The organism is Pantoea sp. X-Soil-YNGN-775 (genome assembly GCF_059730575.1).
Genome location: NZ_AP035945.1, coordinates 172,805 through 230,475, shown reverse-complemented (window position 1 = coordinate 230,475; position 57,671 = coordinate 172,805). Strand labels below are relative to the sequence as shown.

Sequence of the window (57,671 nt, the reverse complement as noted above, 5' to 3'; positions counted from 1 at the left end):
ACGGGGTTACCCGCCAGCCTGAAGTGGGGGTTACTCGTCTTCCAGCTCGATGTTGATACCCAGCGAGCGAATCTCTTTCAACAGTACGTTGAAGGATTCTGGCATGCCCGGTTCCATCTGATGGTTGCCGTCAACGATGTTTTTATACATCTTGGTACGGCCGTTGACGTCATCAGACTTAACGGTAAGCATTTCCTGCAGGGTATACGCGGCGCCGTATGCTTCCAGCGCCCACACTTCCATCTCACCGAAGCGCTGACCACCGAACTGCGCCTTACCACCCAGCGGCTGCTGAGTAACCAGGCTGTAGGAACCGGTTGAACGCGCATGCATCTTGTCATCAACCAGGTGGTTGAGTTTCAGCATGTACATGTAGCCAACGGTTACCTGACGTTCGAACTGCTCACCGGTACGGCCGTCAAACAGGGTAATCTGACCAGAAGAAGGCAGGCCGCCGAGCTGTAACAGCTCTTTGATTTCGCTCTCTTTCGCGCCGTCAAACACCGGAGTGGCGATTGGCATACCTTTTTTCAGGTTCTCAGCCAGACGCAGAACTTCGTCGTCGGTGAACGTATTCAGATCAACTTTCTGACGTACGTCGGTACCCAGGTCGTAAGCGCGCTGGATGAATTCGCGCAGTTTCGCGACTTCTTCCTGCTTCTTCAGCATGGCGTTGATTTTCTCGCCGATGCCTTTCGCTGCCATACCCAGGTGGGTTTCGAGGATCTGACCGATGTTCATACGTGACGGTACGCCCAGCGGGTTCAGTACGATGTCAACCGGCGTGCCGTGTTCATCGTAAGGCATATCTTCGATCGGGTTGATCTTGGAGATAACACCTTTGTTACCGTGACGACCCGCCATTTTGTCACCCGGTTGAATCTGACGCTTAACCGCCAGATAAACCTTAACGATTTTCAGCACGCCTGGTGCCAGATCATCGCCCTGGGTGATCTTACGACGCTTACCTTCGAGCTTCTTCTCAAACTCGTGTTTCAGTTCGTCGTACTGCTCTGCCAGCTGCTCCAGCTGGTTTTGCTTGGCTTCGTCAGTCAGACCCAGTTCCAGCCAGCGCTCACGCGGCAGCTTGTCCAGTTTGTCTGCTTCAACGCCACCCGAAATCAGCACGCTCTGGATACGGCTGAACAGACCCGCTTCCAGAATCTGCAGTTCTTCAGACAGGTCTTTCTTGGCCTGCTTCAGCTGCATCTCTTCGATTTCAAGTGCACGTTTGTCTTTTTCCACGCCATCGCGGGTAAAGACCTGAACGTCGATCACGGTGCCTGACACGCCATTCGGTACGCGCAGTGACGAATCTTTCACGTCAGAGGCTTTTTCACCGAAGATAGCGCGCAGCAGTTTTTCCTCCGGCGTCAGCTGGGTTTCACCTTTCGGCGTAACCTTGCCCACCAGAATGTCGCCACCGGTCACTTCAGCACCGATATAGACGATGCCGGATTCATCCAGTTTAGACAGCGCTGCTTCACCCACGTTCGGGATATCCGCAGTGATCTCTTCTGGCCCCAGCTTGGTGTCACGCGACACACAGGCGAGTTCCTGGATGTGAATAGTGGTGAAGCGATCTTCCTGAACCACACGCTCGGAGACCAGGATGGAGTCTTCGAAGTTGTAGCCGTTCCACGGCATGAACGCTACGCGCATGTTCTGGCCCAGCGCCAGTTCACCGAGGTCGGTGGACGGGCCATCTGCCAGCACGTCGCCGCGCTCAACCGGCTCACCCAGAGAAACACATGGCATCTGGTTGATGCAGGTGTTCTGGTTAGAACGGGTATATTTGGTCAGGTTGTAAATGTCGATACCGGCTTCGCCAGCGTGCATTTCGTCTTCGTTAACTTTGATAACGATACGGGATGCATCAACGTACTGCACGGTACCACCACGTTTCGCTACGGCGGTTACACCGGAGTCAACCGCAACCGCGCGCTCCATACCGGTACCAACCAGCGGCTTATCAGCACGCAGAGTCGGTACGGCCTGACGTTGCATGTTCGCACCCATCAGGGCGCGGTTGGCGTCATCGTGTTCCAGGAACGGGATCAGTGATGCACCGACAGAAACCACCTGTTGGGTGGAAACGTCCATGTAGTCAACCTGATCGCGACTGAACAGGCTCGACTCGCCTTTGCTACGGCAGGTGACCAGATCATCAACAAACGCACCGTTATCATCCAGAGAGGCGTTAGCCTGAGCGATAACGTAGTTACCCTCTTCGATAGCGGAGAGGTAGTGAATCTCATCAGACACTAAACCGTCGATAACGCGACGATAAGGTGTTTCAAGGAAACCGTACTCGTTGGTCTGCGCATAGACAGACAAGGAGTTGATCAGGCCGATGTTCGGACCTTCAGGGGTTTCGATTGGGCAGACACGACCGTAGTGCGTTGGGTGTACGTCACGCACTTCGAAGCCGGCACGCTCACGGGTCAGACCACCTGGGCCGAGAGCAGAGATACGACGTTTGTGCGTAATCTCTGACAGCGGGTTGTTCTGATCCATAAACTGAGACAGCTGGCTTGAACCAAAGAACTCTTTCACCGCCGCCGAAATTGGCTTGGCGTTGATCATGTCCTGTGGCATCAGGGTATCGAGGTCGCCCAGTGACAGACGCTCTTTAACCGCACGCTCAACACGTACCAGACCGACACGGAACTGGTTCTCAGCCATCTCACCCACTGAACGAATACGACGGTTACCGAGGTGGTCGATATCGTCCACTTCGCCTTTACCGTTACGGATGTCGATCAGCTTCTTCATCACTTCAATGATGTCTTCTTTGCTCAGGATGCCTGAACCTTCGATTTCATCACGCAGCAATGAACGGTTGAACTTCATGCGGCCAACCGCAGAGAGATCGTAACGATCTTCAGAGAAGAACAGGTTCTCAAACAGGTTCTCTGCAGCTTCACGCGTTGGCGGCTCACCAGGACGCATCATGCGGTAGATCTCAACCAGGGCGCTCAGGCGATCGCTGGTTGGGTCGACACGCAGGGTCTCGGAGATATAAGGACCGTGGTCCAGATCGTTGGTGAACAGCGTTTCGATGCGCTTGTGACCCGCCTGGCTCAGCTTAGCCAGCAGATCCAGCGACAGCTCCATGTTGGCAGCAATGATCAGCTCACCGGTGCTCTCATCAATATAATCTTTAGAGACCACTTTGCCCGCAATATATTCAACCGGGACTTCGATGTGCTGAATGCCATCTTTTTCCAGCTGACGGATATGGCGCGCAGTAATACGGCGTGCTTTTTCGACGTAAACGGTGCCGTTAGCTTCGATATCGAAGGTCGCGGTTTCACCGCGCAGGCGCTCAGGCACCAGTTCCATCTGCAGCTTGTTGTCACGGATTTCAAACACCACTTTCTCGAAGAAGATATCAAGGATTTCAGCGGTGGTGTAATGCAGTGCGCGCAGGATGATACTGGCCGGCAGCTTACGACGACGGTCAATACGGACGAACAGGTTATCTTTCGGGTCAAACTCAAAGTCGAGCCATGAACCACGGTAAGGGATGATACGTGCGTTATACAGCACTTTACCCGAAGAGTGGGTTTTACCCTTATCGCTGTCAAAGAACACGCCAGGACTACGGTGCAGCTGAGAAACGATAACGCGCTCTGTACCATTGATAACAAAAGTACCGTTGTCGGTCATGAGCGGAATTTCGCCCATGTAGACTTCTTGCTCTTTAATGTCTTTTACGGTGCCTTCTGGCGCTTCGCGCTCATAGATCACCAGACGCAGTTTCACGCGCAGCGGTGCCGAATAGGTCACGCCACGGATCTGACACTCTTTCACGTCAAAGACAGGTTCACCTAAGCGATAGCTCACATACTGCAACTCAGAGTTGCCGCTGTAGCTCGCGATAGGGAAGACGGAACGGAATGCAGCTTCCAGTCCGTACTGACCTTCTGGATCTTGCTCGATAAACTTCTGGAACGAGTCAAGCTGGATGGAAAGGAGATAAGGTATGTCCAGAACTTGTGGACGTTTACCAAAATCCTTACGAATACGTTTTTTCTCGGTATAGGAGTAAACCATAGGGTTCCTCAGCTAGCTGACAAGTCGACCCACGCTGTCCGTCCTGACAGGACAGTTCATGCAACACGATTTTGTTTGATTCACTGGCTGCGCGGCAGCAGTGCAATACCTCTTTCTATCACGCTTAAATCATTTCATCGCTGTTGCGAGGGCAGGGAACCCGCACAGGAAAGCGGTATATTAAGTCGTCGATAGAGAAAGATATTGAAGAGCAACAATGGACAAACAGTGTGAAACCCCATTGAGGCCCTGGAGCGCAAAAAGGCTGGTGACCAAAAAGTCACCAGCCATCAGCCTGAAACTACTCAGACTGCAACCCGAAGGTTGTCTTACTTAACTTCAACTTCAGCGCCAGCTTCTTTCAGAGCAGCTTCAAGTGCAGCTGCGTCATCTTTGCTGATGCCTTCTTTGATTACGCCAGTTGCTTCAACCAGATCTTTGGCTTCTTTCAGGCCCAGACCAGTTGCAGTACGTACGGCTTTGATTACTGCTACTTTGTTCGCGCCAACAGCTTTCAGGATAACGTCGAATTCAGTTTTTTCTTCAACAGCTTCAGCTGGGCCAGCAGCAACAGCTACAGCGGCAGCAGCAGAAACGCCGAATTTTTCTTCCATAGCAGAAACCAGCTCAACTACTTCCATTACGGACATAGCTGCAACAGCTTCCAGAATTTGGTCTTTAGTGATAGACATGACAATTGTTCCTAAGAATCAGAAAAAGTTTATACGTTAGCAAGTACGAAGAAAAAGAATCTGGCCTTAAGCCGCTTCTTTTGCATCGCGTACAGCAGCCAGAGTGCGGACCAGTTTGCCAGCAGCGGCTTCTTTCATGGTCGACATCAGACGTGCCAGTGCTTCTTCGTAGGTCGGCAGAGTTGCCAGACGGTCAATATTAGCCGCCGTGATCAGCTCACCTTCAAAGGCTGCAGCTTTGACCTCAAATTTTGCATTCGCTTTCGCGAAATCTTTGAACAGACGAGCAGCAGCGCCCGGGTGTTCCATAGAATATGCAATCAGGGTCGGACCAACAAACGTGTCTTTCAGGCACTCGAACTGAGTACCTTCAACGACGCGGCGCAGCAGGGTGTTACGAACAACACGCATGTAAACGCCAGCTTCACGACCTGCTTTACGCAGTTCGGTCATTTTATCAACGGTAACGCCACGGGAATCCGCAACAACCGCTGAAAGCGCGCCTTTGGCTACTTCGCTGACTTCAGCAACAATCGCTTGTTTGTCTTGAAGATTTAATGCCATTAGCTTTTGCTCCTGGATTTGACCGGGGAAGGATTTCCCCGGAACTCACTTCACTTACTCACCCGAAGGGAAATAAGCGCTCGAACACGGTGAGCAGAATCCAGCTAAGAAAAAATTCTTTTGGTTCTGTCACCGTCTACGCAGGGAATTAAGCGGAATATCCGAAGATAAGCTGCTCCTGCGGTCTTGGACGGAGGCCAGGATAAGGCCTGGCTCCAACCTAAATTCTGTTTGATGCAGCAGGGTTCAAAGCGGGAAGGCGATAAACGCAGCGACCGGTTCTGACTCTCTGGTATCGGTTCTGTTATTAACAGAACAACGGGCGTAAGATTCTAGGTGAATTTTTCGCCCGTTTCAAGCAGCAATTAGTTTGCTGTTGCGTTCAGACCAGCCTGGTCAACGGCAACGCCGGCGCCCATGGTGGTTGAAAGGCTAACTTTCTTGATGTACACGCCTTTCGCCTGAGATGGTTTGGCTTTTTTCAGCGCAACCAGCAGAGACTCCAGGTTTTCTTTCAGTTTGTCAGCGTCGAAGTCCACTTTACCGATGGTAGTGTGGATGATGCCGTTTTTGTCGTTACGATAACGAACCTGACCCGCTTTAGCATTCTTAACTGCTTCAGCAACGTTAGGGGTTACAGTACCGACTTTCGGGTTTGGCATCAGGCCACGTGGACCCAGAACCTGGCCCAGTTGGCCAACAACGCGCATTGCATCCGGAGAAGCAATAACAACGTCAAAGTTCATTTCGCCTTTCTTGATCTGATCGGCCAGGTCTTCCATACCTACCAGCTCAGCGCCTGCTGCTTTAGCAGCTTCAGCGTTGGCGCCCTGGGCGAAGACAGCAACACGTACTGAACGACCAGTACCGTGTGGCAGAACGGTCGCGCCGCGCACGTTCTGATCAGATTTACGAGCATCGATGCCGAGGTTTACAGCAACGTCAACGCTTTCTACGAACTTAGCGGTAGCCAGTTCTTTCAGCAGAGCGATCGCTTCAGCAATGTCGTACTGCTTGGTCGCGTCAACTTTGTCGCGAATTACGGTCATGCGCTTGGTCAGCTTAGCCATTTCTTAGTCCTCTACTACCAGGCCCATGGAACGAGCAGTACCTTCGATGGAGCGAGTCATCGCTTCAACGTCAGAACCAGTCATGTCCGCAGCTTTAGTTTCTGCGATTTCACGTACCTGAGCACGAGTCACTTTACCGACTTTATCTTTGTTCGGCTTACCAGAACCAGACTTGATGCCCGCTGCTTTTTTCAGCAGTACGGCAGCCGGAGGCGTTTTGGTAATGAAGGTAAAAGAACGGTCGCTGTATACAGTGATAACAACAGGAGTCGGCAGACCTTTTTCCAGAGATTCGGTCTTCGCGTTGAACGCTTTACAGAATTCCATGATGTTAACACCCTGCTGACCCAGTGCTGGACCAACCGGTGGACTTGGGTTCGCCATACCAGCTGCAACCTGCAGCTTGACGTAGGCTTGGACTTTCTTAGCCATGATATTTCCTCAATTGGGTTATAGCGCCTGAAAAGGCTCCCCGTGATAACGATTCACACGCTGTTGCCAGCGCATAAAAACAAAAGGCGCGAAATTGTAGTTAAATTTCGCGCCTGCTGCAACAGCTAAATTGTGAGCGGAAAGAGGTTAACCTTTCTCCACCTGACCGAAGTCGAGTTCAACCGGTGTTGCACGTCCAAAGATGGAAACGGAGACAGTCAGACGACTCTTCTCGTAATCCACATCTTCAACCACGCCATTAAAGTCAGCAAACGGACCGTCATTAACGCGAACCATTTCACCTGGCTCGAACAGCGTTTTCGGCCGTGGCTTATCGCCAACCTGCTGCAGACGGTTCATGATCGCGTCGACTTCTTTGTCGCTGATAGGCGCTGGACGGTCAGAGGTGCCGCCGATGAAACCCATCACGCGCGGAACGCTGCGGACCAGGTGCCAGCTTGCGTCATTCATGACCATCTGGACCAGGACATAACCCGGGAAAAACTTGCGCTCGCTCTTACGACGCTGGCCGCCACGAATCTCAACGACTTCTTCAGTCGGAACCATGACGTCGCCAAACAGCTCTTCCATGTTGTGCAATTTGATGTGCTCGCGCAGCGACTGTGCTACGCGGCCTTCAAAACCGGAAAACGCCTGTACGACGTACCAGCGTTTCTTTGGAGCTTCAGACATCTCAGAACCTCAGGCCAGTGATAAACGATACCAGACGGACCAGAATACCATCCAGCCCCCACAAAATCAGTGACATCACGGCGGTAACCGCGGCAACGATTAACGTGGTGTGCAGCGTTTCCTGGCGGGTTGGCCAGATAACCTTACGCATTTCGGTTCTTGCTTCACGAGCAAAAGCCACGGTCGCTTTGCCTTTGGTCGTTAAAAGCGCAATGCCGCCAGCCGCTGCAATCAGCACAACTACAGCTAACGCACGCAGAGGCAGTGTCACATCACGATAGAGGTAGTTACCTACGATCGCGGCGAGCAGCAGTAACACGACTACTACCCACTTTACCGCTTCCAGGCCGCGCCCGCTCCCTTGAGCTTCGGTATTCGCACTCATAAACCAACCTGCCACAATAATTCAGAAACTATTCTGCCCCGCAGTGCGAGGCATCCAAACCGAATGAGCTTTTGGGGCGTAACTCGGTATCCTACGCCGCATAACAGAGCCTGTCTCAGCAATGATTATGATCGAAAATCACTGATGAGCCAGGTTCTATGAAGCAGCGTGCAAAAAGGGCATCAAATGATGCCCTTTTCGTGTGCATTGCGTCAAACGTTATCGATAATTAAGCGATAACTTTAGCAACAACACCCGCTCCAACGGTACGGCCGCCTTCGCGGATTGCGAAGCGCAGACCTTCGTCCATTGCGATTGGGTGGATCAGGGTAACAACCATTTTGATGTTGTCGCCTGGCATTACCATCTCAACGCCTTCTGGCAGCTCAACTGAGCCCGTTACGTCAGTAGTACGGAAGTAGAACTGAGGACGGTAGCCTTTGAAGAACGGAGTATGACGGCCGCCTTCGTCTTTAGACAGAACGTAAACTTCTGACTCGAACTGGGTGTGTGGCTTGATGGTGCCTGGCTTAGCCAGAACCTGACCACGCTGGATGTCTTCACGCTTGATACCGCGCAGCAGAACACCACAGTTTTCGCCTGCCTGACCCTGGTCCAGCAGCTTACGGAACATCTCAACACCGGTACAGGTTGATTTCGCAGTATCTTTGATACCCACGATTTCAACTTCGTCGCCGACTTTAACGATGCCGCGCTCAACACGACCGGTAACAACAGTACCACGGCCAGAGATTGAGAATACGTCTTCGATTGGCAGCAGGAACGGCATGTCGATCGCACGGACTGGATCCGGGATGTAGTTATCCAGGTGTTCAGCCAGTTCAACAATCTTCGCTTCCCACTCTGGCTCGCCTTCCAGCGCTTTCAGCGCAGAACCACGAACGATTGGAGTGTCGTCGCCTGGGAAATCGTACTGTGACAGCAGGTCACGGACTTCCATCTCAACCAGCTCCAGCAGCTCTTCATCATCAACCATGTCACACTTGTTCAGGAACACGATGATGTAAGGAACGCCAACCTGACGACCCAGCAGGATGTGCTCACGGGTCTGTGGCATTGGGCCATCAGTCGCAGCAACAACCAGGATCGCGCCGTCCATCTGCGCAGCACCGGTGATCATGTTTTTCACATAGTCGGCGTGGCCTGGGCAATCAACGTGAGCGTAGTGACGAGAAGCCGTCTCATACTCAACGTGTGCGGTGTTGATGGTGATACCACGCGCTTTTTCTTCAGGGGTGCTGTCGATCTGATCGAATGCACGCGCCTGGCCGCCGTTAGTTTTTGCCAGAACGGTGGTGATAGCTGCAGTCAGGGTGGTTTTACCGTGGTCAACGTGACCGATGGTGCCCACGTTTACGTGCAGTTTATTACGTTGAAATTGCTCTTTAGCCATCGCTTGTCCCTCTAAGACACGGATATATCAAAGATATCATCACATTAACCAGGCAATGCCTGACTGCAAGGAAGTTACAGAGAGAAAATCAGGAGGGAGATAAAGGAAGTGGTGCTGATACCCAGAGTCGAACTGGGGACCTCACCCTTACCAAGGGTGCGCTCTACCAACTGAGCCATATCAGCACATCTGGAGCGGGCAGCGGGAATCGAACCCGCATCATCAGCTTGGAAGGCTGAGGTAATAGCCATTATACGATGCCCGCATCCTGGAACTCGGCTACCTGTTCTTTCTGTAGCTTGTGAGTAACAGAGGATGTTCCCCTATTATTCACAGCCTGTCAGCGAAGCTGACCGACTTTGACTGCGCTAATGCCCAGCCTGAATTCAGGGTGAGAAGAAGTGACTCACCTGACAGATAAACAGGTTGTTTATCTGGTCTCAACCGCGAGGTTGAGATGGTGGTGGGAGAAGGATTCGAACCTTCGAAGTCTGTGACGGCAGATTTACAGTCTGCTCCCTTTGGCCGCTCGGGAATCCCACCTACTTGATGGTGCCGGCTACCGGAATCGAACTGGTGACCTACTGATTACAAGTCAGTTGCTCTACCAACTGAGCTAAGCCGGCATCAAGTGACGCGCATTCTAGGAAGGTCGGCTTCAGGATGCAACAAAAAAATCGCTTAATTTTCTCTATCGCTTACTATTTGTGCAAATACTCGCAATTTAGCGTTTTTATGCAGATTTATTGTGCAATTCGCTGGCGCTTTACCGTATATCAACCAGTCTGCGAACGCCTCAGCCGGGCTAACAGACTCACCTTTCTTGCCGATTAGCCCGCTGCAGCGATAAATTTATTTTGCTGCAGCCGGCTTAAGTGCTGCTTTTTTATTCCCCCCTGGCCCCATTGACTCATTCGACAGATAATTCGGGCGCACCCAGCTCTCTTCTCGTCAGTCACTCCCTGCCAATCTGATTGCGTCCTATATGCGCTCACCGGCAACACATTGCCCTTTTCTGTCGCGTTAAAGCCCGCCACCGTCTCTCTATACCCCGTCTGGCCAGACGGGCACATCAATGTGGCCACTGATGGGTTTACCGGCATCGTCGGGCGAATCAGCCTTGTCGCGCTATACTCAGCGTGAGAAGCGATAGCACAGTGCAAGGTCATGACGTAATGCGGGTCAGCCTTTAACGGGATTACACTATTATGTGGGCTAGCCGACGCGAGTTTGTGGGCCTGCCGACGAAAGCGAGCGCACATTTATCTTTTTACTTCTGTTAAAAGCCTTACTGGTGATACCCTCCAGCCCATTGTTCTCAATGATAAACTCGTGTTCCGCGATTCATATTTACCATGTTGTCTTACCCGCTTCGGGTGACAATCTCCTGAAAGTAACGAATTTGCGGTCAGATGCATGCTTATGGATAAAACGACACCCTTGACGACGCCTTATTTGCAGTTCACTCGTGAACAGTGGGCTGCATTACGCGATTCCGTCCCCATGACGCTGTCAGAAGAGGAGATCGCCCAGCTGGAGGGGATCAATGAAGACCTCTCGCTGGAAGAAGTCGCAGAGATTTATCTGCCGCTTTCGCGTCTGCTTAATTTTTACATCAGCTCGAACGTACGTCGTCAGGCGGTGCTGGAGCAGTTCCTCGGCACTAACGGGCAAAAGATCCCCTACATTATCAGCATCGCCGGCAGCGTTGCGGTGGGAAAAAGCACCACTGCGCGCGTATTACAGGCGCTGCTGAGCCGCTGGCCCGAGCATCGTAAAGTTGAACTGATCACTACGGATGGTTTTCTTCATCCCAATGCCGTGCTGAAAGAACGGGGCCTGATGAAGAAAAAAGGCTTCCCGCAGTCTTATGATATGCACCGGCTGGTGAAGTTTGTTTCCGATCTCAAGTCGGGTGCCAGTCAGGTGACCGCACCGGTTTATTCGCACCTGATTTACGATGTCATCCCGGACGGCGACAAGGTCATTCAGCAACCTGATATCCTGATTCTGGAAGGGCTTAACGTATTACAGAGTGGGATGGATTATCCGCACGATCCTCACCATGTATTCGTTTCCGACTTTGTCGATTTCTCTATTTATGTCGATGCGGCAGAAGATCTGTTGCAGCGTTGGTATATCAACCGCTTCCTGAAATTCCGCCAGGGCGCGTTTACCAATCCTGACTCTTATTTCCATCATTACGCTCAGCTCTCTGAAGCGGAAGCGATTGAAATAGCAGGCAACCTGTGGAAAGAGATTAACTGGCTGAATTTACAGGAAAACATTCTGCCAACTCGCGAAAGAGCCAGCCTGATTATGACCAAGAGTGGTAATCATGCGGTCGATAAGGTCCGGCTGCGTAAATAAACGGCATCAATTAAAAAGGCCTGCATGAATACAGGCCTTTTTATATTCAGACTGGCCGAAGTGATATTTCTCCGCCAACCCACGACTTTATTTCGCCATCCTGCTCTAATAATAGCCCGCCCTGGCTATCCACTCCCCGGGCAATGCCATGCACCTCACGTTCGCCAATAAGCAGCTTAACCGGTCGATTAATAAAATTATCAAGTGCAGCCCAGCGTGTAACAAACGGCGCTAAACCTTCCTGCTCAAACACCGGCAGTGCGTCACGCAGGCTGTTAATCAGGCTGGCGGCCAGTTCATTACGGTTAACCGTTACGCCTGCTTCCTGCAGGTTGATCCAGCCCTGATTGATCTGTAACGCATCCGCTGAACGCATCGCCAGGTTAATTCCGGCTCCCATCACAATATGTGCAGCATCACCGGTTTTACCGGTAAGTTCAACCAGGATACCCGCCAGTTTGCGATCGTTCAGGTAAATATCGTTGGGCCATTTTACCCGCACATCGTTAGCGCCTAGCGCGTGAAGTGTTTCAGCCATGATGATACCGATTACCAGGCTAAGTCCCATAGCCGCTGCAGGACCCTGATCCAGACGCCAGTACATCGACATATAGAGATTGGCGCCAAACGGTGAGAACCATTGACGACCACGACGTCCCCGGCCGGCCTGCTGGTACTCAGCAATACAGGCAGCGCCAGATTGCAATTCATGCATCCGCTCCAGTAAGTACTGATTAGTCGAATCAATGACCGGAATGACTGAAACATTGCCCTGCTTAACCCGTGACAGAATCGCCTGTTCATCCAGCAACTGAATGGGCGCGGACAGGCTGTAGCCTTTTCCGGTCACGGTATAAACGTCGAGGCCCCAGCTTTTTAGCGTCTGAATGTGCTTATTGATGGCTGCCCGGCTCATACCCAATGTTTCGCCTAACTGCTCGCCAGAATGAAACTCGCCATCAGATAAAATATCGACCAGCTTCAGGGGGACATTATGGTCCTTCATGCGATCACCTCGACAGCATTGCATTCACCCTGAGCCTGAATAAACCGGACTTCAGGCTCAAGCCAGACATCAAATTTTTCACCCACCCGTGCGCGTACGGTTCGGGCCAGCGCCACAATGTCGTCAGGGGTCGCATCATCAGCATTGATCAACACCAGGGCCTGCTGCTGATGCACAGCTGCACCGCCCATACGAAAACCCTTTAGCGCGCATTGGTCAATAAGCCACCCTGCCGCCAGTTTGGTTTCGCCGCTTGCCAGTGGATAATTTGGCATTGACGGAAAGCGAGCCAGCAGCAGGCTGGCCTGCGCCTGGCTGATGACCGGGTTTTTGAAAAAGCTGCCCACATTACCGGTGATTTTGGGGTCGGGTAATTTGCTCTGACGCATCTCACAAACCGCATGATAAACATCCCAGGCATTTGCAGTGACGGGATTAAGCGTTTTTAGATCGCCGTAGGTCAGGATCGGTCGCCACTTTTTGGGCAGAATCATCCCCACCGCTACAATCACATAGCCAGACTGGTAACGATGTTTAAATATACTGTCGCGATAGCCGAATTCGCAGGCTTCACGATCGAGTCTTTCCGTCTGACCGGTGTGCAAATTGAGTACATCGACATAATCACATACGTCTTTTAATTCAACGCCATAGGCACCGATATTCTGGATCGGCGCTGAACCGACCATACCGGGAATTAATGCCAGGTTTTCCAGGCCGGTAATGCCCTTTTCCAGCGTACTTTTCACCAGTTGATGCCAGTTCTCACCCGCTCCAACGTGCAGTTTCCAGTAATCGTACTCATCCCGGATCCCGATGCCTTTAATACGATTAAGTACCACCGTGCCGGCGAAATCTTCCAGGAACAGTACGTTGCTGCCCTCACCTAACACCATAAACGGCGTTTGTTGATGCTGGCTTGCTTGCCAGGCAGCCAGGATAGCAGCTGGCGTTTCCGCCACAATGCGTTGTTGGGTATGAATGGCAAGCCCAAGCGTATTGTCGGCTTTTAATGAGGGGTGTTGGCTGGACATTTGACGGCCTTAACTGATTAATCTGGCCGTAGTTTACCGTATCAGACGGGTGTTGCAGGGGGAATTTCAGGATCTCAGCGAAAATTTCAGCGATCTGCGGACGTAAAAAAGCCCCGCACTTCCGTGCGGGGCTTCTTCACTTGTTTGATGCCTGGCAGTTCCCTACTCTCGCATGGGGAGACCCCACACTACCATCGGCGCTACGGCGTTTCACTTCTGAGTTCGGCATGGGGTCAGGTGGGACCACCGCGCTACAGCCGCCAGGCAAATCTTGGTGCACGGAACGAATCTTTTACGTCATGGCCGTGCTGCCATGCCGCAGAATCCTTCGTTCCCGCTAATTTTTATCCGTCACAAGCTGAAAATCTGTCTCTCAAAACGCCTCTGGCGTTGTAAGGTTAAGCCTCACGGGTCATTAGTACCGGTTAGCTCAACGCATCGCTGCGCTTACACATCCGGCCTATCAACGTCGTCGTCTTCAACGTCCCTTCAGGACCCTTAAAGGGTCAGGGAGAACTCATCTCGGGGCAAGTTTCGTGCTTAGATGCTTTCAGCACTTATCTTTTCCGCACTTAGCTACCGGGCAATGCCATTGGCATGACAACCCGAACACCAGTGGTGCGTTCACTCCGGTCCTCTCGTACTAGGAGCAACCCCCCTCAATTCTCCAGCGCCCACGGCAGATAGGGACCGAACTGTCTCACGACGTTCTAAACCCAGCTCGCGTACCACTTTAAACGGCGAACAGCCGTACCCTTGGGACCTACTTCAGCCCCAGGATGTGATGAGCCGACATCGAGGTGCCAAACACCGCCGTCGATATGAACTCTTGGGCGGTATCAGCCTGTTATCCCCGGAGTACCTTTTATCCGTTGAGCGATGGCCCTTCCATTCAGAACCACCGGATCACTATGACCTGCTTTCGCACCTGCTCGAGCCGTCACTCTCGCAGTCAAGCCAGCTTATGCCATTGCACTAACCTCACGATGTCCGACCGTGATTAGCTGACCTTCGTGCTCCTCCGTTACGCTTTAGGAGGAGACCGCCCCAGTCAAACTACCCACCAGACACTGTCCGCACCCCGGATCACGGGGCCACGTTAGAACATCAAACATTAAAGGGTGGTATTTCAAGGTTGGCTCCACGCAGACTGGCGTCCGCGCTTCAAAGCCTCCCACCTATCCTACACATCAAGGCTCAATGTTCAGTGTCAAGCTGTAGTAAAGGTTCACGGGGTCTTTCCGTCTTGCCGCGGGTACACTGCATCTTCACAGCGAGTTCAATTTCACTGAGTCTCGGGTGGAGACAGCCTGGCCATCATTACGCCATTCGTGCAGGTCGGAACTTACCCGACAAGGAATTTCGCTACCTTAGGACCGTTATAGTTACGGCCGCCGTTTACCGGGGCTTCGATCAAGAGCTTCTCCTTGCGGATAACCCCATCAATTAACCTTCCGGCACCGGGCAGGCGTCACACCGTATACGTCCACTTTCGTGTTTGCACAGTGCTGTGTTTTTAATAAACAGTTGCAGCCAGCTGGTATCTTCGACTGGCTTCGGCTCGGGGAGCAAGTCCCTCCACCTACGCGCCAGCGTGCCTTCTCCCGAAGTTACGGCACCATTTTGCCTAGTTCCTTCACCCGAGTTCTCTCAAGCGCCTTGGTATTCTCTACCTGACCACCTGTGTCGGTTTGGGGTACGATTTTGTGTTACCTGATGCTTAGAGGCTTTTCCTGGAAGCAGGGCATTTATCACTTCAGCACCGTAGTGCCTCGTCGTCACGCCTCAGTGTAAAGTGAACCGGATTTGCCTGGAACACACACCTACACGCTTAAACCGGGACAACCGTCGCCCGGCTGATATAGCCTTCTCCGTCCCCCCTTCGCAGTAACACCAAGTACAGGAATATTAACCTGTTTCCCATCGACTACGCCTTTCGGCCTCGCCTTAGGGGTCGACTCACCCTGCTCCGATTAACGTTGAACAGGAACCCTTGGTCTTCCGGCGAGCGGGCTTTTCACCCGCTTTATCGTTACTTATGTCAGCATTCGCACTTCTGATACCTCCAGCAGCCCTCACAGGCCACCTTCGACGGCTTACAGAACGCTCCCCTACCCAACAACACATAGTGTCGCTGCCGCAGCTTCGGTGCATGGTTTAGCCCCGTTACATCTTCCGCGCAGGCCGACTCGACCAGTGAGCTATTACGCTTTCTTTAAATGATGGCTGCTTCTAAGCCAACATCCTGGCTGTCTGTGCCTTCCCACATCGTTTCCCACTTAACCATGACTTTGGGACCTTAGCTGGCGGTCTGGGTTGTTTCCCTCTTCACGACGGACGTTAGCACCCGCCGTGTGTCTCCCGTGATAACATTCTTCGGTATTCGCAGTTTGCATCGGGTTGGTAAGCCGGGATGGCCCCCTAGCCGAAACAGTGCTCTACCCCCGAAGATGAGTTCACGAGGCGCTACCTAAATAGCTTTCGGGGAGAACCAGCTATCTCCCGGTTTGATTGGCCTTTCACCCCCAGCCACAGGTCATCCGCTAATTTTTCAACATTAGTCGGTTCGGTCCTCCAGTTAGTGTTACCCAACCTTCAACCTGCCCATGGCTAGATCACCGGGTTTCGGGTCTATACCCTGCAACTTAACGCCCAGTTAAGACTCGGTTTCCCTGCGGCTCCCCTATACGGTTAACCTTGCTACAGAATATAAGTCGCTGACCCATTATACAAAAGGTACGCAGTCACCCCCATAAAGAAGGCTCCCACTGCTTGTACGTACACGGTTTCAGGTTCTGTTTCACTCCCCTCGCCGGGGTTCTTTTCGCCTTTCCCTCACGGTACTGGTTCACTATCGGTCAGTCAGGAGTATTTAGCCTTGGAGGATGGTCCCCCCATATTCAGACAGGATACCACGTGTCCCGCCTTACTCATCGAGCTCACAGCCTGTGTGTTTTTGTGTACGGGAGTATCACCCTGTACCCTGCGACTTTCCAGACGCTTCCACTAACACACAAGCTGATTCAGGCTCTGGGCTGCTCCCCGTTCGCTCGCCGCTACTGGGGGAATCTCGGTTGATTTCTTTTCCTCGGGGTACTTAGATGTTTCAGTTCCCCCGGTTCGCCTTGCAGCACTATGTATTCATGCTGCAATGATGCACTGAGTGCACCGGGTTTCCCCATTCGGACATCGACGGCTGTAGCGGTTCATATCACCTTACCGTCGCTTTACGCAGATTAGCACGTCCTTCATCGCCTCTGACTGCCAGGGCATCCACCGTGTACGCTTAGTCGCTTAACCTCACAACCCACAGGCGTTTTTCAACGCTGCGTGCTGCAAGCATTTGAGAGACTCGAACGCATCGCCTTGTTATTCCTTATTACGGAAGAATAACGCGCTGCGTCGTTTCAATTTTCAGCTTGTTCCGGATTGTTAAAGAGCAATATCTTAAACATGACTCGTAAGTCATCTTTAAGATATGTGGGCAACACCTTTCACCTGTCACCAAGCAAGTGGCGTCCCCTAGGGGATTCGAACCCCTGTTACCGCCGTGAAAGGGCGGTGTCCTGGGCCTCTAGACGAAGGGGACATTTAAGCCTGCTTCGCAAGACGCTTTGCTCATTACTTTTCTATCAGACAATCTGTGTGAGCACTGCGCGGGAAGGTATCTTCAGGTAAGGAGGTGATCCAACCGCAGGTTCCCCTACGGTTACCTTGTTACGACTTCACCCCAGTCATGAATCACAAAGTGGTAAGCGCCCTCCCGAAGGTTAAGCTACCTACTTCTTTTGCAACCCACTCCCATGGTGTGACGGGCGGTGTGTACAAGGCCCGGGAACGTATTCACCGTGGCATTCTGATCCACGATTACTAGCGATTCCGACTTCACGGAGTCGAGTTGCAGACTCCGATCCGGACTACGACGCACTTTGTGAGGTCCGCTTGCTCTCGCGAGGTCGCTTCTCTTTGTATGCGCCATTGTAGCACGTGTGTAGCCCTACTCGTAAGGGCCATGATGACTTGACGTCATCCCCACCTTCCTCCGGTTTATCACCGGCAGTCTCCTTTGAGTTCCCGACCGAATCGCTGGCAACAAAGGATAAGGGTTGCGCTCGTTGCGGGACTTAACCCAACATTTCACAACACGAGCTGACGACAGCCATGCAGCACCTGTCTCAGCGTTCCCGAAGGCACCAATCCATCTCTGGAAAGTTCGCTGGATGTCAAGAGTAGGTAAGGTTCTTCGCGTTGCATCGAATTAAACCACATGCTCCACCGCTTGTGCGGGCCCCCGTCAATTCATTTGAGTTTTAACCTTGCGGCCGTACTCCCCAGGCGGTCGACTTAACGCGTTAGCTCCGGAAGCCACTCCTCAAGGGAACAACCTCCAAGTCGACATCGTTTACGGCGTGGACTACCAGGGTATCTAATCCTGTTTGCTCCCCACGCTTTCGCACCTGAGCGTCAGTCTTCGTCCAGGGGGCCGCCTTCGCCACCGGTATTCCTCCAGATCTCTACGCATTTCACCGCTACACCTGGAATTCTACCCCCCTCTACGAGACTCAAGCCTGCCAGTTTCAAATGCAGTTCCCAGGTTAAGCCCGGGGATTTCACATCTGACTTAACAGACCGCCTGCGTGCGCTTTACGCCCAGTAATTCCGATTAACGCTTGCACCCTCCGTATTACCGCGGCTGCTGGCACGGAGTTAGCCGGTGCTTCTTCTGCGGGTAACGTCAATCGACGCGGTTATTAACCACATCGCCTTCCTCCCCGCTGAAAGTACTTTACAACCCGAAGGCCTTCTTCATACACGCGGCATGGCTGCATCAGGCTTGCGCCCATTGTGCAATATTCCCCACTGCTGCCTCCCGTAGGAGTCTGGACCGTGTCTCAGTTCCAGTGTGGCTGGTCATCCTCTCAGACCAGCTAGGGATCGTCGCCTAGGTGGGCCATTACCCCGCCTACTAGCTAATCCCATCTGGGTTCATCCGATAGTGAGAGGCCCGAAGGTCCCCCTCTTTGGTCTTGCGACGTTATGCGGTATTAGCCACCGTTTCCAGTGGTTATCCCCCTCTATCGGGCAGATCCCCAGACATTACTCACCCGTCCGCCACTCGTCACCCAAGGAGCAAGCTCCTCTGTGCTACCGTCCGACTTGCATGTGTTAGGCCTGCCGCCAGCGTTCAATCTGAGCCATGATCAAACTCTTCAATTTAAGTTTGATTTGCTTAAACAAGTTAAGCGGTGCTCATCTGTAAAACGTCATAATGAATTTCATTATGTGTTCACTCGTGAGACTTGATATTTTTTACGTCCGGAGACGCTGATATCAATCCTGCGAGTGCCCACACAGATTGTCTGATAAATTGTTAAAGAGCAGTGCGAGCAGCGGGTTAACCGCCTGTCGCGAGGTGGCGTATATTACGCTTTCCTCCTTCAGAGTCAACTTCTTTTTCAGAAGCTTTCTCCGGCGGCGCAGTCTCCTGTGCCTTTCAACCCGGCGGCGTTAAGCCGTTGTTCCGTGTCGATGGAGGCGCATTATAGGGAGTTCGCGCGGGCTGACAAGCGTTTATTGCAAAAAGATTACCGTTCGAAGTAATTTTCATCAAATCGCGTTATTTCGCTACGATTTGCCTGGTAACTGTGCAAAATCATTGGCAAAACGGCTGACCTGATGCCAATCGGTGTACTCCACTTCTTTAGTAGAATCAGTCTCGCCACCGGTCATTCGCATAATCAGCTGAATCATGATGCGATCAAACCAGCGATAACGCGGGTAATAGAGCGCACCGGCAAACACCGCACAGCAATCTGGCCGCCACGGAGAATGTGATAAGAACTTCTGGGTATAGGCATTGGTTTCCGGGGAACGCTTCTCGGGTTTACGCGCCGTCAGGTTCACCGAGAAGAAACCACTGGCACGCTGCTGCAATTCGCGCAAATGCTGCTTAACAAATGCATCAACCACCGGCTGGAAATGACCGTAGCGAATCGAGGCCCCAATCAGCACCCGATCATACTGTGCCCAGTCAGGCGAAGTGGCATCCTGGATATTCAGCACATCACAGTTTTGCTGCTGACCGATCTGCTCAGCGATATAAGAGGCGATTTTTTGCGTTTGTCCGTCACGGGTCGAGTAGAGAATCAGCGCTTTCATTTCAGCATCCTTATTAATTACTCACGCCAGAACGTCGGCGTGAACAGCACCAGCAAGGTAAAGACCTCGAGACGCCCGAATAGCATGGTGGAGATCAATATCCACTTCGCCACATCATTCATTGAGGTGAAGTTATCCGCGACCACCCCGAGACCGGGGCCGAGGTTGTTCAGCGTGGCGGCGACGGCAGCAAAGGCCGAGAAGTCATCTACGCCGGTGGCGATGATTGCCAGCATACTGATCAGGAACACCAGCGCATAGGCTGAGAAGAATCCCCAGACTGCTTCGAGGATACGCTCCGGCAGCGCCCGGTTGCCCAGCTTGATGGTGTAAACCGCATTCGGGTGGACCAGACGTTTAAGCTCCCGGTTACCCTGCTTGCACAACAGCAGGATACGAATCACCTTCAGGCCACCACCGGTTGAACCGGCACAGCCACCAATAAAGGCGGAGCACAGCAGCAGAACCGGCAGGAACAGCGGCCAGCGCGCGATGCTGTCGGTGGTAAAACCGGCGGTAGTCGCCATAGAAACCACCTGGAAGAACGCCTGATTCAGCGTCTGCCAGCCACTGGCGTAGACATTGTGGAACCAGAGCACCAGTGTGCAGATCAACACCAGCGTCAGCTGAACGCCGATAAACATCCGTAACTCCGGGTCACGCCAGTAGACCCGCAGATTACGGCCACTCAGCATGGCAAAATGCAGACCGTAGTTACAGCCGGAGATCAACAGAAACACCGCTACGATGGTATTAATGGTACCGCTATTAAAATAGCCGATGCTGGCATCATGGGTGGAAAATCCGCCGATGGCGATGGTCGAGAAGCTATGGCCAATCGCATCAAAGGCCGGCATCCCCGCCAGCCACAAGGCCAGCGCACAGGCCACCGTCAGCAGCACGTAGATCAACCACAGGGTCTTGGCTGTTTCAGCAATGCGCGGCCGCATTTTGTTATCTTTCAGCGGCCCCGGCATCTCAGCGCGATAGAGCTGCATCCCCCCCACTCCCAGTATCGGTAATATCGCCACCGCTAAGACGATGATCCCCATACCGCCGAGCCATTGCAGCATTTGCCGATAGAACAGAATCGCCTTTGGCAGTGAATCCAGTCCGACCAGGGTAGTGGCACCGGTAGTCGTCAGGCCAGAGAACGATTCGAAGAACGCGTCGGTAACCGACAGGTGCGGCTGTTCGGCAAAGATAAACGGCATGGCCCCCACGCTGCCCAGCACCGTCCAGAACAGCACCACAATCAAAAACCCTTCGCGTGGCTTGAGCTCTGTCTTCTGTTTGCGGTTCGGCCACCACAGCAGCGAGCCGATCACCAGCGCCATCATAAACGTCTGGCTAAAGGCCCGACCGGCACCATCGCGATAAATTAATGCGACCAGGCCGGGCAAAATCATCGTCACTGAAAAGAGGATCACCAGCAGACCGACTATGCGGGTAATGGCGCGAAAGTGCATTCAGCCGTTCCTTTAAATAAAAGAGAAGAACATCAAGGTGTGAGCGGGATAAGCGCTAACGCGCCCCGACTAAAGTCTGACAGATTTTGCTGGAATCCGTCGATTTGTCCATAAGGCACGGCCAGCGTCAGGACTATGCGGTCCTGATACTGGCTGTCTGTGACCTTGCCTTCAAAGCGCTGCACCAGCCGTTCGATATCGCTGAGCTGCGCGTAGTCGCATTGCAAAGTGAATAGTTTCATCGGCACTTTACGCTGGCGCGCCAGTTGCTTAAGCCCCTGCTGCACCCCGCCGCCATACGCTTTCACTAAGCCGCCCGTGCCCAGCATGATGCCACCGTAATAGCGCACCACCACCGCGGTGATTTCACCGATACCGGCACCCATCAGCTGCGCCAGCATCGGTTTTCCGGCGGTGCCGGAAGGCTCACCATCGTCAGAGAAACCCAGCTGTTGTGAATCATCTGGCGCGCCAGCCACCCACGCCCAGCAGTGGTGACGCGCAGCAGGATGTTGATGCCTGACCTGCTGAACAAACGCCCGTGCCGCCTCCGCGCCGTCGGTGTGAGCCAGCAGCGTAATAAAGCGACTCTTTTTTATGGTCTCCTCGCTGACGCTTAACGCCACTGCGGGAATATCATAGGCGTCCATCAGGCCAGATGCAGATCGCGGGTCATGTTTTCAACGCGATGCGCATGGATCACCACGTTATCTTCAATACGGATTCCACCGTAAGGCCTGAGTGCCTCGATCGCCTGCCAGTTAAAATGCTGGCTGAACCGGCCTTCACGCAGCGGCGTCAGCAACGAGTCAATAATATAGAAGCCTGGCTCGATGGTTAATACCATGCCGGGTTGAAGCACACGCGTGCAGCGCAGATAAGGATACTGCGCCGGTGCCGCAAGATGGGTACCCTGCTCATCCTGCATAAACCCGGCGACGTCATGCACCTGCAGGCCGAGCGGATGCCCTAATCCATGCGGCATGAACGGACCGGTCAGGTCTTCCGCTACCAGTGCCTCTTCACTGATGCCCTGCACCAGCTCGAACTTCAGCAGCAGTCTGGCAATACGCTGATGCATCTGCAGATGATAATCGGTGTAACGCACGCCTGGCTTCAGAGTCGCGATCAGCGCCAGCTCTTCCGCATTCATCGCCTCGACCATCCGCGCATACAGCGAACTACTCTGCGCCGCGTAGCTGCGGGTTAAATCAGCGGCATAGCCAAGATATTCGGCGCCCGCGTCAATTAAAAAACTGTGGCGCTTTGCCGGCGGCTGATGATCCAGACGGGTGTAATGCAGCACCGCCGCGTGTTCATTCAGCGCAATGATATTGCCGTAAGGCACATCGGTGTCGCGATGACCGGTGGCTGTCAGGTAAGCCTGATTGATGTCAAACTCGCTTAGCCCGGCAGAAAAAGCCTCTTTGGCGGCGCGATGTCCAGCCACGGCCAGTTTCTGCGCCTGACGCATACAGGCCAGCTCATATTCGGTCTTGATGCTGCGATGGTAATGCAGGAAATCGATCACCGCTTTGGGATTGATATTGCCGGAGCTGATACCGAGCTGCGCTGCACGCGCATTTACCGGGCCAATATAGGCGACATTCTCACGCTGAGCTGGCAACAGCTGCGCAATCTCATCCGCATTTTTCAGGCCAATGACCTCAATATCAGCGGTCCAGAAGCTATCCGGCAGCGGTTCAACGTTGTGCCAGTAGTCCACCGGAGAGTAAAACCACAACTTTGGTTTATTGACCCCATCAACCCACAGCCAGCAGTTCGGCACCTGCGTTACCGGCACCCAGGCTTTAAACTGTGGATTCACCTTGAAGGGATAGGTGTGGTCATCCAGAAACACCGTCAACAACTCACCGGAATGGATCAGCATCGCATCCAGTTTATTGTGTGCCAGCACCTGCTGCGCCCGTTGCTGCAACGTGGCGATATGCGCGTGATACAAGGTCTTCAGGGAATCCATTGACGTCTCTCCAGTGTCGCGAAATGGCCGCAGTTTAGCATACCCCTTAAGCGGATGCCGTGTTGAGAGCGGCTGTGATCTTGTTAGCAAATAAGCAAAGAGCCGTTTGCAAAAAATTAACATCACTCCCACACTCTCGATCATCTGGTATGACCAGATCACTTTTCCGCGGTTTCAGGAGACGCACATGCTCTACCAAGGCGCTAACCTTTCTCTTCACTGGCTGGACGATGGCATCGCCGAGCTGGTTTTTGATGCCCCTGGCTCGGTCAATAAGCTTGATACGCAAACCGTCGCCAGCCTGGGCGAAGCCATTGCAGTGCTGGAGCAGCAGCCTGACCTGCGCGGTGTGCTGCTCAGCTCGGCTAAACCGGCCTTCATTGTCGGTGCTGACATCACCGAATTCCTCTCACTGTTTGATGCACCGACCGAAAAACTGAGTCAGTGGCTGAGCTACGCCAACAGCATTTTCAACCGGCTGGAAGATTTACCGGTGCCGACGCTGGCCGCCATCGATGGCTATGCGCTGGGTGGTGGATGTGAATGCGTACTGGCAACCGACCTGCGCGTTGCCACTGCCGATGCCCGCATTGGCCTGCCGGAAACGAAACTCGGGATCATGCCAGGCTTCGGCGGCAGCGTTCGTCTGCCGCGTCTGCTGGGAGCCGATAGCGCAATGGAGATCATTGCCGCCGGTAAAGACGTCGACGGAAACGCGGCGCTTAAACTTGGTCTGGTCGATGCGGTGGTCGAACGCGATAAACTGCGCGAGGCCGGCATCACCATGCTTAAAGCCGCGGCACTCGATGGTAGCTGGCGTGCGCGCCGGGCACCGAAACTGGCACCGCTGAAACTGAGCCCGATTGAAGCGGCGATGAGCTTCACCCTTGCCAAAAGTATGGTGATGCAGACCGCGGGCAAACATTATCCAGCGCCGCTAATGGCGGTGAAAACCATTGAAGCGGCTGCCGGTCTTGGCCGTGAAGATGCACTAAAACTGGAAAATGCCGCTTTTGTTCCGCTGGCGCAGTCTGACGAAGCGCGGGCGCTGGTTGGCATCTTCCTCAACGATCAATACGTTAAAGGGCTGGCTAAAAAACGCAGCAGCGAAAGCGGCGCGCCAACGCAGGCGGCCGTACTGGGTGCCGGTATTATGGGTGGCGGCATCAGCTACCAGTCAGCCTGGAAAGGTGTGCCGGTCAAAATGAAGGACATCAATCCCCAGGCCCTGACGCTCGGGATGAACGAAGCCAGCAAGCTGCTTAATAAGCTGCTGGAGCGCGGCAAAATTGACGGCAATAAGCTGGCCAGCGTGATTGCGACCATACAGCCAACGCTGGATTACGCCGGTTTTGAGCACGCTGACGTGGTGGTCGAAGCGGTGGTCGAGAATCCCCTGATTAAAGCTAAAGTGCTGGCCGAAACCGAACAACACCTGCGTAACGATGCCATCCTGGCCTCCAATACCTCCACCATTCCCATCAGTCAGCTGGCACAGGCGCTGCAACGTCCGGAAAATTTCTGTGGCATGCACTTCTTTAATCCGGTGCCGCGTATGCCGCTGGTCGAAGTGGTGCGTGGCGAGAAAACCAGTGAAGCGACTGTGAGCAAAGTGGTGGCCTGGGCCAGCAAAATGGGTAAAACCCCGATTGTGGTCAATGATTGCCCCGGCTTCTTCGTCAACCGGGTGCTGTTCCCGTACTTCGCCGCCTTCAGCCTGCTGCTGCGCGACGGTGCCGACTTCCGTCAGATTGATAAAGTTATGGAAAAACAGTTTGGCTGGCCAATGGGACCGTCGTGGTTGCTGGATGTGGTCGGCATTGACACCGCGCATCATGCGCAAAGCGTAATGGCGGAAGGTTTTCCACAACGCATGAAGCACGATTATCGCGATGCGATCGATCTGCTGTTTGAGGCCGGTCGTTTCGGTCAGAAAAATGGCAAAGGCTTCTGGCGCTGGGAAACCGACAAAAAGGGCAAACAGAAAAAAGTGGCGGACAGCGAGGTCGACACGCTGCTGCAACAGGTTTGCCAGCCTAAGCGGGTCTTCAGCGACGAAGAGATCCTCAATCGCATGATGCTGCCGATGCTAAATGAAGTGGTGCGCTGCCTGGAGGAGAAAATCATCGCCTCGCCGGCAGAAGCGGATATGGCGCTGGTGTACGGTCTCGGCTTCCCGCCTTTCCGCGGCGGCGCCTTCCGCTACCTCGACACGCTAGGCAACAGCAATGTGGTCGATCAGGCCCGGCGCTACAGTGCACTCGGTGGCCTGTATGAATTGCCTGAACTGCTGGTGCAAAAAGCGCATCAGCATCAAAGCTGGTATCCCGCCGCCAAACCAATTGACGAAGCCGCGCTGAAAAGCGCCTGAGGGCAAGAATATGGAAAATGTGGTGATTATCGATGCGGTCCGTACGCCGATGGGTCGTTCAAAAGGCGGTGCTTTTCGTCATGTACGTGCCGAGGATCTTTCCGCCCACCTGATGCGTGAACTGCTGAGCCGCAACCCGGCGGTCAATCCTGCCACGCTGGATGACATTGTCTGGGGCTGCGTGCAGCAGACGCTGGAACAGGGGTTTAACATCGCACGTAACGCCGCCCTGCTGGCGGAAATACCGCACTCGGTACCGGCTACCACCGTCAACCGCCTGTGCGGCTCATCGATGCAGGCACTGCACGATGCGGCCCGCGCCATTATGGTCGGCGATGCGCACAGCTGCCTGATTGGCGGGGTAGAACATATGGGACACGTGCCGATGAATCACGGCGTTGACTTTCATCCGGGCCTCGGCCGCACCGTCGCCAAAGCGGCGGGGATGATGGGCCTGACCGCTGAAATGCTGGCGCGTATGCACCACATCAGCCGCGAGCAGCAGGATGCGTTTGCCCTGCGCTCGCACCAGCGCGCCTGGCAGGCAACCCAGCGCGGTGATTTCAAAGCGGAGATCGTCGCCACCGCTGGTCACGACAGCGATGGCATTCTCAAACGTTACGATTATGATGAGGTCATCCGTGAAGAGACCAGCGCCGAGGGGCTGGCGGCTCTGCGGCCGGCGTTTGATCCGGTCAATGGCACGGTGACCGCAGGCACCTCGTCAGCCCTGTCCGACGGCGCGGCCGCGATGCTGGTGATGAGCGAATCCCGCGCCCGCGAACTGGGGCTGACCCCACGAGCCCGCATCAGAAGTATGGCGGTGGTCGGCTGCGATCCGTCGATCATGGGCTACGGCCCGGTGCCGGCCAGCAGGCTGGCGCTGAAACGTGCCGGTCTGAGCGTCAATGATATTGACGTGTTTGAACTCAATGAGGCGTTTGCAGCACAAACCCTGCCATGCATAAAGGATTTGGGTTTGCTGGATCGGCTGGATGAAAAGGTCAATCTGAATGGTGGTGCGATTGCGCTGGGCCACCCGCTGGGCTGTTCCGGGGCACGTATCAGTACCACATTGCTTAACATCATGGCGCGACGCGATGCGCAGTTTGGTCTGGCGACCATGTGCATCGGTTTAGGTCAGGGCATCGCCACCGTATTCGAGCGTCTGTAATACGTTGGGTCACTTCTTTGTCCGATTTACCCGCCCGTGATGGGCGGGTTTTTTCTTTTGGCTTGTCGTCGATCAGATGAAGGCGAAAGCATCACCATACATCTGCGATTCCAGCGCACCGCGTTCGGCGCAGAAGCGATCGCGTGCGATCTTGGCCATCTCGAAACGGCCAGCAATATAGATCTCATGCTCGCTCAGCGTGCTGAAATCCTGCATTACCGCGGTTAATACCGTACCCGAACGTCCCTGCCAGCCCGCTTCCGGCTGCTCGACCACCGGGATCACCTTCAGGTTGGGGTGTTTCACCGCCAGCGCATCCAGCTCATCAAGATCGTACAGATGCTTCAGCTCACGTCCGCCCCAGTAAATGGCGATATCACGATCCGGCTGCTGCGCTAACGCGGTCAGCAGAATGGAACGGGCATAGGAGAAGCCGGTACCGCCAGCGATCAGGATCAACGGTTTGCTGCTCTCTTCGCGCAGCCAGGCATCACCGTGCGGCATGTCGACGGTGATCTGGCGATCGTCACGAATGCGATCCATCACCGCCATGGCGTACAGGTTGAGATCGGACGCACCGATGTGCAGCTCAATGATATCCTTTTCCATTGGCGTTGAGGCCAGTGAAAACGGGCGCTTATCACGCTCATCCATCACCACCATCAGATACTGTCCCGCGCGAAAACTGAAATCCGCTTCCGGAATCAGGCGAACGCGATACACCGTGTCGGTAATCGCTTCAACTGAAGTTACTTTACAGCTTAACGTTGTCATGCGTTCCCTCTGTCGGGTCGTCTTTATGGTTGTGCTCGCCATCAACGCTGTGGCGGCTGATCAAAAATACCTAACTCATCCCAGATAGCATCAATGCGCGCGGTAATCGCAGGATCTTTCACGATTGGCGTGCCCCATTCGCGCTGCGTTTCGCCCGGCCATTTATTGGTCGCATCCATCCCCATCTTCGACCCCAGCCCGGAAACCGGTGAGGCGAAATCGAGGTAGTCGATCGGCGTATTTTCCACTAATACTGTGTCACGCGCCGGATCCATGCGGGTAGTAATCGCCCAGATCACATCATTCCAGTCACGCGCATTAACATCATCGTCACACACAATAACAAATTTGGTGTACATGAACTGCCGCAGAAATGACCAGACGCCAAACATTACCCGTTTGGCATGCCCGGCGTACTGCTTTTTGATGGTTACCACCGCCAGCCGGTAGGAACATCCTTCCGGCGGCAGATAGAAATCGACAATTTCCGGGAACTGCTTGATCAGAATCGGCACCAGCACTTCATTCAACGCCACCCCCAGTACGGCAGGCTCATCCGGCGGACGGCCGGTATAGGTCGAGTGATAGATTGCCTGATGTCGCTGGGTAATGTGCGTCACGGTAAAGACCGGGAAGCTATCTACTTCATTGTAGTAGCCCGTGTGGTCGCCGTAAGGCCCTTCGGGTGCCATGTCACCCGCCTCGATGTAACCCTCCAGCACGATCTCCGCGCTGGCGGGCACTTCCAGATCGTTCGACAGGCATTTCACCACTTCGGTTTTATTGCCGCGCAGCAGACCAGCAAACGCATATTCTGACAGCGTATCCGGCACCGGCGTTACCGCACCGAGAATAGTCGCGGGATCAGCACCGAGCGCCACCGAGACCGGAAAACGTTCGCCCGGATGCGCTTTGCTCCACTCCTGAAAATCGAGCGCGCCGCCACGGTGCGACAGCCAGCGCATAATCAGCCGGTTTTTGCCGATCACCTGTTGACGGTAAATGCCGAGATTCTGCCGCTCTTTATGCGGGCCGCGGGTGACGGTCAGACCCCAGGTAATCAGCGGCGCGGCATCGCCCGGCCAGCATTTCATCACCGGAATGCGCGACAGATCGACCTCATCACCGCTGAACACCACTTCCTGGCAGGGCGCATTGCGCAGGCGTTTAGTCGGCATGTTGAGCACCTGCTTAAACTGCGGCATCTTATCGAACAGATCGCGAAAGCCTTTTGGTGGCTCCGGCTCTTTCAGAAACGCCAGCAGTTTGCCCACTTCCCGCAGGGCACTCACCTCTTCCTGGCCCATCCCCATGGCGACGCGCTTTGGCGTGCCGAACAGGTTACACAGCACCGGCATATCATACCCTTTCGGGTTTTCAAACAGCAGCGCGGGGCCGCCAGCACGCAGCGTGCGGTCGGCGATTTCGGTCATTTCCAGGACGGGATCAATCGATTGCTTAATTCTTTTTAACTCACCGCGCTGTTCGAGCAGCGCGAGAAAGTCTCTTAAATCGTGATATTTCATGCGGCTTTAGCTTTCCGGCCAGAGTGAATCGGCCATTATAGGGCTGATTATGCGGTTGTGTTGAGGTTTATGCGGCAACCTTAATCACAGCGAAAAGGCACCAGCGGCTGGAGCGCGCCGGTATCGTGATAAGCCTGAATCGGCTCGCCGTGGCGGAACACCTTAAAATCTTCGTTGCGCACACTGTGATAGCGTAGCCGATCGTCATGCAGATGCAGAAAGCTGCCTTCACGCAGCGCAATTACCGACTCGGACGGGTTGACGGCACAGAATTCAGCCAGCCGCTCGTCGCGTGTTTCGCCCATATGACCGCTGACGCTGGCATCGATATAGTGAGGATTGATCTGCACCGGGAACAGCCCCAGCGCAGGCAGCACCACGCTGCTACGCACCGGCATATCATTGGTGGTGCGAATCGACGGCGTCGCCACATTACAGCCGGCGCTCCAGCCGACATACGGCACCTGCCGTTCACGCACCGCGCGCTGTATCGCCACGATTAAGCCCTGCTCATGCAGCATCTGATTCAGCAACCAGCTATTGCCGCCGCTGACTAAAATCAACTCAGCCTGGGCGATTGCCTCAGCCGGTGAGGTAAAAGCGTCAACGGTGCGCACCGGAATGCCCAACGACGCACTGAGATCGGCAGCGCGCTGCGCATGATCGCCCCGGATAATGGCGTAAGGAATCAGCACCGCCGAACGGATAGCACGTCGGGCAATCATGGCGTGTAACTGCGGCTGAGCGTAACCCAGAAGCGGCGCATCATCCGCCAGCTTGCCGTTGCTTAACAAAAAGAGTTCCATCAGATGATCCTTTTCGCCGGTATGATGGCCATCGAGTCTGATACAGAGCAGGGTAAAACGTCAATTTCCAATCGCCTTTTCTGTCGCTATCCGGCATCTTAAGAAAAGTCTCACTTTATTTTCTGCGCGCTGCGCTTTTCCCCTGCCCGATGCGCTATAACTCTGGCAGCAGGTTTGCTATTCTTAGCGTCCATTCGATGGGAGCGGTTATGGAATCCTGGTATTTACTCTATTGCAAACGTGGTCAGCTATTGCGCGCGAAGGAGCATCTGGAGCGGCAAGAAGTGAATTGCCTCAGCCCAATGATCGCTCTGGAAAAGATCGTGCGCGGTAAACGCACCACGGTGAGTGAGCCGCTGTTTCCTAACTATCTGTTCATCGAATTCGATCCGGAAGCGATTCATACTACCACCATCAGCAGTACGCGCGGCGTCAGCCACTTTGTGCGTTTTGGTACTACGCCCGCCACGGTGCCGCCAGCGGTGATTGAAGCGCTGGAAACCGATGTCCCGCAAATACTGCTCGATCCTGAAACGCCACAAATCGGCGATGAAGTTGTCATCACCGAAGGGACGTTTGAAGGGCTGCGCGCTATCTTTGCCGAGCCGGATGGCGAAACCCGTTCGATTCTGTTGCTCAACCTGCTGAATAAACAGGTGATGCGCAGCGTAGATAACAAACAGTTCCGTAAGATCTAAACCAGTCGGAACAGCGTCCGCGCATTGTGATCAACGCAGGCCGCCAGCGCCTCGCTGCTTTCGCCACGCCATGTCGCCACCTGTTGCACAATATGCGGTAAGAAGCACGGCTCGTTACGACGTGAAGTCGGACGCGGTCGCATATCGCGCGGCAATAAATAGGGCGAGTCGGTTTCAAGCAGTAACTTATCGGCCGGGATCAGCGGCAGCATTTCACGCAGTGCAAGCCCACGACGTTCATCACACACCCAACCGGTAATTCCTATCGATAATCCCAGCGCCAGGCACGCTTCCAGTTCATCGCGCGTGCCGGTAAAGCAGTGAATCACTGCACCCGGCAGTTTTGGCAGCCACGGCGCCACGATCGCCGCAAAGCGCGCATGGGCTTCGCGGCAGTGCAGAAACACCGGCATATTCAGTTCGGCTGCCAGCGCCAGCTGCGCCTCAAACGCATACTCCTGCTGCTCATGGGCTGACAGGTTGCGGTTAAAATCGAGCCCGCACTCGCCGATAGCCACCACTTCCGGCTTCTCCGCCAGCCGACGCAGCGTGCTGGCGATCTCCGTTGACCATTCGCTGGCGTGGTGCGGATGTACGCCCGCAGTAGACCAGCAGAAGCCCGGCTGATCTTCAGCCAGTTTCTGAGCCTGCTGGCTCTCCAGCGCATTGGTGCCGGTAATCAGCATGCCGGTGACGCCCGCTTCACGCGCGCGTTTTACCACCTTTGGCCGGTCGGAGGCGAATTGCGTGCTGGTCAGGTTTACACCGATATCAAACATAATTTTTCCCACAGTTTACTAAACAAAAACCGCCCCGGAGGGCGGTTCGGATTGATCTCTGCCCGCCAGAGCGGGAGCTGAAGATCGCCTCAGGATTCGGTGTTATGTTCCTCATCCTGTGCCCGGCGGCCTTTCCCCACATAGTATCGGGAAAAGAATACGCCGACTTCAAACAGGCAGTACATCGGAATAGCGAGCAAAGTTTGGGAAAAAACGTCCGGCGGCGTCAGTAACATGCCGACCACGAAGGCCCCGACCAGAATATAGGGACGTTTCTTTTTCAGATCGTCCGGGCTGGTGATACCAGTCCAGCACAACAGTACAATCGCTACCGGCACTTCAAACGCCACGCCAAACGCCATAAACAGCGTCATGACAAAATCGAGGTATTTGGTAATGTCGGTCGCCATGGTGACGCCAATCGGCGCGGTTTTGGTAAAGAAACCAAACGCCAGCGGGAAGACGACAAAGTAGGCAAATGCCACACCGATGTAGAACAGAAAGGTGCTGGAAAACAGCAGTGGCATTACCAGTTTACGTTCATGCCGATAGAGCGCAGGCGCAATGAACGCCCAGACCTGATAGAGAATCACCGGCACCGCCAAAAATACCGACACAATAATCGTCAGTTTAATCGGGGTGAAAAACGGCGAAGCCACATCGGTGGCGATCATGCTAGAGCCGATCGGCATCTGACTGATGAGCGGTGCCGCCACCAGTTGATAGATATCGTTGGCAAAATAAACCAGCGCCAGGAATATCACTAAAACGGCGATGATGCAGTTCAGCAGTCGCTTACGCAGCTCAATCAGATGACTGATGAGCGGTTGGGTATCTTCAACGGCCATTATCGTTCATCACTTGCAGAAGAGGGGGAAGCGGAAGGGCGCGTAGTGGCGGCGTCAGGTTTGCTGGCTGACGCCGTGTCAGCACGGGCCGGTGCCTGAGCTGGTGCGCTAACTACAGTCGCGGCCGGCTGCCCGGCTGATGCCGTTTCCACCGACGGTGCCTGAGCTGGCGCGCTAACTACAGCCGCGGCAGGCTGCCCGGCTGATGCCGTTTTCACCGACGGTGCCTGAGCTGGCACGCTGGCCTGATGATCAGCCGCCGCAGGCGTGCCTGACGGCGACGCAGTGCCGGCCGCTGCCGGATGTCCTTCCGGCTGGTCCGCCAGAGGCGGCGCCGGTCGGTGCTGTGGCGAGTGAATGGTGTTGGCTTCGTCTTCCTCTTTTTCAATGTCGATGCTCTGGCTGACCGAGCGTTTCATTGAATCCGCAGTCTTACGCAGCTCTTCCATTGACTCTTTCAGCTCCGGCGACAGTGTCCCGCGGCCCGCTTCTTCCACCTTTTTCAGGCTGTCCTGCAGTTCCTGCAGTTTCAACTCCTGCGCCAGTTCGTTTTGCACATTGGCTGCCAGCGAACGAATCGCCCTGATCCAGCCGACCACGGTTTTCACCGCAACCGGTAAACGTTGTGGGCCGAGTACAATCAGCCCGATAACGAACACCAATACCAGTTCACTAAAACCAATGTCGAACACGGTTTACACCTGCTTGTCGTTCTTAACTTCTTCTTTAGTAGCCGAAGTTTGCTGTTTGTCCGCCAGCGTTTTGGCGCTGAAGTCAGCGTCCTGCTCTTTCGGTTGTTCCTTTTTTTCGTCCTCATCGCCCATGGCTTTTTTGAAGCCACGAATCGAGGAACCCAAATCCGAACCCAGATTGCGTAATTTATTGGTACCGAACAGAAGTACAACAATCACGGCAATAATTACCAATTGCCAAATACTGATACCGCCCATGAGATAGCCTCTAATATTCTGTGAAAAACGATGGGGTAATGCACCACAGAGCGCCCTTATCAACCCGGGCCTGAGCCAGCGACATTACCGTGTTTTTGGCTGAAGTGACAATCAGTTTGTCTTACGCCAGCCGATTAACCATGAGACGATGCCCGCTGCCATTAATACCGCCGGAAACAGGTCCCAGTCCGGTCGGGAAAGCAGCACTGCCGTGCCACTGAGCAGCAGGGTTGCGCCTACGCCAAACAGGTAGCGTGCCTGGTGGTGCCGGGTACGCTGCGCATTAAGATCGCCCGCTAATTTGTCAACGCTGTGCCGCAAAAGTTTATGCTGGCGCAGGCTGTCATAAAACAGCTCCGGCAACTCCGGTAACTTTTCGGCCCAGAACGGCGCTTTCTCTTTAACCGCGCGAATGATGGCGGGCAGACCGACCTGATCTTTAATCCACTCTTCAAGGAACGGCTTGGCGGTCTTCCACAGGTCGAGCTGTGGATAGAGCTGACGGCCGATACCTTCCACATACAGCAGAGTCTTTTGCAGCAGCACCAGCTGCGGCTGGACTTCCATATTAAACCGACGCGCGGTATTGAACAGATTCAGCAGCACGTGACCGAAGGAAATCTCAGCCAGCGGCTTTTCAAAAATCGGCTCACAGACGGTGCGAATCGCAAATTCAAAATCTTCGACGTTGGTATCGGGTGGCACCCAGCCAGAGTCAACGTGCAGCTCCGCCACCTTGCGATAGTCGCGGTTAAAGAAGGCAATAAAGTTTTCAGCCAGATAGCGCTTATCTTCTTTGTTGAGCGACCCGACAATCCCGCAGTCGATGCCGATATATTGCGGATCTTCCGGATGCTCATAGCTGACAAAAATATTGCCGGGATGCATGTCAGCATGGAAGAAACTGTCGCGGAACACCTGGGTGAAGAACACCTGCACGCCACGCTCTGCCAGCAGCTTCATGTTAACCCCGTGCCGCTCCAGCGTGGCGACGTCCGAAATCGGAATGCCGTAAATACGTTCCATCACCATCATGGTTTCGCTGCAGTAGTCGGAATAGACTTCCGGCACATACAGCATCCGGCTGTCTTCAAAATTGCGGCGTAGCTGAATAGCGTTCGCGGCTTCGCGTAACAGATTCAGCTCATCAAGCAGGGTCTTTTCGTAGTCGCGCACCACTTCAACCGGCCGCAGACGACGACCATCAGGCAGTAAACGCGGCACCCAGCGCGCCAGGCGATAGATCAGCTTCATGTCAGCTTTGATCACCGGCAAAATATCCGGGCGAATGACTTTGATCACCACTTTCTTGCCGGTCGACTTCAGCGTTGCGGTGTGAACCTGAGCAATCGACGCGGATGCCAGCGGCTTGATATCAAAATCATCAAACCAGGTTTCAATCGGTGCACCCATTGACGCTTCAATCTGCGCTTTGGCTTTAACGCCATCAAACGGTGCAACCCGGTCCTGCAGAATGGCCAGCTGATCGGCGATCAGCGGCGGGAACAGGTCCCGGCGGGTCGACAGCATCTGACCGAACTTAATCCATACCGGGCCCAGCTGCTCCATCGCCATCCGCATGCGAGCGCCGGTCGGTTCATTCTGATGCAGATTGGGTAACCAGAAAATACAGCGACGCCATAGGCGAAGCGGAAGAGTAAGGCGCGTGTTGGGAATCAGTTCATCAAGGCCGTAGGTCAAAAACACCTTCATGATCAAATATAAGCGGCGGATCTCTCCAAAACTCATTTTGCCTCCAGCTGCGCCAGACGCGCATTAAGCGCCTCAAGCGAACGTTCCATCGCGTCGACCTCCTCGGAAAACCAGGCTAATTCGAGCGAGCCTGGCGCGACACGCCACTCTTCGGTCAGTGCCTGACCGAGGTAATCCTGCCGACGCCCGACTTCGCCTTTTAGCTGGCGAAAGACCCGTTGTGCGCCCTGACTGATGCCCTGTGCCGCAATATCGCCGACCCACGGTGCCAGGTATTCCGCCGGATCCAGCTCGGCCAGATCCATCAGCGCGGAAAACTGCTGCACTACCTGCAAATCACCTTCTACCTGCAACTCACCACTGCGAATCAGCGGCGTCAGTTGCTGGCGATCGCGCAGCTTCGGCAAAGTTTTCAGTGAAGTAATCACCGTGCAGTCGCTGGTATCCTGCCAGTCAGCCACCACATCCAGCTGCTGCTCACTGAATACCAGTACCAGCGGATGAGAAAACTCGCTCAGACGCAGCATCAGGACCTTACCGGTCAGACGTTGCCGTGCCGCCTTCAGGCCGCGATCGCGATACAACATGCGGTTCAGCGCTGTTTCCAGGCCCGCGGTAATCAAGGGCGTTAGGTTCATCACCATCTCACTCAGAACTTAAATCCACGGTGTAAGGCCACAATGCCGCCGGTCATATTGGAGTAAGTGGTATTTTCAAAACCGACGTCGTTCATCATCGCTTTCAACGTTTCCTGATCGGGATGCATGCGGATCGATTCGGCCAGATAGCGATAGCTCTCGGCGTCCTGCGCTACCAGCTGCCCGATACGCGGCAGAATGTGGAACGAGTAAGCGTCATAAGCTTTGCTCAGCGGATCAATCACCGGTTTGGAGAATTCCAGTACCAGTAACCGCCCGCCCGGCTTCAGCACACGGAACATGGAGGCCAGCGCCTTCTCTTTTTCCGTTACGTTGCGTAAGCCGAAGGAGATGGTGATGCAGTCGAAGTAGTTATCCGGGAACGGCAGGGCTTCTGCGTTGGCCTGCACGTAGCTCACGTTGCCGACTACGCCGAGATTGCGCAGCTTTTCACGGCCCATCTTCAGCATCGAACTGTTGATATCGGCCAGTACTACCTGACCGGTTTCGCCCACCAGGCGAGAAAATTTAGCCGTCAGATCGCCGGTTCCGCCGGCCAGATCCAACACGCGTTGACCGCGACGTACGCCGCTGCTGTCAATGGTAAAACGCTTCCAGACTCGATGGACGCCAAAGGACATCAAATCGTTCATCAGGTCATATTTTGCCGCTACGGAGTGAAACACATCCGCGACTTTGTCGGCTTTTTCGCTTTTGGCGACCGTCTGAAAGCCAAAATGGGTGGTTTCCTGCTGTGATTCATCTGCCATCGGTTTTACCTGCTCCACAAACAATACTTCCCGAAGTGTATCAGAGTCACGGAAGCCAGGCACGCTGCGCCCATACTATTCGTGGAGGCGTCTCACACGCATGGCTCTGTCATCCGCATCCTCGTCATCGTCCGGCTCTTCATCCGCCGGATTTTCCGGCATCGCTCGCTCCACCAGCTGAGGATTAATCGACCGTTTCACTTCAACCCCCAGCGCACGGAAACCTTCCGTCTGCGCAATCAGGTTGCCGCGTCCTTCGGCCAGTTTTTTCATCGCCTCGCGGTAGCTGATTTGCGCCTTATCCAGGCTGTGACCAATCCCGCTCATGTCATCGACGAACAGCCGCATTTTGTCATACAGCCGGGTGGCGCGGTCAGCGATACGCTGCGCATTGCGGCTTTGGTGCTCGTAACGCCACAGGTTATTGATGGTACGCAGCGCCACCAGCAGCGTGGTGGGACTGACCAGCATGATATTCTGCTGCAGCGCCTCGCCAATCAGCTCTGGCTGGCGATCGATCGCCAGCAAAAACGCCGGTTCGACCGGAATAAACATCAACACATAATCAAGCGAGCGTAAACCGGGCAATTGTTGATAATCTTTACGCCCCAGCAGACGAATGTGGCTGCGCATCGCGCTGACATGTTCCTGAATCGCCTGTTCACGCTCAACCTCATCTTCCGCATTGAAGTAACGCTCATAGGCGACCAGCGTCATTTTGGCGTCCACCACCACATCTTTGCCCTGCGGCAGACGCACAATCACATCCGGCTGCATCCTGCCCTGCTGCTCCGACTGAATGCTGACCTGGGTTTCATATTCATAGCCTTCACGCAGCCCGGACGCTTCCAGCACCCGGCTGAGCACCACTTCGCCCCAGTTACCCTGAATTTTATTGTCGCCTTTCAGCGCTTTGGTAAGGTTGAGCGCTTCCTGCGCCATTTGCGCATTAAGCTGCTGTAACTGACGGATTTCGTGGGTCAGGGTGTGCCGCTCACGCGCTTCCGCGCCAAAGCTCTCATGCACCTGACGACGGAAACCATCCAGCTGTTCACGCAGCGGGCCGATCAGGCTGTCGAGGCTCTGGCGATTCTGTTCATCGACGCGGCGGCCGCTATTTTCGAAAATACGGTTGGCGAGGTTTTCAAACTGGGCGCTGAGGCGTTGCTCGCTGTTGGTCAGCAGACGCTGCTTCTCTTCAGCGGCGAAGCGGGTCTCTTCAAGACGGATGGTTACCTCACGCAGCTCCGCTTCCTGGGCGCTGTTGACCTCCAGCTGGTTGCGCAGCTCCCGGTTAAGCTGTTCGCTCTCGTTGCGCCAGTAATCGAGCTGTTGCAGACGTTCATTGGCACCACTCAGCGCACCATGAAGCTGACGCAGTTCCTGCTCACGCTGCTGCGCCTGCTGCTGAAGCTGTTCAATCTGCTGCTGCTGGCGCTGTTGCGCCTCTTCCAGCAGACGGCGCTCGGTTAAAAAACTGGCGGCCTGATGACCGACACGTAACTGTGCCAGCATCCAGCCAATCCCTGCACCGGCGAGCGCCAGGCAGATGCTGATAATGATGTGCTGATCCATGATTTCCCCGCGACTCAAGCTGCTGAGGGAAAAGGTAGAGTCGCACTGTATGAATGTCCAGATATATTTACCTGCACTCAATCACTTACCGCACGGTCACCGTCAGCTTTCCGGCCTGCCAGTCTTCAATCAGGAAGAACGGCATCGGCAGCAGCCATTGGCCATTTTTCACCTGGGCCGGATATTGCCAGCTTTTGCCGTCCGCGCTGATGTCCACCGCCTGCCGGGTGCCGTCGGCGGCGGCGGACTGTCCGGTCAGGCTGGCAAAGCCCACGTTGCTGCCAACGTGAAATCGGGGCATCTGCCAGCGTACCGGCGGATGCGCTGGCCACGGCTGAGCCTGATGGAAATGAAACAACTCATCATGATTGAGAATGCTTTCACGCACCGTTGGCCACAGCGCCGTCTTGAGGAAGTACTGATCGGTAAAGCGTTCGCTGCCACGGTACTGCGCAATAAACTCGCGCATCGTTTGTTCAACCTGCTGGAAAACGCCATGGCAGCCGCCCCACATGCCGGCCAGCAGTAACTCGGTGTGAGAAAAATAGTCGCGCATGTGGTGGAACCAGTACGGCGATGCCAGCCAGGCGTTGACCGCCGCCGCTTCACGCTCGGAGAGCAGCGAGTCGGCATCACGCACAATAAAGCGTTTAACGCTGGGATCGTCCATCACCAGAAAGCGCCACAGCGTCGGGAACAGCGTTTTTTCCTGCGACATATCAACCCGCTCAACGTGGGGCTGATCGAGCCGTTGCCAGACATGCTGCGGCACGCTGTCATCCAGATAGATGCGGCAGATCCAGCCGGGAAAGAGCTGCGGTGCCACCTCAACGTTTTTAATCAGGGTTTCACAGTAGCGCGGCTGGTCGCCATACAGACTGAACGCGATCACGTTCTGCCGCGGCTGGCTGAGATCGATTGGCTCAGGCTGCGCAGCAGGAAAGGCGACCCGCGGCCCCTGACGAAAGCGGGCGTCTGACTGCATCAGCGATTCCAGGCCGTAACGCGCCACCTCATCCTGCTTATCCAGCCAGCCACACACTTCGGTCAGGCCATCCAGCCAGGTTTCTGACGCGGTGGCGCGCACGGCCGGCGGCGACTGGTAAATTTTCTGGTAGGTTTTGTACGCTTTGTGATGCTGGCCAAGACGCATCAGGCAGAGCGCGTAGTCGCTCAGTACCTGCATCTGGTGAGGCTGATAACGCAACACCTCTTCGCAATGGCGGGCAGCCTGCGCATAATCGCCCTGCTGCATGGCGGCGCGGAACTGAGCAGCACTGCTCTCCAGACGGGCATTGAGCGCGGCGGGATTCAGGCTCACGGCGGGACGACGAATGGGAATAGTTTTGCGCATCGGGCACTCTCAGAGTCCGTTGAAAGGCTGCGCCGGGGTTATCCGGCAGCAGGCAGGCCTCATAGCGGCCCGTTAACCTGCTGCCTGGCTGTGAGGGTTATAACAAGCGGCGTGCCGCTTCAACCACAATTTTTACCGCATCGCTCTCGGTCTGTTTCATCGTCACCGCATCCGGGATCTCTTTCTGGGTGCGGTTAACGATCACACCAGCCACCATGCCGGCGCGCAGGCCCTGGCTGGCGCACATGGTTAACAGTGTAGCGGATTCCATCTCATAGTTGAGTACGCCCATCTCCTGCCACTCTTTCATCGATCCCTGGAAGCGATTCACCACCCGACCAGAGAAGGTGTCGTAGCGTTCCTGTCCCGGATAGAAGGTGTCAGAAGAGGCGGTAATGCCGATATGGGTCTTCGCGCCACAGGCTTCTGCCGCCGCCACCAACGCCGTGGTACAGGCAAAGTCGGCCACTGCCGGAAACTCCATCGGTGCGAAATGCAGGCTGGCACCGTCTAGACGCACGGAACCGGTAGTTACCAGCACATCGCCAACGTTGATGTGTGGCTGGATAGCGCCGGTGGTGCCAACGCGCAGGAAAGTGCGCACGCCAAGCTGTGCCAGTTCCTCAACCGCAATCGAGGTAGAAGGACCGCCGATGCCGGTTGAACAGACCACCACCGGTTTACCGTCAAGCTTTGCCAGCCAGCTGGTGAATTCACGGTGTGAGGCCAGATGCGTGGCATCCTCCATCAGTCCGGCAATTTTCTTCACGCGCTCCGGATCGCCGGGCACAATCGCCAGGGTGGCGCCCTGCAGATCGGCTTTAGTCAGGCCAAGATGGAAAACGTCAGACTGTGTCATTTCAGACTCCTGTTAAGGGAAGGTAGCGCGTCACTCTACGTCAGCACGCCCGATAAATATGTGACAACATTCACTTAAGAAAATGAAAGTTACATTTTTCACTAAAAACAATGTGATGATCATCACGTTGTCACATCGGATTTGCCGTCATTGCGGTCGGCGGGGCTGTGTCGGGGTCATCGCAGTGTTAAAGAGGTGGGTGATATTGTCCGCTGCTGACTCTGTTACCCGACGTCTGGCTCGCACCGTTTCTGGCCAGGCTATAGTTACGTGATTGCGCAATTGCTCGCACGGAGAGAATAATGAAAACCAGTGATAATATGACACAAAAAGCCGCGGCAGGGACCTTTGCGCCTGCCGTTCAGCCGACCGCTTCCACCACCATTATTACCGACAGCCCGGCGATTCAGTCGGGTGAGACCTCAGTGCCAAGCCAGGGCGAAAATATGCCCGCGTTTTTTGCCCGACCAAAATCCGCAGAGGGTCCGCTGCCGGTGGTGCTGGTGGTACAGGAAATTTTCGGGGTGCATGAGCACATCCGTGATATCTGCCGCCGGCTGGCGCTGGAAGGCTATCTGGCCATCGCCCCGGAACTCTACTTCCGTGAAGGCGATCCCAACGATTACCAGGATATTCCGACGCTATTCAGCGAGCTGGTGAGTAAGGTGCCCGACAGCCAGGTGCTGTCCGACCTTGATCATGCCGCCAACTGGGCAGCGCGTAACGGCGGTGATATCCGGCGGATGGGCATTACCGGTTTCTGCTGGGGCGGCCGCATTAGCTGGCTCTATGCGGCGCACAATCCACAGCTGCGTGCCGCAGTCGCCTGGTATGGACGACTGACCGGCGATCGGACCATGAAGCAGCAGAAACACCCGATAGATGTCGCCGTCGATCTGAGCGCCCCGGTATTAGGCTTATACGGCGGTCAGGATGAGGGCATTCCGCTGGAGAGCGTTGAGCAGATGCGTCAGGCGCTGCACGCTGCCAATGCCACCGCCGAAATCATCGTCTATCCCGACGCCGGGCATGCGTTTAATGCTGACTATCGTCCGAGCTATCATGCTGAATCAGCCAGCGATGGCTGGGCGCGGATGCTGGCCTGGTTCAGGCAGTATGGCGTAGCCTCACAGTAAGTGAAAAAAGGGGCGCCTGCGCGCCCCGATTATTTCCCCTTCCCCGCCTGTCGCCCGTTTACACCGTTTTAGCCCGCAGGTTTTTTGCCGCAGTGACCATATTTGCCAGCGCCAGCCGCGTTTCGGTCCAGCCACGCGTTTTCAGCCCGCAGTCCGGATTCACCCACAGCCGGTGCGGCGCAATACGCTTCGCCGCTTTCAGTAACAGCGCTTCAATCCACTCGACCTCCGGTACGTTAGGCGAGTGAATGTCGTAGACGCCCGGGCCAATTTCATTCGGATAGTCAAAGTGTTCAAACGACGCCAGCAGCTCCATGTCAGAGCGCGAGGTTTCAATGGTAATCACATCGGCATCCAGCGCAGCAATGGAATCCATGATGTCGTTAAACTCGCAGTAACACATATGGGTGTGGATCTGGGTGTCATCCTGCGCCACAGCGGCATTCAGGCGGAATGCCTCGACTGCCCAGTTCAGATAGGCAGCCCAGTCGGACTGATGCAGCGGCAGCCCTTCGCGCAACGCCGGTTCATCAATCTGAATAATGCCAATGCCGGCTTTTTCCAGATCGGCCACTTCATCACGCAGCGCCAGTGCAATCTGTTTTGCGATGGTTTCACGTGACACATCTTCACGCGGGAATGACCAGCAGAGAATGGTCACCGGACCGGTCAGCATCCCTTTCACCGGTTTGTCCGTCAGCGACTGAGCATACTTCGCCCACTCAACGGTGATCGCTTCCGGCCGGCTGACGTCGCCGATAATCACCGGCGGTTTTACGCAGCGTGAGCCATAGCTCTGTACCCAGCCGTTCTGAGTGAAAACAAAACCATCCAGATGCTCGCCAAAGTATTCAACCATATCGTTACGTTCCGCTTCGCCGTGCACCAGCACATCCAGCCCCAGCCGCTCCTGCTCTGTAATCGCCTGTTTGATATGTTCAGCGATGCCGGTGCGGTAGTGATTGCTGTCGAGACGACCCTGTTTGAAATCGAGGCGCAGGCCACGAATCTCCGGGGTTTGTGGGAAAGAGCCAATGGTGGTGGTCGGCCAGGCGGGCAGATTAAAGCGCTGACGCTGTGCTTTAGCCCGCTCGCTGTAGCGGCTGCGACGTTCGCTGTCCTGTGGCGTGATGGCCTGCAGGCGCTGAGCGACCGCGGCGTTATGAACGCGACTGGAGTGAGCGCGGGCGCGAACCGGCGCGCTCCAGACCTCCAGTGACGCGGCATCGTTGTGGTTGAGCGCCTGGGTCAGCAGCGAAAGTTCGGTACATTTCTGCAGCGCGAAGGCGAACCAGCTTTTCACTTCCTCATCCAGCCGGCTCTCAACGCTCAGATCGATAGGGCTGTGCAGCAGCGAGCAGGAGGAGCCGATCCACAGCTGCGCACGCTGCGCGATCAGCGGCTGCAGGCGCTCAAACCAGCGGCTCAGATCGGCGCGCCAGACGTTACGCCCGTTGATTACCCCCAGTGACAGCAGCCAGCTGGCCGGCAATTGCTGATTCAGTTGCTGAATATCATCCCGGCCATGCACCAGATCGACATGCAGCCCCTGCACCGGCAGCTGGCGAATTACCTCTATGTTCTGACTGATACTGTCGAAATAGCTGGTGAGCAGCAGTTTGCTCTGTCCCTGCAGTGCATCGTAGGCGGGCTTAAACGCCTCACGCCACGCCTGCGGCAGCTCCAGCGCCAGCGCGGGTTCATCAATCTGCACCCATTCGATATCGCGTTTTGCCAGCTCGGCCAGCACCTGCTGGTAAACCGGCAGGATCGCTTTCAGCAGCGACAGACGGTCAAATGATTCCCCTTTGACCTTACCCAGCCACAGATAAGTCACCGGCCCCAGCAGCACCGGCTTGATGTTGTGGCCCAGCGCCAGCGCCTCGTCGACTTCATCCAGCAACTGGGTCCAGGCCAGCCGGAAAGTCTGGCCCAGCGTAAACTCAGGCACTATGTAGTGATAGTTGGTGTTAAACCACTTGGTCATTTCCGCCGCCGCCGCGGGTTCGCCGGTTGGCGCGCGGCCTCGGCCCAGACGGAACAGCGTATCCAGATCAACCGAACCCTCTTTGTTCTGATGACGTGCCGGCACGTTGCCCAGCATCAGGCTGGTGGTCAGCACGTGATCGTACCAGGCAAAGTCACCCACCGGCAGCAGATCGACTCCCGCTTCTTTCTGTTGTTGCCAGTGACGCGCACGCAGCTCACGGCCCACCGCCAGTAATTCCTGCTGGCTGCAGTGACCAGCCCAGTAGCTTTCCTGAGCTTTTTTCAGTTCGCGGCGCAGGCCAATACGCGGAAAACCAAGGGTATGGTTGAGAATTGTCATTCGCTGTTCTCCAGATAATCTTTCACTTTGGCTGACAGCCAAAGATGTTTAGCCGTCCAGATGTTTACACCGCTATAATCTGCGGGTACTGTATGTTCCTCAAGCGCAATATGTTCATTTTCGATATGAAGGACTCTCATGATCGAACTCAAGCACCTGCGGACGCTTCAGGCTCTGCGTAATACGGGTTCGCTGGCGGCGGCGGCATCCCAGCTTCATCAGACGCAATCGGCGTTGTCCCACCAGTTCAGCGATCTGGAACAGCGGCTGGGATTCCGCCTGTTCGTGCGTAAAAGTCAGCCGCTGCGCTTCACGCCACAGGGCGACATCCTGCTGCAGCTGGCCGAACAGGTGCTGCCGCAGATCCAGCAAGCATTGCAGGCCTGTCATGAGCCGCAGCAGACCACTCTGCGGGTGGCGATTGAGTGCCATAGCTGCATCCAGTGGCTGACGCCGGCGCTTGATAATTTCCGTCAGAGCTGGCCGCAGGTGGTGATGGATTTCAAATCAGGCGTCACCTTTGATCCTCAGCCTGCGCTGCAGCAGAGCGAGCTGGATGTGGTGCTGACCTCCGACATCCTGGCGCGCTCCGGGCTGTTCTATTCGCCGATGTTTGATTTTGAAGTGCGACTGGTGCTGGCACCGGACCATCCGCTGGCGCAGGTTGAACATATTGCCCCTGAGGATCTGGCCGACGAGGTGCTGATGATCTATCCGGTGCAGCGTCAGCGCCTTGATATCTGGCGTCACTTTCTGCAACCGGCCGGCGTCAGCCCGGCGCTGAAAAACGTGGATAACACCCTGCTGATGATTCAGATGGTCTCTGCTCGTATGGGCATTGCCGCGCTGCCACACTGGGTGGTAGAGAGTTTTGAGAAGCAGGGACTGGTGGTGACCAAAACGCTGGGTGACGGGCTGTGGAGCCGTCTTTATGCCGCGGTGCGCGATGGCGAGCAGCGTCAGCCGGTGCTGGAAGCCTTTATCCGCTTTGCCCGTCAGCATGCCTGTGAACATCTGCCTTTTGTCCGCGATGCGCTACAGCCCGGTGCGATATTGCAGCGTTAAGTCGGCGGCTACAAACCTGCACGGCGGTGGGCAAAATCCCCTATAATGCGCAGCCTGTCGACTGACCATGAGAAGATCTCACCATGACTAACAACGATATTCTGCGCAGCGTGCGCTACATGCTCGATCTGAGCGATGCCAAAATGGTGGAAATTTTTGCGCTGGCGCAGTGTGAAGTCCCACAGACGGATATTCAGGCGTGGCTGAAAAAAGATGAAGATGCGGCGTTCCGTCCCTGCCCCGATGTGCTGATGGGTTATTTCCTGAATGGCCTGATCTTCTACCGTCGCGGTAAAAGCGAAGAGATGCCCGCCCCGTCGATTGAGCGCAAGATGAATAACAACATCTTTATGAAGAAGTTGCGCATCGCCTTTGATCTGAAAACCACCGATATTCCTGAGGTACTGAAGCGCGTGAACTTTACCGTTTCGCAGGCGGAAATCGGTGCGATTTTCCGCAAACCTGATCATAAGAATTATCGCGAATGCGGTGATCAGATTCTGCGCAACTTCCTGAAAGGGCTGGCGATGATCCAGCGTCCGAAGAGTGGAAAGCCAGCTTAACTTCTGTTGCCGATCGCTTCGGGTACCTGCGTGGTCAGCAGTGGCGCACCTGATCGCAAAGAAAGCCTGCATCCATGCAGCACGGCCTCGCCATCCCTGGCCCGGACGATCCACAGGGATGTGAGATTCCTTCGCGATCGGACGCGCCAGCCGGGAGGCCGCACCCATGCAACAGCCCTGTTTATGACCGGTCACCGCGCCCCACCACCCAGCGCTTATGCACCCACAGCGAGGCGAGGATCACCAGCGCGCCCGCAATAAAGCTCGGCCAGTGCGGTTTCTCCTGCCAGATGGCCAGGTTAACCAGCAGGCCAGCAGGCACGTGCATGTTGTTCATGATGCCAAGCGTGCCGGCATCGACCTGGGTCGCACCATAGTTCCACATAAAGTAGCCCAGGCCCGAAGCGGCCACGCCCAGCCACACCAGAATGCCCCACTGCAGCGAGGTGGTGGGTAATTTCTGCGGATTTCCCCAGGCAAACCAGGCGATTACCGCGATCGCCACCGCGCCCAGATAGAACCAGGAGAAGGCGGTGTGCTGCGGCATCGGACGGGTCTCCTGCAGGCGCTTATAGCCCACCATACCGGCAGCAAAGCAGATGTTTGCCAGCTGCACCAGCAACAGGCCAGTCCAGAAGTTATCGCTGACTTTGTCATAGCGAATGATGGCCGCACCCGCCACCGCCAGCAGGGCGCTGAAGATATAGCCGACCCGCAGCGGACGGCGACTGATCAGATCATAAATCAGAGTGACATAAAGCGGCGTCATCACGGTAAACAGCAGGAACTCTGACACGCTGAGGTAGAGGTAGGCTTCAAAACTCAGCAGGTACATCACCCCTAATTGCAACATCCCTACCAGCATATAGAGCAGCAGCGTTGAGGGGCGATAGCCGCGCCAGCGCAGGAACGGCAAAAAGACCAGCGCGGCCAGCGCCAGTCGCATCAGCACGGAGAACCAGCTGTCCACCTGACCGGCAAGATATTCGCCAATCAGGCTAAACGAAAAAGCCCACAGAATAGTGGTAATGATCAATAAGAACACGGTAACGACCCCGAAATTAACAGAGCGACAGTGTAAACAATGTGCTGCCGGGCGGCTGCACTATCTGGTTTACATCTGGTCACTTACCAGCCAAACAAATTCATCCGGCGATAGCTTCATTATTGCCCGTTAGCATCACCTTCTCTTTTTACGCCCGCCTGCCGTGCAAAATGCGCGAAATAAACCATATGATGATCACTATCGCTCTTAACTGTAATAAAAGTGTAACAAATGTGTCACACATCACAGTAACGTCGCGTCACTACTTTTATTCTTTGCGCGAAATGGAACATCACGCCGCCATTTTCTTCTTGTCTTTTTTTGACCCAACCACTGGGAATGTAAAAACCATAAAGTGCCCTGGAGGGCCTCACTGATGCTGAGTATTTTTAAACCTGCACCCCGTCAGCCGCAGGTGGCCGCGGATCGCGTTGATCCGCTCTACCGTCGCCTGCGCTGGCAAATTTTCATCGGGATCTTTTTCGGCTACGCCGCCTACTATCTGGTCAGAAAAAACTTTGCGCTCGCCATGCCGTATCTGGTGGAGCAAGGCTTTTCACGTGGCGACCTCGGCTTCGCCCTGTCAGGCATTTCCATCGCCTACGGCTTCTCAAAATTCATCATGGGCTCAGTTTCCGATCGCTCGAATCCGCGCGTCTTTTTACCGGCCGGGCTGATCCTGGCCGCTGCGGTGATGCTATTTATGGGATTTGTGCCGTGGGCCACCTCCAGCATCATGGTGATGTTCGTGCTGCTGTTTATCTGTGGCTGGTTCCAGGGAATGGGCTGGCCACCGTGCGGACGGACCATGGTGCACTGGTGGTCACAGAAGGAGCGCGGCAGCATTGTCTCGGTGTGGAACTGCGCCCATAACGTCGGCGGCGGCCTGCCGCCACTGCTGTTTCTGCTCGGTATGGCGTGGTTCAACGACTGGAAAGCGGCGCTCTACATGCCGGCCTTTGGTGCCATCCTGGTGGCGTTCATCGCCTTTGCCCTGATGCGCGACACACCGCAGTCCTGTGGTCTGCCGCCGATTGAAGAATACAAAAACGACTATCCGCCGGATTACGATGCCAGCCATGAAGAAGAGCTGACGGCTAAGCAGATCTTCATGAAATATGTACTGCCCAATAAACTGCTGTGGTACATCGCCCTGGCAAACGTGTTTGTCTACCTGCTGCGCTACGGCATTCTGGACTGGTCACCGACCTACCTGAAAGAGGTGAAGCACTTCACACTGGATAAGTCCTCCTGGGCCTACTTCCTGTATGAGTATGCCGGCATTCCGGGAACGCTGTTGTGTGGCTGGATGTCGGACAAAGTGTTCCGGGGTAACCGTGGCGCGACCGGCGTGTTCTTTATGACGCTGGTCACCATCGCCACTGTGATTTACTGGCTGAACCCGGCGGGCAATCCCGGCGTTGATATGGCCTGTATGATCGTGATTGGCTTCCTGATTTACGGCCCGGTGATGCTGATTGGTCTGCACGCGCTGGAACTGGCACCGAAGAAGGCCGCCGGCACCGCTGCGGGCTTTACCGGTCTGTTTGGTTATCTGGGCGGTTCCGTCGCGGCCAGCGCCATTGTCGGCTATACCGTCGACTACTTTGGCTGGGACGGCGGCTTCCTGGTGATGATTGCTGGCTGTGTACTGGCGGTGATCCTGCTGTTACTCACCATGGTCAGCGAGCACAAACACAAACAAAAACTGCTCTGACGGCAATGAAAAAGGGCCGGTTAACCGGCCCTTTTTTCGCACTGCATTATCAGGAAAGGTAGAGATTACGCAGCGTCTGCGGCACCGCATCGTCGGCATTTGAACCGATCACTTCCAGCGCTGGCAACCGGTCTTTCAGCCGCTGGTGGGCGTTGTCCATGATGAACCCTTTACCCGCCATGCTCAGCATCTCAACATCATTCATGCCGTCGCCAAAGGCGATGCAATTATGCAGCGTATGGCCCAGTTGCTTCGCCACGGCTTCCAGCGCATGTCCCTTCGATACGCCGCCCGCCATCACTTCAAGGCAGGTAGGCAGTGAAAAACTGACGTTGACCCGATCGCCCCAGCGCGCTTCAATCGCCTGCTCCATCGGGATCAGATGCTCAGGATCTTCGCAGGTAAAAAAGACCTTACTGATATTATCCGTCGGCAACAAACCCGGTTCATATACCTGATAGTTGAATACCGATTCACGGAAATAGTCCTGCTCAGCGGGACGTGAACGGCTGACAAACCACTCATCATCACGGTAGACGTGGGTCAGAATATCGCTGTGATGATACTGCAGACCAAACAGGTCGTTAGCGATGTCTTCATCCAGATTATGGCTGAACACCAGCTCCCCCTGGGCGTTATGTACCCGCGCGCCGTTTGAGGTGATCATATACGCCGGGATAGCCAGGCTATCACGCATCTGTCCGACATCAATATGATGGCGACCGGTGGCGAAAACGAAGTGAATATCTTTTGCCACCAGCTGTTGCAGCGTTTCACGCGCAAAAGGCGTCAGGCGATGTTCGGGAGAAAGCAGCGTGCCATCCAGATCGGATGCAACGATGTGGTACATGAAAACCTCGGGTATCTGATTCTGCTGGCCGTGGCCAGTCGGATAATGAACGTCAGCGATGCGATGAAAAAAAGTCGATCACTGCATTAAGCGCTTCGGCGCGCATGTCGTCTTTTTCGAACAGGATCTCATGACGCGCACCGTTGATCACCCGCGGTTTGTTGCCTTCGCACGGATGACCCGCCGCCGCCATGGCGGCACAAAAAAGATCCTGCGAACGATTATCCACCACCTGATCGTCGCTGGCCTGCAGCAGCAGCAGCGGCGTGGTGATTTTATCGGCCTGACTGATAATGTTGCGCCCGGCATGAATGCCTTCGCGCACCCAATGATAAGTCGGGCCACCGACGCGAATCGCCGGATCGTCCGCATAAAAACGCAGGCTGCGCCGATAACGCTCGGCGCTGTGCGTCAGCCGGTTAATGCCAAACGGATGCGCCCGCCAGCGTCCGGTACCCAGCGCGTAACCGTCGCGCAGCGACGGACGTTTCTCAGCCCAGTCGAGGATGCGGTGCGCCAGAAATGAAGGCAACGGTAGCGCGATACCAAACATCGGTGCCACCAGCGCAACAGCATGAAACGCCAGCGGCTGTCGCGCCAGAAACAGCGTTAAAATAGCCCCGCCCATTGAGTGGGCCAGCGCATAGCGCTGCTGATAGTGGCCGCTGACAATTTCTTTCAGGTAGAGCGTTTCCAGATCGTCGACGTAATGCGCGAATTCTGCCACGTGGCCGCGGTGTGAATCTTCCAGCAGACGATCGGAGCGGCCCTGACCACGATGATCGAGGATCACCACGTCAAAACCGCAGTGGAACAGATCGTACGCCAGCTCAGGATATTTTATATAGCTCTCAATGCGGCCGGGCACAATCAGCACCACCCGCTTATGCTGCGGTGAGGTGAAGCGCACGTAACGCAGAGTGAGATTACCGACGCCGGTAAACTCACGCTCTTCCCGCCGGTGCCAGAAATCGAGCAGTGGCCCGGTCGCAAAGGCAGCAAAGGCTTTTTCTCGTCGCAGCCAACTGGCTTTGTGTTGATTCATTCGCCCCCCTGATGACCGGAAAAAAGAGTCTTTAACGCTGTATGTCGGCCATAGCGCCGCGCTTATTTCTGGCGTATTGTGTCACATTTCCGCCGCTAAAGAGAGCGCAACCCATGACCATTGAATGGTGGCTGACCTACCTGCTTACCACCACAATTCTTAGCCTGTCGCCCGGTTCCGGCGCCATCAATACTATGAGTACCGGCATCAGCCATGGTTATCGCGGCGCGGTTGCCTCGATCTCCGGTTTGCAGGTCGGGCTGGCCGTGCACATTGTGCTGGTCGGGATCGGTCTGGGTGCGCTGTTCTCCCAGTCGCTGCTGGCGTTTGAAATTCTCAAATGGGCCGGCGCTGCCTATCTGGTATGGCTTGGCATTCAGCAGTGGCGATCGGCTGGCGGCATCGATCTTGATGCGGTTGCCAAAGCGATGCCGCGTCGTCGTCTGTTCAAACGCGCCGTGCTGGTTAACCTGACCAACCCGAAAAGCATCGTTTTTCTTGCCGCGCTGTTTCCGCAGTTCATCCAGCCGCATCAGCCGCTATTGATGCAGTACCTGGTGCTGGGCGTGACCACCGTGGTGGTCGATATTATCGTAATGATTGGCTACGCCACGTTAGCGACGCGCATTGCGGGCTGGATTAAAGGGCCGAAGCAGATGAAGCTGATGAACCGAATTTTTGGCGGGCTGTTTATGGCGGTGGGGGCGCTGCTGGCCAGCGCGCGGCGCATTGCCTGAGTGACCGGCCAGCCTGCGGGGAAGACGCCATCGCCCTGCCTGCTGGCGATGGCGGCGCGGCCTGGTGATGAACCGGCCGCGCGTGTTCCGCCCTAGCGGGAGATGATCAGATGAATACCAAAGCCGGCAAACAGTACGCCCGCCATACCATCGACCCACTTCGCCAGGCGCTGATACTTGCTGCGCATCCACGGCATCGCGAAGATAGCGGCAACCAGCGCAAACCAGGCAAACGTCTCGCCAATAATCAGTAAGAACAGTCCCCAGCGCTCGGCTGCACCGACGTCATCGCCGACAAACAGAGAAAATACGCTGCCGAAGTAGATGATCGCTTTAGGGTTCGACAGGTTGGTCAGCAGCCCCTTGAGAAAACTCATGCCACGCTTCGGCAGTTCAACCACCGGCTCGTCCTGCTGCGGCTGTTTATGACGCTGACGCGCTGAACACATCAGTTGCCAGCCCATCCACAGCAGATAAAGGCCGCCGCCCACCATAATGATCTGATGCAGCCAGGCCATTTTCTCCAGAATCAGATGCAGACCCATCAGCGCGACCCCGGCCCAGACCACGATCCCGAGCGTAATACCCAGCACGCCCATCATCGCCTCTTTGCGTGAACGGCTGGCGGCGGTTTGCGACACGAAAAAGAAATCGGGGCCGGGGCTCATCAGGGCAACCAGATGGACCAGTGCCACGGTGGCGAATAACATCAGCATTATCAGTATCCTTTACTCTTCATCATCAAGATGCTCTTTGATCATCACCAGGAAAGGTTTGCCAAAGCGCTCCAGTTTGCGGTGACCGACGCCATTGACGCTGAGCATCTCTGACGCGCTGACCGGCATCTGTTCTGCCATTTCTATCAGCGTGGCGTCATTGAACACCACGTAAGGCGGAATATTCTCTTCATCCGCAATCGCTTTACGCAGCTTGCGCAACTTGGCAAACAGTTTGCGATCGTAGTTGCCGCCATAAAACTTCGCCGAACTGTTGCTCTTCGGCTTCGCGGTAATCAGGCGCGGCACCGCCAGCATCAGCGGCACTTCGCCACGCAGCACCGGCCGTGCCGCTTCGGTCAGCTGCAGCGCTGAATGCATCGCGATGTTTTGCGTCACCAGTCCGAGGTGGATCAGCTGACGTAACACGCTGACCCAGTGCTCATGGCTCTGGTCTTTGCCCAGCCCATAAATCGGCAGTTTGTCGTGACCGTGCTCGCGGATCCGCTGGTTATTGGCGCCGCGCAGCACTTCGACAATATAGCCCATGCCGAAACGCTGGCCGACGCGATAGATACCCGACAGCGCTTTCTGCGCCTCGACCAGGCCGTCATAACGCTTGGGCGGATCGAGACAGATATCGCAGTTGCCGCACGGCTGCTGTCGGCCTTCACCAAAATAGTTAAGCAGCACCAGGCGGCGACAGGTCTGCGCTTCCGCAAAGGCGCCCATCGCATTGAGCTTATGACGCTCAATGTCCTGCAGCGGGCCTGGCGCTTTCTCTTCGAGACATTTGCGCAGCCACGCCATATCCGCCGGATCGTAGAGCATCATCGCCTCGGCAGGCAGGCCATCACGCCCCGCTCGCCCGGTTTCCTGATAGTAGGATTCGATGTTGCGCGGGATATCAAAGTGCACCACGAAGCGGACGTTGGGTTTATTAATGCCCATGCCGAACGCCACCGTGGCGACCACGATTTGCAGATCGTCACGCTGGAACGCTTCCTGCACCCGGGCGCGCTGCTCGCTGTCAATGCCGGCATGGTAGGCCCCGACGCTCAGTCCCCGACTTTGCAGCCGCGCGGCGGTATCTTCGACCTTCGCCCGGCTGTTGCAGTAGATGATGCCGCACTTACCACGCTGATCCTGCACGTAACGCAGCAGCTGCTCGGTAGGTTTAAATTTTTCGACCAGCGTATAGCGAATATTGGGACGGTCGAAGCTGCTGATCTGGATCAGCGGATCCTGCATGTGCAGCAGGTTGACGATATCGTTGCGGGTGGTTTCATCGGCGGTGGCGGTCAGCGCCATCACCGGCAAATCCGGAAAACGCTGACGCATCTGTCCCAGCGCGCCATATTCCGGTCGGAAATCGTGACCCCATTGAGAAATACAGTGCGCTTCGTCGACCGCCAGCATAGCCGGCTGCCAGTACGCCAGATTCTCCAGGAAGTTATCCATCATCAGGCGTTCTGGCGCGATATAGAGCAGCTTAACCCGGCCGGTACGGCAATCTGCCATTACCGTCTGCTGTTGCTCACGCGTCATGGTCGAATTGAGATACGCCGCCGCAACACCGTTGGCCAGCAGTTGATCGACCTGATCTTTCATCAGCGAGATCAGCGGCGAAACCACCAGCGTCAGCCCCTCGCGCACCAGCGCCGGGATCTGATAGCACAGTGATTTACCGCCGCCGGTCGGCATCACCACCAGACAATCACGCCCGCTCAGCGCCTGGTTGATGATTGTCTGTTGACCGGGACGAAACTGCTGGTAGCCGAAGGTATCCTGCAATACCTGCTGCGCCAGCGCTTCCTGATTTAGGACTGCCGAGGTTGCCACTCTATTCCTGTCTTACGTAATTGATTAGAACAAGTCGTTAAGCGTTACGCCTACACCCAGACGGGTCTGACGATGGTCGTAATCGATCAGCGATTCGCCATAGCCGCTAAACACCTGGGTATAGAAGCGAACATGCTCCGAGATCGGATAGCTCCAGGCCATGGTCGCGCCGCCATAACCGCTGTTCCAGTTATAGTTGCCTTCAACGCTAAAGATGCTGTCGCCGAGCTTATAGCCAACTTTGGCGCGGTAGTAACCCATATATTTGGTGATATCGGGATTATCATCGCTGCTTTCACCTTCCGGAATCCGGTACCAGGGTTTGATTTCCGCCAGGAAATTCCCGTTCTCCGCCATCAGGCGGGTATAAACGCGGTTCCAGCTACGTGAGGTCGGGTCGCTTCGGCCATTGGATTCATGGTTCAGGCCTACTTCCACGTCACGCAGCGTCCAGCCAGCAAAAGAATAATCGGTTGCCCAGCCAAGGAAAATCTGAGGCTCATAGTTGGTTTCGCGGAACGGTGATGACTCACCGCGATTCGACAACTGCCACCAGGAACGCTGCGTATATGAGGCAGCCAGCACCGAGTTATCGCCCAGGATACCGCGCCACAGCGGGAATGCCAGACTGAGCTGGAATTTTACCTCATCCTTACGGGCGTTTTCTGCCCAGTTGTAGGAGGAGATCGCCTCTTTATTGAGATCGCTGGTGTAAGTGTAGAGAAGATAGTTGTTCTCATAAGGATAGAGGACGAACGGATTATCATGCTTCTCCAGCAGGTTAGCGATGATGCTGCCACGAACCTGCGGCGCGTCATGCACTTCTTTAACCTGAGCTTCGTCCGCCTGCGCCAGTGCAGGAAGTAATAACATAGCCGCCAGCAAGGCGCGATGCTTACGCATAAAATTCTCCGGTGAGCGCTGCGTAGTAAAAATTACTGAAAGGGTGTCGTAAAAAGCAGGCCATTCTACACGCAAATGGCAGTGAAGATGAGAGCTGATTTCTTAAACTGGAAACCCCCTCGCGAGCGGCATAGAATACACAACTCATTAACATTACGCGCCCCTCTGGCCCGAATTTTTCAGGACACTTCATCATGTCATCACTTGTGCTGACGCAGCAGGACGCTCGCCGTCTGGTTGGCGAAATTTTCGTTTATCACATGCCGTTTAATCAGGCGTTAGGTCTGGAGCTGACGCGGCTGGATGCCGACTATGCCGAAATCAGTTTCGCCAATAAAACCATGCTGGTCGGCAACACTGCCCAGCAGATTCTGCATGGCGGGGTGATCGCGTCGGTGCTGGACGTCGCGGCGGGCATGGTGTGCGTCAGCAATGCCCTGACGCGCCAGGAGAGCATCAGCGAAGAGGAGCTGCGCCAGCGCCTTTCCCGCATGGGCACCATCGACATGCGCGTTGACTATTTGCGTCCGGGACGCGGCGAACGCTTCACCGCCACCAGCAGCCTGCTGCGCGCCGGTAACAAAGTCGCGGTGGCCCGCGTCGAATTGCATAACCAGCAGGGTGATTATATCGCTACCGCCACCGCCACTTATCTGATCGGCTAATTTCGCCTGACAACAGGACAGACATGGATACGCAACAAACTCGCCAGGGCGTTGGCTTTGCACTGGGCGCTTACTTTATCTGGGGCATCGCCCCGGCTTATTTCAAGCTGGTAAAAAATGTTCCGGCAACCGAAATCATGACGCACCGGGTAATCTGGTCAGCCCTGTTTATGCTGATCCTGATCTCCCTGACCCGCAGCTGGCCAGGCGTTCACAGCGTCCTGCGCCAGCCGAAAAAAGTGCTGCTGCTGGCGCTTACCGCGCTCACTATCGGCGGCAACTGGCTGCTGTTTATCTGGGCGGTGAATAACCAGCATATGCTGGAGGCCAGTCTCGGCTACTTTATTAACCCACTGATTAACGTGGTGTTCGGCATGCTGTTTTTGCGCGAGCGTTTTCGCCGTCTACAGTGGCTGGCGGTGCTGCTGGCTACCGTCGGCGTGCTGGTGCAGCTCTGGCAGTTCGGTTCGCTGCCGATTATCGCGCTGGGCCTGGCGCTGAGCTTTGCCTTTTATGGGCTGTTACGCAAAAAGATTCAGGTGGATGCGCAGAGCGGGATGCTGATTGAAACCCTGTGGCTGTTTCCACTGGCAGCCATCTACCTGTTTGGTTTTGCCGACAGCGCCACCAGCCATTTATCGGCCAACCCGCTGAGCCTGAACCTGAAGCTGGTGGCGGCAGGTATTGTCACCACCATTCCGCTGATGCTGTTCGCTGCCGCCTGTAGCCGCCTGCGTCTCTCTACCGTCGGCTTCTTTCAGTATCTTGGCCCGACGCTGATGTTCGTGCTGGCGGTGGTGTTCTACGGCGAAACCATCACGCCAGACAAAATGGTGACTTTTGGCTTTATCTGGCTGGCACTGCTGGTGTTTGTCTGTGATGCGGTGGCATTTTCATTCCGTGGCCGGCCGCGCATAGCGTGAGATAAAGCGCGCCATTGCCGGACCGGTCAGCAGGATGGTAAACAGCCGCAGCGTCTGTAATGCCATCACAAAGGCCATATTGACCTGGGTTCCGGCAGCAATAATCGCCACCGTGTCCAGTCCGCCTGGGCTGGTGGCGAGATAAGCCGTCATCAGATCGATGTGCAGTACGCGCGTCAGCATCCACGCCAGTCCGCCACACAGCAGCATCAAGCCAAAAATCGACGCCAGCATCTGCGGCAGCGTGCGCAGAGCCAGCAAAAATACCGGCCGGGTGAAGCGCAGGCCGACGCTCCAGCCAATCAGCGCGTATGCCAGCGCCAGCAGCCATTCCGGCACCTGCAAAATCGCCATCCCGCTGGTGTTCAGCGCCGCACCCGCCAGGGCAGGCAGCAATAAGGCACCGGAAGGAATGCGCAACCGGGTCCCGAGCCATGCTCCAGTCAGCATCACCGCCAGCGTTACCGCAAAACCGCGATTCAGCGGCGGGAACCACAGCAGCGAAACGCTATGGGCCGCATCGCCCAGTCCGATCCGGGCCACCAGCGCCGCCGCAGTGGCGACAAACAGCACCCGCAGATATTGCATGAATGCCACCAGCCGCACGTCGGCACCGAAATCGCCAGCCATCGCGACCATTGCCGATGCGCCGCCCGGTGACGATCCCCATGCGCCGGTCGGGCCGGGCAGATGACTGAAGCGGACCAGCAGAAAGCCTGACAGGCCGCTGGCCGCCAGCGTCAGCAGCAGCACCGCCAGCACCACCGGCCAGTCCTGAATCAGCGGAGTCAGAATAGAGGGCGAAAGGCTCTGCGCAATCATGCAGCCCAGTACCGCCTGCGCCAGCAGAAACAGCCGTTTATCAATGCGCATTGTCGCGCCTGACAGCCCCATCACCACACCGACAATCATCGGTCCCAGCAACAGCGCGGCGGGCAGATGAAAAAATTGCAGCACGCCGCCCAACAGCACCGAGCTGAATAACAGCAGTGTCCACTGCGCGCGCAACGAGAGTGCATCCATAAGAAGTTAATTATTTGTAAAAAGAGGGGGTAAGATTACGCAGAAATGCAGACGGGGACCAGCAAAACGGGCCGTCTCAGACGACCCGCTGCCTGCTTTATAACCAGTTCTTACGTTTAAAGTAGAGATAAGGCGCCAGTCCGGCCAGAATCATCAGGCCAATCGCGGCGGGATAACCAAAGCTCCACTTCAGCTCTGGCATAAACTCAAAGTTCATTCCGTAGCTTGAGGCGACCAGCGTCGGCGGCAGGAACACCACCGAAACCACCGAGAAGATCTTGATAATGCGGTTCTGCTCGATGTTGATGAAGCCCATCGCCGCCTGCATCAGGAAGTTCACCTTCTGGAACAGCGATTCGTTATGCGGCAGCAGCGACTCGATATCGCGCAGGATTTCACGCGCCTGCTCCAGCTGATTGCCCGGCAAACGCGCTTTACGCACCAGGAAGTTGAGCGCGCGCTGGGTATCCATCAGGCACAAACGCACCTTCCAGCCGATATCTTCCAGTTCGGCTAAACGCGACAGCGCCAGATCGTACTCTTCGCCCTGCTGACCTTCCATGATCACCCGGCTCAGTTTTTCCAGCGCGCTATAGATATTCTCAATCTCATCCGCCAGCTGTTCGATTTTAGTTTCAAACAGGTCGAGCAGCAGCTCAAACGCATTGCCGTCGATCAGCGTCTGATTACGGGCTCGCATGCGATAGAGCCGGAAGGCCGGCAGTTCGCGTTCACGCAGCGTATAGAGACGGCCTTCACGGATGGTGAACGCCACGGTGGAGTTACCGGCGTGATCTTCAGCATCTTCATAGAAGAAGAAGGAGTGAATATGCAGGCCATCTTCATCTTCGAAGAAGCGCGCCGAGGCCTCGATATCTTCCAGCTCTGGCCGGGTGGCCAGGCTCTGGCCGAGTTCAGATTGCACCCGGTCACGCTCGCCCTCTTCCGG

47 protein-coding genes, 5 tRNA genes and 3 rRNA genes (1 of these 55 cut by a window edge) are annotated in these 57,671 nt (G+C 55.3%); 11 read left to right on the top strand and 44 right to left on the bottom strand.

Features of this window, described 5'->3' with window-relative positions; translation table 11 throughout:
* Positions 1-30: 30 nt before the first annotated feature.
* From rpoB to AC6I8I_RS00995, 12 genes are all read right to left on the bottom strand, one after another.
* Positions 31-4,059, bottom strand: a complete 4,029-nt coding sequence (gene rpoB, locus AC6I8I_RS01050; protein WP_031376915.1) for a DNA-directed RNA polymerase subunit beta — start codon at positions 4,057-4,059, stop codon at positions 31-33.
* Between the two features lie 329 nt (positions 4,060-4,388).
* Positions 4,389-4,751 (bottom strand): 50S ribosomal protein L7/L12, encoded by a 363-nt coding sequence (gene rplL, locus AC6I8I_RS01045; protein ID WP_006121499.1) that lies wholly within the window; start codon positions 4,749-4,751, stop codon positions 4,389-4,391.
* A 66-nt stretch (positions 4,752-4,817) separates the two neighbouring features.
* Complete coding sequence (rplJ, locus tag AC6I8I_RS01040) at positions 4,818-5,315, bottom strand: 50S ribosomal protein L10 (protein WP_003848098.1); 498 nt, start codon at positions 5,313-5,315, stop codon at positions 4,818-4,820.
* 365 nt (positions 5,316-5,680) lie between these two features.
* Positions 5,681-6,385: a 50S ribosomal protein L1 gene (gene rplA, locus AC6I8I_RS01035; RefSeq protein WP_031376914.1), complete on the bottom strand. Its 705-nt coding sequence runs from the start codon at positions 6,383-6,385 to the stop codon at positions 5,681-5,683.
* A 3-nt stretch (positions 6,386-6,388) separates the two neighbouring features.
* A complete protein-coding gene (rplK, locus tag AC6I8I_RS01030) occupies positions 6,389-6,817 on the bottom strand; it encodes a 50S ribosomal protein L11 (RefSeq protein ID WP_006121495.1) in 429 nt (142 codons plus the stop codon).
* Between the two features lie 147 nt (positions 6,818-6,964).
* Positions 6,965-7,510, bottom strand: coding sequence for a transcription termination/antitermination protein NusG (gene nusG / locus AC6I8I_RS01025; protein ID WP_003848088.1), 546 nt, complete (start codon positions 7,508-7,510; stop codon positions 6,965-6,967).
* Position 7,511: 1 nt separating this feature from the next.
* Positions 7,512-7,895: a preprotein translocase subunit SecE gene (gene secE, locus AC6I8I_RS01020; RefSeq protein WP_031376913.1), complete on the bottom strand. Its 384-nt coding sequence runs from the start codon at positions 7,893-7,895 to the stop codon at positions 7,512-7,514.
* Between the two features lie 229 nt (positions 7,896-8,124).
* A complete protein-coding gene (gene tuf / locus AC6I8I_RS01015; RefSeq protein WP_176035909.1) occupies positions 8,125-9,309 on the bottom strand; it encodes an elongation factor Tu in 1,185 nt (394 codons plus the stop codon).
* Between the two features lie 109 nt (positions 9,310-9,418).
* Positions 9,419-9,494: transfer RNA gene (locus tag AC6I8I_RS01010), tRNA-Thr, on the bottom strand.
* A 5-nt stretch (positions 9,495-9,499) separates the two neighbouring features.
* A tRNA-Gly gene (locus tag AC6I8I_RS01005) sits at positions 9,500-9,574 on the bottom strand.
* A 193-nt stretch (positions 9,575-9,767) separates the two neighbouring features.
* Positions 9,768-9,852 (bottom strand) — tRNA-Tyr (locus AC6I8I_RS01000).
* Between the two features lie 7 nt (positions 9,853-9,859).
* Positions 9,860-9,935 (bottom strand) — tRNA-Thr (locus tag AC6I8I_RS00995).
* A gap of 796 nt (positions 9,936-10,731) precedes the next feature.
* Here AC6I8I_RS00995 and coaA point away from each other — a divergent pair.
* Positions 10,732-11,679, top strand: a complete 948-nt coding sequence (coaA, locus tag AC6I8I_RS00990; protein WP_312057673.1) for a type I pantothenate kinase — start codon at positions 10,732-10,734, stop codon at positions 11,677-11,679.
* Positions 11,680-11,725: 46 nt separating this feature from the next.
* Here the strand turns inward: coaA and birA are convergent, their stop codons facing one another.
* From birA to pepQ, 10 genes are all read right to left on the bottom strand, one after another.
* On the bottom strand, positions 11,726-12,685 hold the full coding sequence (birA, locus tag AC6I8I_RS00985; protein ID WP_312760722.1) for a bifunctional biotin--[acetyl-CoA-carboxylase] ligase/biotin operon repressor BirA: 960 nt from the start codon (positions 12,683-12,685) through the stop codon (positions 11,726-11,728).
* Positions 12,682-13,719, bottom strand: coding sequence for a UDP-N-acetylmuramate dehydrogenase (gene murB / locus AC6I8I_RS00980; protein WP_312057677.1), 1,038 nt, complete (start codon positions 13,717-13,719; stop codon positions 12,682-12,684). The genes birA and murB overlap by 4 nt, the downstream gene beginning before the upstream one ends.
* A 149-nt stretch (positions 13,720-13,868) precedes the next feature.
* Positions 13,869-13,984 (bottom strand): 5S ribosomal RNA (gene rrf / locus AC6I8I_RS00975).
* 129 nt (positions 13,985-14,113) lie between these two features.
* A 23S ribosomal RNA gene (locus AC6I8I_RS00970) occupies positions 14,114-17,019 on the bottom strand.
* A 213-nt stretch (positions 17,020-17,232) separates the two neighbouring features.
* Positions 17,233-17,308 (bottom strand) — tRNA-Glu (locus AC6I8I_RS00965).
* Positions 17,309-17,394: 86 nt separating this feature from the next.
* Positions 17,395-18,936 (bottom strand): 16S ribosomal RNA (locus AC6I8I_RS00960).
* Together the 16S, 23S and 5S rRNA genes with 1 tRNA gene alongside form the textbook arrangement of a ribosomal RNA operon.
* A gap of 408 nt (positions 18,937-19,344) precedes the next feature.
* Positions 19,345-19,878 (bottom strand): menaquinone-dependent protoporphyrinogen IX dehydrogenase, encoded by a 534-nt coding sequence (gene hemG, locus AC6I8I_RS00955; protein WP_312057568.1) that lies wholly within the window; start codon positions 19,876-19,878, stop codon positions 19,345-19,347.
* Positions 19,879-19,895: 17 nt separating this feature from the next.
* Positions 19,896-21,347, bottom strand: a complete 1,452-nt coding sequence (trkH, locus tag AC6I8I_RS00950; protein ID WP_094120821.1) for a Trk system potassium transporter TrkH — start codon at positions 21,345-21,347, stop codon at positions 19,896-19,898.
* Between the two features lie 32 nt (positions 21,348-21,379).
* Positions 21,380-21,997, bottom strand: coding sequence for an IMPACT family protein (locus AC6I8I_RS00945; RefSeq protein ID WP_312057569.1), 618 nt, complete (start codon positions 21,995-21,997; stop codon positions 21,380-21,382).
* A complete protein-coding gene (gene pepQ / locus AC6I8I_RS00940; RefSeq protein WP_312057570.1) occupies positions 21,997-23,328 on the bottom strand; it encodes a Xaa-Pro dipeptidase in 1,332 nt (443 codons plus the stop codon). Before pepQ ends, AC6I8I_RS00945 begins: the two co-directional genes overlap by 1 nt.
* A 187-nt stretch (positions 23,329-23,515) precedes the next feature.
* Between pepQ and fadB the strand changes: the two genes are divergently transcribed.
* Both fadB and fadA read left to right on the top strand, forming a co-directional pair.
* Positions 23,516-25,699: a fatty acid oxidation complex subunit alpha FadB gene (fadB, locus tag AC6I8I_RS00935; RefSeq protein ID WP_312057571.1), complete on the top strand. Its 2,184-nt coding sequence runs from the start codon at positions 23,516-23,518 to the stop codon at positions 25,697-25,699.
* A gap of 10 nt (positions 25,700-25,709) precedes the next feature.
* On the top strand, positions 25,710-26,873 hold the full coding sequence (gene fadA / locus AC6I8I_RS00930) for an acetyl-CoA C-acyltransferase FadA (RefSeq protein ID WP_279810489.1): 1,164 nt from the start codon (positions 25,710-25,712) through the stop codon (positions 26,871-26,873).
* Positions 26,874-26,945: 72 nt separating this feature from the next.
* On the opposite strand, the gene fre is transcribed toward fadA, so the two are convergent.
* From fre to pepE, 3 genes are all read right to left on the bottom strand, one after another.
* A complete protein-coding gene (gene fre / locus AC6I8I_RS00925; RefSeq protein ID WP_031375011.1) occupies positions 26,946-27,647 on the bottom strand; it encodes an NAD(P)H-flavin reductase in 702 nt (233 codons plus the stop codon).
* A gap of 41 nt (positions 27,648-27,688) precedes the next feature.
* A complete protein-coding gene (gene ubiD / locus AC6I8I_RS00920; protein WP_046289563.1) occupies positions 27,689-29,173 on the bottom strand; it encodes a 4-hydroxy-3-polyprenylbenzoate decarboxylase in 1,485 nt (494 codons plus the stop codon).
* A gap of 80 nt (positions 29,174-29,253) precedes the next feature.
* Positions 29,254-29,979, bottom strand: a complete 726-nt coding sequence (pepE, locus tag AC6I8I_RS00915; protein WP_312057629.1) for a dipeptidase PepE — start codon at positions 29,977-29,979, stop codon at positions 29,254-29,256.
* 209 nt (positions 29,980-30,188) lie between these two features.
* On the opposite strand from pepE, the gene rfaH reads away from it, so the two are divergent.
* Positions 30,189-30,677, top strand: coding sequence for a transcription/translation regulatory transformer protein RfaH (gene rfaH, locus AC6I8I_RS00910; protein WP_031375013.1), 489 nt, complete (start codon positions 30,189-30,191; stop codon positions 30,675-30,677).
* Here the strand turns inward: rfaH and tatD are convergent.
* The 10 genes from tatD to udp all read right to left on the bottom strand — a co-directional run bounded on the left by tatD (position 30,674) and on the right by udp (position 40,163).
* Positions 30,674-31,456: a 3'-5' ssDNA/RNA exonuclease TatD gene (tatD, locus tag AC6I8I_RS00905; RefSeq protein ID WP_312057630.1), complete on the bottom strand. Its 783-nt coding sequence runs from the start codon at positions 31,454-31,456 to the stop codon at positions 30,674-30,676. The two genes, rfaH and tatD, sit on opposite strands and share 4 nt — an antisense overlap.
* Positions 31,457-31,545: 89 nt before the next feature.
* Positions 31,546-32,304, bottom strand: coding sequence for a Sec-independent protein translocase subunit TatC (tatC, locus tag AC6I8I_RS00900; RefSeq protein WP_312057631.1), 759 nt, complete (start codon positions 32,302-32,304; stop codon positions 31,546-31,548).
* Complete coding sequence (gene tatB / locus AC6I8I_RS00895; protein ID WP_497828245.1) at positions 32,304-32,996, bottom strand: Sec-independent protein translocase protein TatB; 693 nt, start codon at positions 32,994-32,996, stop codon at positions 32,304-32,306. Before tatB ends, tatC begins: the two co-directional genes overlap by 1 nt.
* Before the next feature lie 3 nt (positions 32,997-32,999).
* Positions 33,000-33,254, bottom strand: a complete 255-nt coding sequence (gene tatA / locus AC6I8I_RS00890) for a twin-arginine translocase TatA/TatE family subunit (RefSeq protein WP_312759264.1) — start codon at positions 33,252-33,254, stop codon at positions 33,000-33,002.
* Positions 33,255-33,365: 111 nt separating this feature from the next.
* Entirely contained in the window at positions 33,366-35,003 is a 1,638-nt protein-coding gene (ubiB, locus tag AC6I8I_RS00885) for a ubiquinone biosynthesis regulatory protein kinase UbiB (RefSeq protein ID WP_312759262.1), read from the bottom strand.
* Positions 35,000-35,605 carry a ubiquinone biosynthesis protein UbiJ gene (ubiJ, locus tag AC6I8I_RS00880; protein ID WP_312057634.1) on the bottom strand — a complete coding sequence of 202 codons (606 nt, stop codon included), beginning with the start codon at positions 35,603-35,605 and terminating at the stop codon, positions 35,000-35,002. The genes ubiB and ubiJ overlap by 4 nt, the downstream gene beginning before the upstream one ends.
* Positions 35,606-35,616: 11 nt before the next feature.
* Entirely contained in the window at positions 35,617-36,375 is a 759-nt protein-coding gene (gene ubiE, locus AC6I8I_RS00875) for a bifunctional demethylmenaquinone methyltransferase/2-methoxy-6-polyprenyl-1,4-benzoquinol methylase UbiE (RefSeq protein ID WP_031375019.1), read from the bottom strand.
* A gap of 75 nt (positions 36,376-36,450) precedes the next feature.
* Positions 36,451-37,950 carry a DNA recombination protein RmuC gene (gene rmuC / locus AC6I8I_RS00870; RefSeq protein WP_497828244.1) on the bottom strand — a complete coding sequence of 500 codons (1,500 nt, stop codon included), beginning with the start codon at positions 37,948-37,950 and terminating at the stop codon, positions 36,451-36,453.
* 85 nt (positions 37,951-38,035) lie between these two features.
* Complete coding sequence (locus AC6I8I_RS00865) at positions 38,036-39,304, bottom strand: tetratricopeptide repeat protein (protein WP_497828243.1); 1,269 nt, start codon at positions 39,302-39,304, stop codon at positions 38,036-38,038.
* A gap of 97 nt (positions 39,305-39,401) precedes the next feature.
* Positions 39,402-40,163: a uridine phosphorylase gene (gene udp, locus AC6I8I_RS00860; RefSeq protein ID WP_031375022.1), complete on the bottom strand. Its 762-nt coding sequence runs from the start codon at positions 40,161-40,163 to the stop codon at positions 39,402-39,404.
* Between the two features lie 302 nt (positions 40,164-40,465).
* Here udp and AC6I8I_RS00855 point away from each other — a divergent pair, with 302 nt between their 5' ends.
* A complete protein-coding gene (locus tag AC6I8I_RS00855) occupies positions 40,466-41,299 on the top strand; it encodes a dienelactone hydrolase family protein (protein ID WP_312054721.1) in 834 nt (277 codons plus the stop codon).
* Between the two features lie 58 nt (positions 41,300-41,357).
* On the opposite strand, the gene metE is transcribed toward AC6I8I_RS00855, so the two are convergent.
* Positions 41,358-43,628, bottom strand: coding sequence for a 5-methyltetrahydropteroyltriglutamate--homocysteine S-methyltransferase (gene metE, locus AC6I8I_RS00850; RefSeq protein ID WP_497828242.1), 2,271 nt, complete (start codon positions 43,626-43,628; stop codon positions 41,358-41,360).
* 138 nt (positions 43,629-43,766) lie between these two features.
* Between metE and metR the strand changes: the two genes are divergently transcribed.
* Together metR and AC6I8I_RS00840 are read left to right on the top strand one after the other, a co-directional pair.
* Positions 43,767-44,693, top strand: a complete 927-nt coding sequence (metR, locus tag AC6I8I_RS00845) for an HTH-type transcriptional regulator MetR (RefSeq protein ID WP_497828241.1) — start codon at positions 43,767-43,769, stop codon at positions 44,691-44,693.
* Between the two features lie 83 nt (positions 44,694-44,776).
* On the top strand, positions 44,777-45,256 hold the full coding sequence (locus AC6I8I_RS00840; RefSeq protein ID WP_312054726.1) for a YehS family protein: 480 nt from the start codon (positions 44,777-44,779) through the stop codon (positions 45,254-45,256).
* Between the two features lie 181 nt (positions 45,257-45,437).
* Here AC6I8I_RS00840 and AC6I8I_RS00835 read toward each other — a convergent pair whose 3' ends face one another.
* Positions 45,438-46,301: a carboxylate/amino acid/amine transporter gene (locus AC6I8I_RS00835; protein WP_312054728.1), complete on the bottom strand. Its 864-nt coding sequence runs from the start codon at positions 46,299-46,301 to the stop codon at positions 45,438-45,440.
* A gap of 376 nt (positions 46,302-46,677) precedes the next feature.
* On the opposite strand from AC6I8I_RS00835, the gene glpT reads away from it, so the two are divergent.
* Positions 46,678-48,018: a glycerol-3-phosphate transporter gene (gene glpT / locus AC6I8I_RS00830; RefSeq protein ID WP_312054730.1), complete on the top strand. Its 1,341-nt coding sequence runs from the start codon at positions 46,678-46,680 to the stop codon at positions 48,016-48,018.
* Positions 48,019-48,067: 49 nt separating this feature from the next.
* On the opposite strand, the gene yigL is transcribed toward glpT, so the two are convergent.
* Positions 48,068-48,868, bottom strand: a complete 801-nt coding sequence (yigL, locus tag AC6I8I_RS00825; protein WP_312054731.1) for a sugar/pyridoxal phosphate phosphatase YigL — start codon at positions 48,866-48,868, stop codon at positions 48,068-48,070.
* A gap of 52 nt (positions 48,869-48,920) precedes the next feature.
* Positions 48,921-49,913, bottom strand: coding sequence for a lysophospholipase L2 (pldB, locus tag AC6I8I_RS00820; RefSeq protein ID WP_312054732.1), 993 nt, complete (start codon positions 49,911-49,913; stop codon positions 48,921-48,923).
* A gap of 113 nt (positions 49,914-50,026) precedes the next feature.
* On the opposite strand from pldB, the gene rhtB reads away from it, so the two are divergent.
* Positions 50,027-50,650: a homoserine/homoserine lactone efflux protein gene (gene rhtB / locus AC6I8I_RS00815; protein WP_312054733.1), complete on the top strand. Its 624-nt coding sequence runs from the start codon at positions 50,027-50,029 to the stop codon at positions 50,648-50,650.
* A 92-nt stretch (positions 50,651-50,742) separates the two neighbouring features.
* Here rhtB and rhtC read toward each other — a convergent pair whose 3' ends face one another.
* The 3 genes from rhtC to pldA are packed head-to-tail and all read right to left on the bottom strand — an operon-like array spanning position 50,743 to position 54,111.
* Positions 50,743-51,366 carry a threonine export protein RhtC gene (gene rhtC / locus AC6I8I_RS00810; protein WP_312054734.1) on the bottom strand — a complete coding sequence of 208 codons (624 nt, stop codon included), beginning with the start codon at positions 51,364-51,366 and terminating at the stop codon, positions 50,743-50,745.
* 12 nt (positions 51,367-51,378) lie between these two features.
* The gene (recQ, locus tag AC6I8I_RS00805; protein WP_312054735.1) at positions 51,379-53,208 is read right to left on the bottom strand and encodes an ATP-dependent DNA helicase RecQ; all 1,830 of its coding nucleotides are present in this window, start codon (positions 53,206-53,208) and stop codon (positions 51,379-51,381) included.
* A gap of 24 nt (positions 53,209-53,232) precedes the next feature.
* Positions 53,233-54,111 (bottom strand): phospholipase A, encoded by an 879-nt coding sequence (pldA, locus tag AC6I8I_RS00800; RefSeq protein ID WP_031375034.1) that lies wholly within the window; start codon positions 54,109-54,111, stop codon positions 53,233-53,235.
* 194 nt (positions 54,112-54,305) lie between these two features.
* Here pldA and AC6I8I_RS00795 point away from each other — a divergent pair, with 194 nt between their 5' ends.
* Both AC6I8I_RS00795 and rarD read left to right on the top strand, forming a co-directional pair.
* On the top strand, positions 54,306-54,776 hold the full coding sequence (locus tag AC6I8I_RS00795; RefSeq protein WP_312054737.1) for a thioesterase family protein: 471 nt from the start codon (positions 54,306-54,308) through the stop codon (positions 54,774-54,776).
* Between the two features lie 23 nt (positions 54,777-54,799).
* Positions 54,800-55,699, top strand: coding sequence for an EamA family transporter RarD (gene rarD / locus AC6I8I_RS00790; protein ID WP_312054739.1), 900 nt, complete (start codon positions 54,800-54,802; stop codon positions 55,697-55,699).
* On the opposite strand, the gene AC6I8I_RS00785 is transcribed toward rarD, so the two are convergent.
* Both AC6I8I_RS00785 and corA read right to left on the bottom strand, forming a co-directional pair.
* Positions 55,670-56,722 carry an AbrB family transcriptional regulator gene (locus AC6I8I_RS00785; protein WP_046289561.1) on the bottom strand — a complete coding sequence of 351 codons (1,053 nt, stop codon included), beginning with the start codon at positions 56,720-56,722 and terminating at the stop codon, positions 55,670-55,672. The two genes, rarD and AC6I8I_RS00785, sit on opposite strands and share 30 nt — an antisense overlap.
* A 97-nt stretch (positions 56,723-56,819) precedes the next feature.
* A protein-coding gene (corA, locus tag AC6I8I_RS00780; RefSeq protein ID WP_031375037.1) for a magnesium/cobalt transporter CorA crosses the window boundary here: on the bottom strand, positions 56,820-57,671 show its 3' portion. The gene runs 102 nt beyond the window's last position; only the last 852 of its 954 coding nucleotides appear in the window; the start codon falls outside the window, past its right edge; its stop codon occupies positions 56,820-56,822.

Coding starts and splice junctions, on each gene's coding strand:
- rpoB (WP_031376915.1), bottom strand. CDS start 4,059: ATGGTTTACTCCTATACCGAGAAAAAACGTATTCGTAAGGATTTTGGT.
- rplL (WP_006121499.1), bottom strand. CDS start 4,751: ATGTCTATCACTAAAGACCAAATTCTGGAAGCTGTTGCAGCTATGTCC.
- rplJ (WP_003848098.1), bottom strand. CDS start 5,315: ATGGCATTAAATCTTCAAGACAAACAAGCGATTGTTGCTGAAGTCAGC.
- rplA (WP_031376914.1), bottom strand. CDS start 6,385: ATGGCTAAGCTGACCAAGCGCATGACCGTAATTCGCGACAAAGTTGAC.
- rplK (WP_006121495.1), bottom strand. CDS start 6,817: ATGGCTAAGAAAGTCCAAGCCTACGTCAAGCTGCAGGTTGCAGCTGGT.
- nusG (WP_003848088.1), bottom strand. CDS start 7,510: ATGTCTGAAGCTCCAAAGAAACGCTGGTACGTCGTACAGGCGTTTTCC.
- secE (WP_031376913.1), bottom strand. CDS start 7,895: ATGAGTGCGAATACCGAAGCTCAAGGGAGCGGGCGCGGCCTGGAAGCG.
- tuf (WP_176035909.1), bottom strand. CDS start 9,309: ATGGCTAAAGAGCAATTTCAACGTAATAAACTGCACGTAAACGTGGGC.
- coaA (WP_312057673.1), top strand. CDS start 10,732: ATGGATAAAACGACACCCTTGACGACGCCTTATTTGCAGTTCACTCGT.
- birA (WP_312760722.1), bottom strand. CDS start 12,685: ATGAAGGACCATAATGTCCCCCTGAAGCTGGTCGATATTTTATCTGAT.
- murB (WP_312057677.1), bottom strand. CDS start 13,719: ATGTCCAGCCAACACCCCTCATTAAAAGCCGACAATACGCTTGGGCTT.
- hemG (WP_312057568.1), bottom strand. CDS start 19,878: ATGAAAGCGCTGATTCTCTACTCGACCCGTGACGGACAAACGCAAAAA.
- trkH (WP_094120821.1), bottom strand. CDS start 21,347: ATGCACTTTCGCGCCATTACCCGCATAGTCGGTCTGCTGGTGATCCTC.
- AC6I8I_RS00945 (WP_312057569.1), bottom strand. CDS start 21,997: ATGGACGCCTATGATATTCCCGCAGTGGCGTTAAGCGTCAGCGAGGAG.
- pepQ (WP_312057570.1), bottom strand. CDS start 23,328: ATGGATTCCCTGAAGACCTTGTATCACGCGCATATCGCCACGTTGCAG.
- fadB (WP_312057571.1), top strand. CDS start 23,516: ATGCTCTACCAAGGCGCTAACCTTTCTCTTCACTGGCTGGACGATGGC.
- fadA (WP_279810489.1), top strand. CDS start 25,710: ATGGAAAATGTGGTGATTATCGATGCGGTCCGTACGCCGATGGGTCGT.
- fre (WP_031375011.1), bottom strand. CDS start 27,647: ATGACAACGTTAAGCTGTAAAGTAACTTCAGTTGAAGCGATTACCGAC.
- ubiD (WP_046289563.1), bottom strand. CDS start 29,173: ATGAAATATCACGATTTAAGAGACTTTCTCGCGCTGCTCGAACAGCGC.
- pepE (WP_312057629.1), bottom strand. CDS start 29,979: ATGGAACTCTTTTTGTTAAGCAACGGCAAGCTGGCGGATGATGCGCCG.
- rfaH (WP_031375013.1), top strand. CDS start 30,189: ATGGAATCCTGGTATTTACTCTATTGCAAACGTGGTCAGCTATTGCGC.
- tatD (WP_312057630.1), bottom strand. CDS start 31,456: ATGTTTGATATCGGTGTAAACCTGACCAGCACGCAATTCGCCTCCGAC.
- tatC (WP_312057631.1), bottom strand. CDS start 32,304: ATGGCCGTTGAAGATACCCAACCGCTCATCAGTCATCTGATTGAGCTG.
- tatA (WP_312759264.1), bottom strand. CDS start 33,254: ATGGGCGGTATCAGTATTTGGCAATTGGTAATTATTGCCGTGATTGTT.
- ubiB (WP_312759262.1), bottom strand. CDS start 35,003: ATGAGTTTTGGAGAGATCCGCCGCTTATATTTGATCATGAAGGTGTTT.
- ubiJ (WP_312057634.1), bottom strand. CDS start 35,605: ATGAACCTAACGCCCTTGATTACCGCGGGCCTGGAAACAGCGCTGAAC.
- ubiE (WP_031375019.1), bottom strand. CDS start 36,375: ATGGCAGATGAATCACAGCAGGAAACCACCCATTTTGGCTTTCAGACG.
- rmuC (WP_497828244.1), bottom strand. CDS start 37,950: ATGGATCAGCACATCATTATCAGCATCTGCCTGGCGCTCGCCGGTGCA.
- AC6I8I_RS00865 (WP_497828243.1), bottom strand. CDS start 39,304: ATGCGCAAAACTATTCCCATTCGTCGTCCCGCCGTGAGCCTGAATCCC.
- udp (WP_031375022.1), bottom strand. CDS start 40,163: ATGACACAGTCTGACGTTTTCCATCTTGGCCTGACTAAAGCCGATCTG.
- AC6I8I_RS00855 (WP_312054721.1), top strand. CDS start 40,466: ATGAAAACCAGTGATAATATGACACAAAAAGCCGCGGCAGGGACCTTT.
- metE (WP_497828242.1), bottom strand. CDS start 43,628: ATGACAATTCTCAACCATACCCTTGGTTTTCCGCGTATTGGCCTGCGC.
- metR (WP_497828241.1), top strand. CDS start 43,767: ATGATCGAACTCAAGCACCTGCGGACGCTTCAGGCTCTGCGTAATACG.
- AC6I8I_RS00840 (WP_312054726.1), top strand. CDS start 44,777: ATGACTAACAACGATATTCTGCGCAGCGTGCGCTACATGCTCGATCTG.
- glpT (WP_312054730.1), top strand. CDS start 46,678: ATGCTGAGTATTTTTAAACCTGCACCCCGTCAGCCGCAGGTGGCCGCG.
- yigL (WP_312054731.1), bottom strand. CDS start 48,868: ATGTACCACATCGTTGCATCCGATCTGGATGGCACGCTGCTTTCTCCC.
- pldB (WP_312054732.1), bottom strand. CDS start 49,913: ATGAATCAACACAAAGCCAGTTGGCTGCGACGAGAAAAAGCCTTTGCT.
- rhtB (WP_312054733.1), top strand. CDS start 50,027: ATGACCATTGAATGGTGGCTGACCTACCTGCTTACCACCACAATTCTT.
- rhtC (WP_312054734.1), bottom strand. CDS start 51,366: ATGCTGATGTTATTCGCCACCGTGGCACTGGTCCATCTGGTTGCCCTG.
- pldA (WP_031375034.1), bottom strand. CDS start 54,111: ATGCGTAAGCATCGCGCCTTGCTGGCGGCTATGTTATTACTTCCTGCA.
- AC6I8I_RS00795 (WP_312054737.1), top strand. CDS start 54,306: ATGTCATCACTTGTGCTGACGCAGCAGGACGCTCGCCGTCTGGTTGGC.
- rarD (WP_312054739.1), top strand. CDS start 54,800: ATGGATACGCAACAAACTCGCCAGGGCGTTGGCTTTGCACTGGGCGCT.
- AC6I8I_RS00785 (WP_046289561.1), bottom strand. CDS start 56,722: ATGGATGCACTCTCGTTGCGCGCGCAGTGGACACTGCTGTTATTCAGC.